Annotated in this window: 47 protein-coding genes, 2 rRNA genes and 1 riboswitch (1 of these 50 only partly in view); of the genes, 5 read left to right on the forward strand and 44 right to left on the reverse strand. The window is 40.3% G+C overall.

What is annotated here, in order from left to right; all coding sequences use genetic code 11:
• The 14 genes from IGK01_RS12965 to pth all read right to left on the reverse strand — a co-directional run.
• Positions 1 to 873, reverse strand: a 23S ribosomal RNA gene (locus IGK01_RS12965); it reaches 2042 nt to the left of the window's first position.
• 230 nt (positions 874 to 1103) lie between these two features.
• Positions 1104 to 2664 (reverse strand): 16S ribosomal RNA (locus tag IGK01_RS12970).
• The 16S and 23S rRNA genes sit together here, the layout of an rRNA operon.
• A 966-nt stretch (positions 2665 to 3630) precedes the next feature.
• On the reverse strand, positions 3631 to 5127 hold the full coding sequence (gene lysS, locus IGK01_RS12975) for a lysine--tRNA ligase (protein ID WP_010734126.1): 1497 nt from the start codon (positions 5125 to 5127) through the stop codon (positions 3631 to 3633).
• Between the two features lie 115 nt (positions 5128 to 5242).
• Positions 5243 to 6241: a tRNA dihydrouridine synthase DusB gene (gene dusB / locus IGK01_RS12980; protein ID WP_010734125.1), complete on the reverse strand. Its 999-nt coding sequence runs from the start codon at positions 6239 to 6241 to the stop codon at positions 5243 to 5245.
• Complete coding sequence (hslO, locus tag IGK01_RS12985; protein WP_438770885.1) at positions 6242 to 7129, reverse strand: Hsp33 family molecular chaperone HslO; 888 nt, start codon at positions 7127 to 7129, stop codon at positions 6242 to 6244. It lies immediately after the preceding gene.
• 153 nt (positions 7130 to 7282) lie between these two features.
• Positions 7283 to 9379, reverse strand: coding sequence for an ATP-dependent zinc metalloprotease FtsH (ftsH, locus tag IGK01_RS12990; protein WP_010734123.1), 2097 nt, complete (start codon positions 9377 to 9379; stop codon positions 7283 to 7285).
• A gap of 90 nt (positions 9380 to 9469) precedes the next feature.
• On the reverse strand, positions 9470 to 10015 hold the full coding sequence (hpt, locus tag IGK01_RS12995) for a hypoxanthine phosphoribosyltransferase (RefSeq protein ID WP_010734122.1): 546 nt from the start codon (positions 10013 to 10015) through the stop codon (positions 9470 to 9472).
• On the reverse strand, positions 10015 to 11445 hold the full coding sequence (gene tilS / locus IGK01_RS13000; RefSeq protein ID WP_010734121.1) for a tRNA lysidine(34) synthetase TilS: 1431 nt from the start codon (positions 11443 to 11445) through the stop codon (positions 10015 to 10017). Before tilS ends, hpt begins: the two co-directional genes overlap by 1 nt.
• 78 nt (positions 11446 to 11523) lie before the next feature.
• Complete coding sequence (locus IGK01_RS13005) at positions 11524 to 11994, reverse strand: S1 domain-containing RNA-binding protein (protein WP_010734120.1); 471 nt, start codon at positions 11992 to 11994, stop codon at positions 11524 to 11526.
• A 46-nt stretch (positions 11995 to 12040) separates the two neighbouring features.
• Complete coding sequence (locus IGK01_RS13010; protein ID WP_010734119.1) at positions 12041 to 12466, reverse strand: FtsB family cell division protein; 426 nt, start codon at positions 12464 to 12466, stop codon at positions 12041 to 12043.
• A 63-nt stretch (positions 12467 to 12529) separates the two neighbouring features.
• A complete protein-coding gene (locus IGK01_RS13015; protein WP_019722335.1) occupies positions 12530 to 12805 on the reverse strand; it encodes an RNA-binding S4 domain-containing protein in 276 nt (91 codons plus the stop codon).
• A 9-nt stretch (positions 12806 to 12814) separates the two neighbouring features.
• Entirely contained in the window at positions 12815 to 14413 is a 1599-nt protein-coding gene (locus tag IGK01_RS13020; RefSeq protein WP_023520496.1) for a putative polysaccharide biosynthesis protein, read from the reverse strand.
• Positions 14414 to 14428: 15 nt separating this feature from the next.
• Positions 14429 to 17950, reverse strand: coding sequence for a transcription-repair coupling factor (gene mfd, locus IGK01_RS13025; RefSeq protein WP_153830578.1), 3522 nt, complete (start codon positions 17948 to 17950; stop codon positions 14429 to 14431).
• Between the two features lie 17 nt (positions 17951 to 17967).
• The gene (gene pth / locus IGK01_RS13030) at positions 17968 to 18528 is read right to left on the reverse strand and encodes an aminoacyl-tRNA hydrolase (protein ID WP_224434298.1); all 561 of its coding nucleotides are present in this window, start codon (positions 18526 to 18528) and stop codon (positions 17968 to 17970) included.
• 346 nt (positions 18529 to 18874) lie between these two features.
• Between pth and IGK01_RS13035 the strand changes: the two genes are divergently transcribed.
• Positions 18875 to 19849, forward strand: coding sequence for an L-lactate dehydrogenase (locus tag IGK01_RS13035; RefSeq protein WP_019722338.1), 975 nt, complete (start codon positions 18875 to 18877; stop codon positions 19847 to 19849).
• Positions 19850 to 20146: 297 nt separating this feature from the next.
• Entirely contained in the window at positions 20147 to 21547 is a 1401-nt protein-coding gene (locus tag IGK01_RS13040; protein ID WP_438840812.1) for a L,D-transpeptidase family protein, read from the forward strand.
• A 48-nt stretch (positions 21548 to 21595) separates the two neighbouring features.
• Here the strand turns inward: IGK01_RS13040 and IGK01_RS13045 are convergent, their stop codons facing one another.
• Entirely contained in the window at positions 21596 to 22102 is a 507-nt protein-coding gene (locus IGK01_RS13045) for a VanZ family protein (RefSeq protein ID WP_010734112.1), read from the reverse strand.
• 122 nt (positions 22103 to 22224) lie between these two features.
• Here IGK01_RS13045 and IGK01_RS13050 point away from each other — a divergent pair, with 122 nt between their 5' ends.
• A complete protein-coding gene (locus IGK01_RS13050; protein WP_010734111.1) occupies positions 22225 to 24024 on the forward strand; it encodes a M3 family oligoendopeptidase in 1800 nt (599 codons plus the stop codon).
• 123 nt (positions 24025 to 24147) lie between these two features.
• Here IGK01_RS13050 and IGK01_RS13055 read toward each other — a convergent pair whose 3' ends face one another.
• From IGK01_RS13055 to IGK01_RS13135, 17 genes are all read right to left on the reverse strand, one after another.
• Positions 24148 to 25635, reverse strand: coding sequence for a C40 family peptidase (locus IGK01_RS13055; RefSeq protein WP_438840813.1), 1488 nt, complete (start codon positions 25633 to 25635; stop codon positions 24148 to 24150).
• Between the two features lie 362 nt (positions 25636 to 25997).
• The gene (mreD, locus tag IGK01_RS13060; protein ID WP_010734108.1) at positions 25998 to 26522 is read right to left on the reverse strand and encodes a rod shape-determining protein MreD; all 525 of its coding nucleotides are present in this window, start codon (positions 26520 to 26522) and stop codon (positions 25998 to 26000) included.
• A 3-nt stretch (positions 26523 to 26525) separates the two neighbouring features.
• Entirely contained in the window at positions 26526 to 27380 is an 855-nt protein-coding gene (mreC, locus tag IGK01_RS13065) for a rod shape-determining protein MreC (protein ID WP_010734107.1), read from the reverse strand.
• Positions 27381 to 27539: 159 nt separating this feature from the next.
• Complete coding sequence (locus IGK01_RS13070) at positions 27540 to 28178, reverse strand: thiamine diphosphokinase (protein ID WP_438840814.1); 639 nt, start codon at positions 28176 to 28178, stop codon at positions 27540 to 27542.
• On the reverse strand, positions 28178 to 28828 hold the full coding sequence (gene rpe, locus IGK01_RS13075; protein WP_010734105.1) for a ribulose-phosphate 3-epimerase: 651 nt from the start codon (positions 28826 to 28828) through the stop codon (positions 28178 to 28180). The genes IGK01_RS13070 and rpe overlap by 1 nt, the downstream gene beginning before the upstream one ends.
• A 12-nt stretch (positions 28829 to 28840) precedes the next feature.
• Entirely contained in the window at positions 28841 to 29740 is a 900-nt protein-coding gene (gene rsgA / locus IGK01_RS13080) for a ribosome small subunit-dependent GTPase A (protein ID WP_029593934.1), read from the reverse strand.
• A gap of 150 nt (positions 29741 to 29890) precedes the next feature.
• A complete protein-coding gene (gene pknB / locus IGK01_RS13085) occupies positions 29891 to 31939 on the reverse strand; it encodes a Stk1 family PASTA domain-containing Ser/Thr kinase (RefSeq protein ID WP_010734103.1) in 2049 nt (682 codons plus the stop codon).
• Positions 31936 to 32676 (reverse strand): Stp1/IreP family PP2C-type Ser/Thr phosphatase, encoded by a 741-nt coding sequence (locus IGK01_RS13090; RefSeq protein WP_010734102.1) that lies wholly within the window; start codon positions 32674 to 32676, stop codon positions 31936 to 31938. The genes pknB and IGK01_RS13090 overlap by 4 nt, the downstream gene beginning before the upstream one ends.
• Before the next feature lie 12 nt (positions 32677 to 32688).
• Complete coding sequence (rsmB, locus tag IGK01_RS13095; protein WP_153830576.1) at positions 32689 to 34047, reverse strand: 16S rRNA (cytosine(967)-C(5))-methyltransferase RsmB; 1359 nt, start codon at positions 34045 to 34047, stop codon at positions 32689 to 32691.
• Positions 34047 to 34991: a methionyl-tRNA formyltransferase gene (gene fmt, locus IGK01_RS13100; RefSeq protein WP_010734100.1), complete on the reverse strand. Its 945-nt coding sequence runs from the start codon at positions 34989 to 34991 to the stop codon at positions 34047 to 34049. The genes rsmB and fmt overlap by 1 nt, the downstream gene beginning before the upstream one ends.
• The gene (def, locus tag IGK01_RS13105; RefSeq protein ID WP_019722350.1) at positions 34984 to 35475 is read right to left on the reverse strand and encodes a peptide deformylase; all 492 of its coding nucleotides are present in this window, start codon (positions 35473 to 35475) and stop codon (positions 34984 to 34986) included. The genes fmt and def overlap by 8 nt, the downstream gene beginning before the upstream one ends.
• A gap of 13 nt (positions 35476 to 35488) precedes the next feature.
• Positions 35489 to 37897: a primosomal protein N' gene (priA, locus tag IGK01_RS13110; protein ID WP_023520505.1), complete on the reverse strand. Its 2409-nt coding sequence runs from the start codon at positions 37895 to 37897 to the stop codon at positions 35489 to 35491.
• Positions 37898 to 38087: 190 nt separating this feature from the next.
• Positions 38088 to 38393, reverse strand: coding sequence for a DNA-directed RNA polymerase subunit omega (gene rpoZ, locus IGK01_RS13115; protein WP_010734097.1), 306 nt, complete (start codon positions 38391 to 38393; stop codon positions 38088 to 38090).
• 4 nt (positions 38394 to 38397) lie between these two features.
• Complete coding sequence (gene gmk, locus IGK01_RS13120) at positions 38398 to 39012, reverse strand: guanylate kinase (protein ID WP_153830575.1); 615 nt, start codon at positions 39010 to 39012, stop codon at positions 38398 to 38400.
• A 257-nt stretch (positions 39013 to 39269) separates the two neighbouring features.
• Entirely contained in the window at positions 39270 to 40160 is an 891-nt protein-coding gene (locus IGK01_RS13125; RefSeq protein ID WP_010734095.1) for a YicC/YloC family endoribonuclease, read from the reverse strand.
• Between the two features lie 18 nt (positions 40161 to 40178).
• On the reverse strand, positions 40179 to 40397 hold the full coding sequence (locus IGK01_RS13130) for a YdbC family protein (protein WP_019722353.1): 219 nt from the start codon (positions 40395 to 40397) through the stop codon (positions 40179 to 40181).
• A 2-nt stretch (positions 40398 to 40399) separates the two neighbouring features.
• Entirely contained in the window at positions 40400 to 42058 is a 1659-nt protein-coding gene (locus IGK01_RS13135) for a patatin-like phospholipase family protein (protein WP_409173942.1), read from the reverse strand.
• 232 nt (positions 42059 to 42290) lie between these two features.
• Here IGK01_RS13135 and IGK01_RS13140 point away from each other — a divergent pair, with 232 nt between their 5' ends.
• Positions 42291 to 43067 carry a hypothetical protein gene (locus tag IGK01_RS13140; RefSeq protein ID WP_010734092.1) on the forward strand — a complete coding sequence of 259 codons (777 nt, stop codon included), beginning with the start codon at positions 42291 to 42293 and terminating at the stop codon, positions 43065 to 43067.
• Positions 43068 to 43121: 54 nt separating this feature from the next.
• Here IGK01_RS13140 and thiT read toward each other — a convergent pair whose 3' ends face one another.
• The 9 genes from thiT to mprF all read right to left on the reverse strand — a co-directional run bounded on the left by thiT (position 43122) and on the right by mprF (position 54006).
• Positions 43122 to 43706 (reverse strand): energy-coupled thiamine transporter ThiT, encoded by a 585-nt coding sequence (thiT, locus tag IGK01_RS13145; protein ID WP_023520509.1) that lies wholly within the window; start codon positions 43704 to 43706, stop codon positions 43122 to 43124.
• Between the two features lie 83 nt (positions 43707 to 43789).
• Positions 43790 to 43892, reverse strand: a riboswitch (TPP riboswitch).
• Between the two features lie 23 nt (positions 43893 to 43915).
• Positions 43916 to 44884: a ribose-phosphate diphosphokinase gene (locus tag IGK01_RS13150; RefSeq protein WP_019722356.1), complete on the reverse strand. Its 969-nt coding sequence runs from the start codon at positions 44882 to 44884 to the stop codon at positions 43916 to 43918.
• Positions 44885 to 44973: 89 nt separating this feature from the next.
• Positions 44974 to 46347: a bifunctional UDP-N-acetylglucosamine diphosphorylase/glucosamine-1-phosphate N-acetyltransferase GlmU gene (glmU, locus tag IGK01_RS13155; RefSeq protein WP_153830574.1), complete on the reverse strand. Its 1374-nt coding sequence runs from the start codon at positions 46345 to 46347 to the stop codon at positions 44974 to 44976.
• A 155-nt stretch (positions 46348 to 46502) separates the two neighbouring features.
• Positions 46503 to 47321 (reverse strand): pur operon repressor, encoded by an 819-nt coding sequence (gene purR, locus IGK01_RS13160; protein ID WP_010734088.1) that lies wholly within the window; start codon positions 47319 to 47321, stop codon positions 46503 to 46505.
• Positions 47322 to 47496: 175 nt separating this feature from the next.
• Entirely contained in the window at positions 47497 to 48318 is an 822-nt protein-coding gene (locus IGK01_RS13165) for a metal ABC transporter permease (protein ID WP_019722358.1), read from the reverse strand.
• On the reverse strand, positions 48291 to 48971 hold the full coding sequence (locus IGK01_RS13170; RefSeq protein WP_010734086.1) for a metal ABC transporter ATP-binding protein: 681 nt from the start codon (positions 48969 to 48971) through the stop codon (positions 48291 to 48293). The genes IGK01_RS13165 and IGK01_RS13170 overlap by 28 nt, the downstream gene beginning before the upstream one ends.
• An 18-nt stretch (positions 48972 to 48989) precedes the next feature.
• A complete protein-coding gene (locus IGK01_RS13175) occupies positions 48990 to 49940 on the reverse strand; it encodes a metal ABC transporter substrate-binding protein (protein WP_226077026.1) in 951 nt (316 codons plus the stop codon).
• Positions 49941 to 50474: 534 nt separating this feature from the next.
• Positions 50475 to 51323 carry a 4-(cytidine 5'-diphospho)-2-C-methyl-D-erythritol kinase gene (gene ispE, locus IGK01_RS13180; protein ID WP_438840815.1) on the reverse strand — a complete coding sequence of 283 codons (849 nt, stop codon included), beginning with the start codon at positions 51321 to 51323 and terminating at the stop codon, positions 50475 to 50477.
• Positions 51324 to 51435: 112 nt separating this feature from the next.
• Entirely contained in the window at positions 51436 to 54006 is a 2571-nt protein-coding gene (gene mprF / locus IGK01_RS13185) for a bifunctional lysylphosphatidylglycerol flippase/synthetase MprF (RefSeq protein WP_010734083.1), read from the reverse strand.
• 349 nt (positions 54007 to 54355) lie between these two features.
• Here mprF and proC point away from each other — a divergent pair, with 349 nt between their 5' ends.
• Positions 54356 to 55150: a pyrroline-5-carboxylate reductase gene (gene proC / locus IGK01_RS13190; RefSeq protein WP_010734082.1), complete on the forward strand. Its 795-nt coding sequence runs from the start codon at positions 54356 to 54358 to the stop codon at positions 55148 to 55150.
• Between the two features lie 132 nt (positions 55151 to 55282).
• On the opposite strand, the gene IGK01_RS13195 is transcribed toward proC, so the two are convergent.
• From IGK01_RS13195 to IGK01_RS13205, 3 genes are all read right to left on the reverse strand, one after another.
• Positions 55283 to 55636 (reverse strand): hypothetical protein, encoded by a 354-nt coding sequence (locus IGK01_RS13195; protein ID WP_034691573.1) that lies wholly within the window; start codon positions 55634 to 55636, stop codon positions 55283 to 55285.
• A gap of 8 nt (positions 55637 to 55644) precedes the next feature.
• The gene (locus IGK01_RS13200) at positions 55645 to 56385 is read right to left on the reverse strand and encodes a hypothetical protein (RefSeq protein WP_010734080.1); all 741 of its coding nucleotides are present in this window, start codon (positions 56383 to 56385) and stop codon (positions 55645 to 55647) included.
• A gap of 527 nt (positions 56386 to 56912) precedes the next feature.
• Positions 56913 to 57569, reverse strand: coding sequence for a hypothetical protein (locus tag IGK01_RS13205; RefSeq protein ID WP_438840816.1), 657 nt, complete (start codon positions 57567 to 57569; stop codon positions 56913 to 56915).
• Between the last annotated feature and the right edge of the window lie 102 nt (positions 57570 to 57671).

Raw genomic sequence — 57671 nt, forward strand, 5'->3', positions numbered from 1 at the left:
AGCCCTAAAGCTATTTCGGAGAGAACCAGCTATCTCCAAGTTCGTTTGGAATTTCTCCGCTACCCACACCTCATCCCCGCACTTTTCAACGTACGTGGGTTCGGTCCTCCAGTGCGTTTTACCGCACCTTCAACCTGGACATGGGTAGATCACATGGTTTCGGGTCTACGACTACATACTCAAACGCCCTATTCAGACTCGCTTTCGCTGCGGCTCCGTCTCTTCAACTTAACCTCGCATGCAATCGTAACTCGCCGGTTCATTCTACAAAAGGCACGCCATCACCCATTAACGGGCTTTGACTTGTTGTAGGCACACGGTTTCAGGTTCTATTTCACTCCCCTTCCGGGGTGCTTTTCACCTTTCCCTCACGGTACTGGTTCACTATCGGTCACTAGGGAGTATTTAGCCTTGGGAGATGGTCCTCCCGGATTCCGACGGAATTCCTCGTGTTCCGCCGTACTCAGGATCCTCCTAGGTGCCTTCCAAATTTCATCTACGGGGCTTTCACCCTCTCTGACTGACTTTTCCAAGTCATTCGACTATCTGAAAGAACTACCATATTGGAGTCCTACAACCCCAATGAGCAAGCTCATTGGTTTGGGCTTTTCCCGTTTCGCTCGCCGCTACTCAGGGAATCGAATTTTCTTTCTCTTCCTGCAGGTACTTAGATGTTTCAGTTCTCTGCGTCTACCTCGTATACGCTATGTATTCACGTATACGTAACATCCTATAAAAGATGCTGGGTTCCCCCATTCGGAAATCTCTGGATCATAGCTTACGTACAGCTCCCCAAAGCATATCGGTGTTAGTCCCGTCCTTCATCGGCTCCTAGTGCCAAGGCATCCACCGTGCGCCCTTATTCACTTAACCTTATCAACCTTGCGGTTGGGTTTTGATCTTTCTTCTAGCGATAGAAGTCCAATCAAGAAAAATAAGCAATTGAACTTATTAAAAAACTCATTCAACGCGGTGTTCTCGGTTTGTATTACTTACATTTTTACTTCAATATCCAGTTTTCAATGAACAAAATTTTGAGAGTAGACCTCTCAAAACTGAACAAAGTATCGACAAACGTGTGTAGTCTCCGTAATATTCCTTAGAAAGGAGGTGATCCAGCCGCACCTTCCGATACGGCTACCTTGTTACGACTTCACCCCAATCATCTATCCCACCTTAGGCGGCTGGCTCCAAAAAGGTTACCTCACCGACTTCGGGTGTTACAAACTCTCGTGGTGTGACGGGCGGTGTGTACAAGGCCCGGGAACGTATTCACCGCGGCGTGCTGATCCGCGATTACTAGCGATTCCGGCTTCATGTAGGCGAGTTGCAGCCTACAATCCGAACTGAGAGAAGCTTTAAGAGATTAGCTTAGCCTCACGACTTCGCGACTCGTTGTACTTCCCATTGTAGCACGTGTGTAGCCCAGGTCATAAGGGGCATGATGATTTGACGTCATCCCCACCTTCCTCCGGTTTGTCACCGGCAGTCTTGCTAGAGTGCCCAACTAAATGATGGCAACTAACAATAAGGGTTGCGCTCGTTGCGGGACTTAACCCAACATCTCACGACACGAGCTGACGACAACCATGCACCACCTGTCACTTTGCCCCCGAAGGGGAAGCTCTATCTCTAGAGTGGTCAAAGGATGTCAAGACCTGGTAAGGTTCTTCGCGTTGCTTCGAATTAAACCACATGCTCCACCGCTTGTGCGGGCCCCCGTCAATTCCTTTGAGTTTCAACCTTGCGGTCGTACTCCCCAGGCGGAGTGCTTAATGCGTTAGCTGCAGCACTGAAGGGCGGAAACCCTCCAACACTTAGCACTCATCGTTTACGGCGTGGACTACCAGGGTATCTAATCCTGTTTGCTCCCCACGCTTTCGAGCCTCAGCGTCAGTTACAGACCAGAGAGCCGCCTTCGCCACTGGTGTTCCTCCATATATCTACGCATTTCACCGCTACACATGGAATTCCACTCTCCTCTTCTGCACTCAAGTCTCCCAGTTTCCAATGACCCTCCCCGGTTGAGCCGGGGGCTTTCACATCAGACTTAAGAAACCGCCTGCGCTCGCTTTACGCCCAATAAATCCGGACAACGCTTGCCACCTACGTATTACCGCGGCTGCTGGCACGTAGTTAGCCGTGGCTTTCTGGTTAGATACCGTCAAGGGGTGAACAGTTACTCTCACCCTTGTTCTTCTCTAACAACAGAGTTTTACGATCCGAAAACCTTCTTCACTCACGCGGCGTTGCTCGGTCAGACTTTCGTCCATTGCCGAAGATTCCCTACTGCTGCCTCCCGTAGGAGTTTGGGCCGTGTCTCAGTCCCAATGTGGCCGATCACCCTCTCAGGTCGGCTATGCATCGTGGCCTTGGTGAGCCGTTACCTCACCAACTAGCTAATGCACCGCGGGTCCATCCATCAGCGGCACCGTAAAGCGCCTTTCAAAACGAAACCATGCGGTTTCGATTGTTATACGGTATTAGCACCTGTTTCCAAGTGTTATCCCCTTCTGATGGGCAGGTTACCCACGTGTTACTCACCCGTTCGCCACTCCTCTCTTCCCGGTGGAGCAAGCTCCGGTGGGAAAAGAAGCGTTCGACTTGCATGTATTAGGCACGCCGCCAGCGTTCGTCCTGAGCCAGGATCAAACTCTCATAATATGCTAGTTCCTCACAGCGAAAGCTGATGTGGAACTGTAGTTCGAAATTTACTTTCGAACATCATATAGTTCATTTGTTAAGCTCAATTGTTTGCTAGCATATTGCTTGCTTGTTAAAAATGTTTGTTGTCTTGAATTGAATCAAGACGCCCTACACATTTGGTTTGTCTTACTTTGTTCAGTTTTCAAAGGTCTACGTGATAATTGAAACACAACTGTCTCAGCTTATCATTTGTGATTGCCGTAGCAACTTTTATATCTTAGCAAACTCTCGGATGATTGTCAACTATTTTTAAAAAGTTTTTTTGAACTCGTTTTTCACGAGGTCGTTTTAGCAACTCACTTATCATAACTCATCGTTTGTTATTTGTCAACAGTTAATTTTGTTTTTTTCTTTGCGAAATCAACGTTTATCTATTGTCGTTCACAAGCGACTTGGTTATCTTATCATGTGTTGCCCCACACGTCAAGAACTTTTTTATGATCATTCAGAAGTTATGAAACTTAACTTTTGAACAAATAATAATATACCAACTAAAATCTTATTGGTCAACGAATTTTTTTGTGTTTTTTCAAGTTTTTTAGTTATACGATTAATATGATAAAAAGCGATATAAACATTCGTTTTTTACATGGTATAAAGAGATTGAAAACCTTTATCTATATAAATCATTCGCCATTGCAACTGTGCTGAAACTTCTATAAAGCAGACCCATTTCTAATGGTTCCGTTTTCTTTTTTTATAGCTATCTTATCCCTTGCCATAACTTTCTCTGAATTGGTTCATTGATACGCATTTACTTAAAAATTAGTTTCAATAAAGTCTTAAATATAGAACCAGATTTCAAGCAAAGTTATCTCATTTTTTTCTCTAAAAAATAAACCGACAGTAGCTAGAAATAAAAATCATTTCTGGCTATTGTCGGTTTGGTTCCCTGAACAGGTTGTTTCTATTTATGTCTCAGATTTAACGCATGGTTGGGAACAGTAATACGTCACGGATCGATTGAGCATCGGTCAATAGCATGACTAGACGGTCGATTCCGATACCTAGTCCGCCAGTTGGTGGCATACCATATTCTAGCGCTTCTAAGAAGTCTTCGTCTAAACCATGTGCTTCATCGTTTCCAAGCTCGCGTTCTTTTTCTTGCGCTTCAAAACGTTCTCTTTGATCGATTGGATCATTCAGCTCAGTAAAGGCATTAGCAAATTCTTTACCTGTGATGAACAATTCGAAACGGTCAGTAAAACGTGGGTCTTCAGGATTTTTCTTCGCCAATGGAGAAACTTCTACTGGATGTCCATAGACAAAAGTAGGTTGCACTAAGGTTTCTTCCACAAACGCTTCAAAGAATTCATTGATGACGTGACCAACACCCATTGCTTCTGTCACTTCAACTTGGTGTTCTTTTGCAATCGCTAGTGCTTCTTCTAAGGTCATTTCTTTCCAGAAATCAACACCTGTATGCTCTTTGATTGCATCGACCATATGCACACGTTTGAAATCACTCTCTAAGTCAACTGCTTGACCTGCATAAGTGATTTTAGCTGTTCCTAATACTTTTTCAGCTGCATTACGGATGATACCTTCTGTCAAGTTCATCACATCTTGAAAATCAGTATATGCAGTGTATGCTTCAAGCATCGTGAACTCTGGGTTATGGGTCGTATCGATTCCTTCATTACGGAATACACGGCCGATCTCATAAACTTTTTCCATACCACCAACGATCAGACGTTTCAAATGAAGTTCTAGCGCAATACGTAGATATAGATCCATATCTAACGCATTGTGATGTGTGATAAACGGACGTGCTGCTGCTCCACCGGCTTCATTATGCAAGACTGGTGTTTCAACTTCGATATAGCCGTTCCCATCTAAATAGCGACGGATCTCACTAATGATTTGACTGCGTTTCATGAAGCGGTCAAAACTATCTCTATTACTTACTAAATCAAGGTAACGCTGTCTGTATCGTTGCTCGATGTTCGTTAATCCATGATATTTATCTGGTAATGGACGAAGTGCTTTTGATAAGATGACGATTTCAGAGGCTTTGATCGATACCTCACCTGTATCAGTTTTCATGATTTCTCCAGTTACGCCAAAGAAATCTCCTAAGTCAGCATGTTTGAATACTTCATAAGCTTCTTCACCTACTCGGTCTTTGCGTACGTAGATTTGGATTTGGCCTTCTCTGTCTTGCAGATGGGCAAATCCAGCTTTACCTTTTCCACGGCGTGTCATCATACGGCCAGCAACACTCGCTGTCAATGCCATCTCCGCCAATTCTTCTTTTGTACGTGGATCAAATAATTCGTGCAATTCTTGGGAATTATGTGTACGCTCAAATCGCTTACCAAATGGATCGATCCCATTTTCTCTCAATTGCTCCATTTTTTCACGACGAACAATCATTTGATCGTTTAAATCTTCTAATTGATTTTGTTGTTCCTCAGTCACAAAAGTTCCTCCATTCTCATCTTATTCTCTTCCTTATAATGCCAATGAAACGCAAAAAAAGCAAGCCGAACTTAGTGTTTCGGCTTGAATTTCGCAAAAAACTTAGAATAACTTCCTAAGATTGAAGTGATAATTTTTCACTTTTTTCAACCAATTGGTCAAGCAGTTCATTGATTTCATGCTGTTTCTCAGTCTTATTGATCGCTAATTTGATCTTGGCTGCACGTGAGATACCTTTTAGATAGTAGGAAGCGTGAGTCCGAAACTCACGACAGGCGATGGTTTCTCCTTTTAAATCAACTAAACGTTCTAGATGTAATTTTGCAGTAGCGATTTTTTCGCGTGCGGTTGGTTCCGGAATCAGCTCTCCAGTTTCTAAATAATGTTGTGTCCGATGGATCATCCAAGGATTCCCTAAAGCAGCGCGGCCGATCATGACGCCATCGGCACCCACGTATTCCAACATGCGTTTTGCATCTTCTGGCGTTTTGACGTCCCCGTTCCCCATAAAAGGGATCGTTAGATGTTTTTTGACTTCCTTTAACACTTCCCAATTGGCTTTTCCTTCATACATTTGCACACGTGTTCGTCCGTGCATGGCTACTGCACCGGCTCCAGCTGCTTGAGCGGCTAATGCGTTTTCGACAGCAAAAACATGTTCTTCGTCCCAACCAATACGCATTTTCACAGTAACTGGCACATCAACTGCCGATGCAACTGCATGAACCATTTCATAGACTTTATCAGGATCTAATAACCATTTTGCACCTGCTTCAGCTTTGATGATTTTATTGACTGGGCATCCCATATTGATATCAATGATATCTGCTGTAGTATGTTTCTCAACAAACTGTGCTGCTTCTACTAGTGTGTCTTTGTTCCCACCAAATATTTGCAAACTTAATGGATGCTCCGTTTCGTCGATATGCAGCATTTCCAATGTTTTTTTGTTGCGGAAATGAATACCTTGGTCACTGATCATCTCGCAAACGACCATTCCTGCACCAAATTCTTTGACGGTTACACGAAATGCGGCGTTCGTGATCCCTGCCATTGGTGCTACAACAACGCGATTCGGTATTTCAACGTTCCCGATTTTCCATGTGTGATCCACTTATAATCCTCCCAAGGCTTCTGTCTTCAATGCTGCTAGGTCATCTTCTGTGTAGGTATACTTACTATTACAAAATGAGCAAACTGCTTCTGCGCCATGGTCTTCATCGATCATTGCTTGGATTTCTGCTGCGCCTAAAGCAATGATTGCTTCGCCAAACTTTTCTTTCGAACAATCACATTTAAACTGCACAGGCATTTTTTCTAGTACTTGCAATTCGTCTGTTCCTAACAATCCATGCAAGATTTCTTCAGGTGTCAACCCTTCATCTAAGAGTGTAGAAATACGTGGTGTTGTTTTCAGTTGCTCTTCGATTTTCACAATCGTTTCTTCGTCTGCTCCTGGCATGATCTGGATCATAAAACCACCCGCTGTTTTGATGGTATCATCCGTATTGACTAAGACGCTTAGCCCTACAGCTGAAGGGATTTGTTCTGAAATCGCTAAATAGTACGTGAAATCTTCAGCTAGTTCACCAGATACAATCGGTGTTTGTCCTGAAAAAGGTTCTTTTAACCCTAGATCTTTTGTCACACTGAACATCCCTTGTGTCCCTACTGCTCCACGTACATCGATTTTTCCTTCTGCGTTCAGCGGTAAACTCAGGTGTGGATTTTTGATGTACCCTTTGACATCACCTTTACCATTCGCATCAACAACGATCCCACCTGCAGGGCCATCGCCTTGGATGCGTACTGTTAATTTGTCTTCTCCTTTAACTGTCGCACCTAGCAGCAGACTGCCAACTAATGCACGGCCTAATGCTGCTGATGATGTATGCCAAGTATCATGGTGTTGCTGCGCTTCTGCGACAGTATTGGTTGCACGAACAGCATATGCTCGAACAAACCCGTCATTGGCTAATGCCTTTACTAAATAATCTTCCATTTGTATGTAACCTCATTTCCCGATTTTAAAACTCATAGTGAATCATACTAGTAACTTCCAAATTTTTCAACTTTTGAATTTGTAAATTCTACGTTTCTATTTTAATTGTCAGACACAAAAAAAGAGCTGCGACTTTCGTCACAGCTGCTTTCTTTATCTATTTTGATCATCTGAATGATTTTGTTCATCCGTTGAAGTCGATTGATTCTCATCATTCAACTCTTTTTTCGCTTCATCAAACTCATGTTTTTCTTCTGCTTGTTTTTCCGCATCTTTTTCTTCTAGTGCACGTTTTGCTTCTTCAAACGTTTGCGCTTCTTTTTCACTAGGGAAGTCTGCCGATTCTGCTCCTTCAGGCATTACACCTTTTTCAAAGAGAGATTTGATTGCTTTGGCATCCAATGTTTCAAATTCAAGCAGTTTTTCTGCGATCAGTTTGTGTTGCGCACGGTGTGCTTCGATGATTTCATGTGCTTTTTGATGTGCTTCCATCAAGATCTTGCGTACTTCTTGGTCGATTTCAAAAGCAACTTGTTCTGAGTATGCTTTCGTTTGACCATAGTCACGGCCTACGAATACTTGGTGGTTTCCTTCATATTGGACAGGACCTAAGCGATCACTCATCCCATACTCTGTAACCATACTTCTTGCTAGTGCTGTTGCTTGTTCAAAGTCATTTGATGCACCAGTAGATTGAACGTTGAAGATGATTTCTTCTGCGGTACGTCCACCTAGTAATCCAACGATTTGTTCAAACATATCTTCTTTTGTCATTAAGAATTGATCTTCTTTTGGTAAAGCGATCATATATCCACCAGCACGTCCACGCGGGATGATTGTTACTTTATGAACGACACGGGCACGACTCAAGACAAGCCCAACGATCGTATGACCTGCTTCATGGTAAGCGACCATTTCGCGTTCGCGTTTGCTGATGACACGGTCTTTCTTGGCTGGTCCAGCAATCACGCGGTCTTCTGCTTCATCGATATCAGAAGCATCGATTTTTTTCTTGTTTCGACGAGCAGCTACTAATGCTGCTTCGTTTAAGACGTTTTCTAAATCCGCACCAGCAAAACCTGGTGTTTGTTGTGCTACGACTTTCAAATCAACATCGTCAGCAATTGGTTTGTTTCTTGCGTGAACTCGTAAAATCGCTTCACGGCCTTTGACATCTGGACGACCAACTAAAATTTGACGGTCAAAACGTCCTGGACGAAGCAAGGCTGGATCTAATACGTCTGAACGGTTTGTCGCTGCAATCACGATCACGCCTTCATTTCCATCGAATCCATCCATTTCAACAAGCAATTGGTTCAGTGTTTGTTCACGTTCATCGTGTCCGCCACCCATACCAGCGCCACGTTGACGACCGACAGCATCGATTTCATCAATAAAGATGATTGCTGGAGCATTCTTTTTCGCAGTTTCAAATAAGTCACGAACTCGGCTTGCACCGACCCCAACAAACATTTCAACAAAGTCTGAACCCGAAATAGAGTAGAATGGTACGCCAGCTTCACCAGCAACTGCTTTGGCAAGCAACGTTTTACCAGTTCCTGGAGGTCCTTCTAAGAGAACTCCGGCTGGAATACGTGCGCCTAATTCAATGAAGCGTCTTGGATCTTTTAGGAACTCAACGACTTCGACAAGTTCTTGTTTTTCTTCTTCCGCACCCGCTACATCAGAGAAACGAACGCGATTTGCTTTTTTGTCGGCTTCTTTTGCTTTGGATTTCCCAAAGTTCATCACACGGCCTCCGCCGCCTCCGCCGCCACCTTGTTGTCCCATCATCATATAGAAGAAGAAGACGATGATCACGATTGGCAAGAAGCTTAATAGGAGTGATACCCATACGCCGCTACTTGATTCTTCTCTGATCGTAGTTGCTACGTTGTTGTCTTTTGCCAACTCTGTGACTTGGCTCAATGTTGTATCGTTTGGCAAAATAATCGTAGTGAAGTGCGTAGTTGATGTCTCAGTAGTACCTAGAATCGATAGACCACCACTATTTGCAACTGTCTGTTGTTCTTTGTATTCACCTGAGATCTTATACACACCATTAGCAGGTTGCACCTCAAAGTTTTTGATTTTGCCTTCTTGTAATTGTTCAGTGAATTTTGAGTACTCGATATCTGACGACCGTTGGCCATTGTTACCAAAAATAAAGTAGACGACCATTACCATCGCTAAGATTACGAGGACATAATACAAGGCATTTTTCATCATGCCATTGTTTTTTTTGTTCATAGTTGTCCTCCCTATGCGTTATTTTTACTTGATAAATCTTTTATCAATCCTGACCATACTATTGTAACATAATTTATGAGAGATAGATGATTAATTTGATTGATAAACGCTCGGTTTTAGTACACCGATGTATGGAAGATTTCGATAGGCTTCTGCATAATCTAATCCATAACCTACCACAAACTCGTTTGGCACATTGAAACCAATGTAATCCGCTTCGATATCTACGACTCTGCCTTCGGGCTTATCAAGGAGTGTCACGATTTTGACTGAGTTTGCTTTACGGTATTTGAATAGATCGACTAAATAAGCAAGTGTTCTTCCGCTATCAATAATGTCTTCGACAATCAATAAATCACGGCCTTCCACATTCGTATCCAAGTCTTTTACGATTTTTACTTCACCTGATGAAACAGTTGCGTTACCGTAACTTGAAACATCCATAAAATCCAATTCTAGGTAAGCATCGATCGAACGGATAATGTCTGCCATGAATGGGACAGCACCTTTCAATACACCAACAACCAACGGATTTTTATCTTGATAATTTTCAGTTAACTCTTTTCCTAGTTCTTTACAACGAACTTGTATCTCTTCTTGCGTGATCAATACTCTCTCGATATCTTTTTCTAACATCAGGTTCTCCTTCCAATTGCTTCTTTTTGATATTTGTAAAGAAGTATGTAGTGTATTTTATCAGTTTCTACACCAATACTCAAATAAGAATGGACAAAAGGGACTAGACTCCATAGATTTCTCCCTTCATCTATAATAACCCATGAATTTTTTCGTTGTGCAACAGATATTTTTTTATCGATAAAATATCTTGACACTCTTTTGTTCAACGTCTCCGTCAATTGGATACGATCTCCCGGTTTTCGCCGATCGACCCAAAGCGATTGTTCGGCGGATAACCATAGATCATGAGTGAAGATTTCACCTGTTTCATCCAATTTCCAATCTGGAAGTTGGTCGGGTGTGTAGATCCCTAACCATTCCGACTCTCCTAACTGAATGGATTGATTCGGTATGATTTTTAACGGAGTATTTTGGTGGTTGGTTGATCGTTCCTTTTTTCTTTCATAAAGATAAAGTACTTCATAGGAACGTTCGATCACCCAGCGTTTGCCCAGATCAATCTGCCATTGTCCTGCGGCTTGTTCACATTGTTGTAACAACGTGTCAATCTGTTTTTCTTTGATCGTCACTTTCGTAATTGGAAAAACGTAATCAAAGAACGTGTAAAAGAAGAAGTAACGTTCAAAAGATTCCAAACTTTCGATCACCTTCCACGGAATAGATAAGCGCTCTTCTCTATACGTAAGATGTTCCGTGATCATCTGATGAGTATTTTTTCGGATAAATTGTTCTGCCCATTGGATTTGTTGCGAGAATTTTTGGAAATGAGCCATCGCTTGGGTATTTTCTTTTTTCAATTGTGGTACGACTAAATGACGCAGTCGATTACGTTGGACAGTTAGTTCCTGATTGGTATGGTCCTCAAAAAAAGGTAAATCTTCTGCTTCCGCATACGCATACAATTGTTCTTTACTAAATGACAACAACGGTCGAATAAGTCGCCCACCAGCAAAAGGTTGCGTTTCCTTGATTCCCGCATACGTACCTAGCTGCCCACCACGAATGATTTTCATCAAAATCGTTTCCATTTGATCATCCCCATGATGCGCTGTCATCAATGTATCATAATGATAATCTCGTACGATCTCATCAAATTTCTCATACCGAAAAGCTCGAGCAGCCGTTTCAATTCCTTGTTCCGCGGGATTCTCCCATACTTTTAAGTGGAAAGTAAGATTGTTTTTATCGCAAAAGTCAGCAAGATAGGCTGCTTCATCCGCAGAAACGCTCCGTAAGCGATGATCGATATGGACAACCCCTAGCCGAAAGCCAATTTGTTTTTGGGCGGTCATTAAGCAATCGAGTAAAACCATCGAGTCTACCCCACCGGAAACAGCAACTAGTATTTTCGCATGTTCAGACAGATAGCCACGGCGTAAGCCTCTTTTTATAAATGCTTGTTTAAACTGACTTGCTCTTCTATCCATTGGTGTCACATCCTTTTACAAAATAAAAAGAGCGGACAAAAGTCTGTGACAATTGCCTGCCCTTCAATTTCGCTTAGCTTAGCTACGGCGACCGCCACGGCCTCCGCGTTTTCCTTCTGTGTTGCGTTTTAAGGAAGTCAATCGATCATCGCTATCTTTTAAAAATGAGCTCATCAATGAATCGAAGTCTTCTTTTGTATTGGAAGGTTGGCTGCGAGAAAAAGATTTTTTCTGCGGTGCGCGTCCTCGATTATCTCGAGTTTCTTTTTGTGGATATCTCTTTTGACGATTTTCATCATTAGTTTCTACTGGTTGCTCTTGTGCTTTGCGGATAGATAAACCGATTTTCCCATCATCATTGACTGTAATGACTTTGACTGTTACCTCATCACCAACGCTCAATACATCATGAATATCCTTGATATAACCGTTTGATACTTCACTGATATGAACTAACCCTGTTTTGCCAGCTCCTAAATCAATAAATGCGCCAAAATTTGTGATTCCTGAAACTTTTCCTTGCAGTTTTGCTCCTACCTCGATTGACATAAAAAAAATGTTCCTCCTAATTATTTCCCTTTTTTTATATTACTGCTTATTGGGCAGTTGTTGAACTCGTTGTTTGTTCATCGGTGTCTGCTGAATTATCTGTCGTAGATTCAAGTATCGGGTAGACTTGCTCCCCTTCTTTTGAATAGAAAAATTTGCTTCTAGCAAGTTTTGCTACGTAATCTTCATCTTTAAGCAATTTCACGTCTTCTGTGAGTTGGTCTACATCTTTATTGATTTGTTGTAACTCTGTATCTGCTTCGACTTTTAATTCATTTAAATGATTCATTCGTTGCATATCATTAAAAATTTGGAAACCTATTACAGCGAAAATGACCAAAGCACCTAAAAAGATGGCTGCTAACCTGCGTCTACGAAAAATCAATTGGCGTTGTTGTTGTTGAAATTCGACATATTTTTTCTTTGCATACTCTGTGTCTAGTGCAGCGATTTTATTGCTTTTGTTTGCCACCTGTATTCGCTCCAATCTTTTTTGATTGTCATTCTTTATTATACCAACATCCTGAATGCTTGTCTAATCTATTTCGCTTGTGTTTTGTACTCGTGTTTCTGACAAGACTTCATACATTTTTTGTGCATCTTCTTTTTTTGTTGACTCATGCAACTCTGCTACCTTGATTTCCATCGTCTTGTTGCCAAATTGGATGTCCAATTGGTCTCCAACCTTGACATCACTGGAAGATTTCGCTAGTTTGCCATTGATTTTGATTCGTCCTTTATCCGCCACTTCCTTAGCGACAGATCGGCGCTTGATGATTCGCGAGATCTTTAAAAATTTATCTAGTCGCATCTCATGTCCTCACTTTTCTTTTTTTATTTTTTTCAAACGTAAGATTTTCTTACCAAATGGCAGTAACAGCCATTCACGGATCGTAAATAATTTTGTCCAGATCACTGCATATACAAATGTGACTACGCCTATAATGACACCGCCTAGGCTGGCAAAAAGAGCAGTCGAGCGATGGCTCACTGGACCAAACAATAAGTTTAAGAAGCCATAATACACAAACAACGCTAAGACCATCCAACCTAAACATTGGATCAATTTCTTACCAAATTTTCGTTCGTGCCAAAAACTATTGATTGCTGGAGTTTCAGTACGGACAAAATACCATAAAGTCACTGATAGTCCAAGTAATGTCGATAAACTAGCACCGACTGTTCCTAAATAACTCGTGAGAAGCGGTGTAGCTAAAGCTTTAGCAAGCAAGCCCCAACCAGCACCCTTTAGTGAGGGGCGGAAAGAGTTTTTACTTTGAGCAATGCTTTGGTACGCTTGAATAATTGCAGTTAGTCCAATGGAAAAAACAAATAGAACTAGTGTCATATTCCCAGCATAATCTTTAAACAATGCGTAATTGATATAAGGCAACAATACAGCTAATCCTACTGAAGCTGCCAATGCTAATGCAGTCGTCAGACGCAAGTAAATTTTTGCTGTGGAATAAAATTGTCCTTTGACTGCACTCGTTAGGTAGCGTGTCAATGCGGGTAAGAACGTAGCACTTAAAGCTGTAGCAATAACTAATCCTAATTGAACTAACGGTTGCCCACGATCATATACTCCTTTAGCTATTTTAGATGCTTGCTCAGATAAACCATAGATTTGTAACGCATTCTTAACAAAAAAAGAATCAATCAATTGGAAGAAGATCAATAGACCACTATAAATGGAGACTAATCCCCCTTCAATCAAGAAACGGCGTACGAGTGATTTCGCTGGCCTTCTTAAAATCGGAAAGTGGCGGAAGCTCAATGCACCACCATGGATTTTTTGTTCATAATAGTACAGTACACCATATGCACATACGCCACCAAATACTGCGCCACTCATTGCCGCTGTGCCTGTTTGATAGACTGTCCAGCCTAATCGCTTAAAGGCAATTGCGCTAAAAACAATGATTGCTACACGAACAATTTGTTCCACGACTTGCGAAACCGCTGTGGGCTCCATTAAAAATCGACCTTGAAAATTCCCACGATAATAAGATAGTCCTGGCATCAACAAAAACGTGAAGGAGACGATCCGAATCAACGGCATCAGTTGTTGATCCCCCATCATAAGAGCGATCCAGTGACTAAATGAAAATACGAAGAGCCAGAGTAAAAAGCCTGACCAAAAAACAAGGGGATAAAGATTTTTCAATGCTTGTCTTTGTTCGAAAGGGTCTTTTTTTTCTGCTACATATTTAGAGATAAACTGGGGTAGCCCCGACAAAGCGAGTGTCATCGCAATACCATAAATAGGATAAACTTGTTGATAAACATAAAAACCTTCATCGCCCACTAAGTTTTGCAATGGAATCCGATAGAGTGCGCTGAGGACTTTTGCTATAAAGGAGGCAAGCGTCAACACAAAGGCACCATGCATCACTTGACGCATTTCTTTATGATCCAAAGGTTCAGCCCCTTCCTATGCAGTCGCATATTTCTGTTCGCGCAATGCTTTGACAAATTGTTGGATTTCTTGCAACCAAACAGCAGTCGTTGTTTGAGGTGGCAAGGTCAAACGAATCATCATTTGTTCTTTTTCCACACCAAGTCCTGCTTTTAATTTTGTGGCAGTCAGCGCTTCAAATAATTGTTCAACCGTGTAGCGTTTTGTTCCCACTTTGCTCAACTTGAACACGATGGTTTGTTGTTGCTTACGAATCATCTCTAGCAATGCACGATCGCCATCCATTTTGATTTGTCCAATCGTCAACAAATGCGCGACTTCTTCAGGATATTCACCAAAACGATCCAGTAGATCTGCTTCTAATTCTTCCAACATCTCTTGTGAATCCAATTCGCGAATCCGTTTATAGATTTCGATTTTTTGGCGTTGATCTGACACATAACTTTCTGGTAGATAGGCATCGACGCCTAGATCGATCTCCACAGAAGTTTTTTCTATTTGCTGATTTTTACCTTGTTTACGAGCGACTGCCTCACTCAACATTTGAGAGTACATATCAAAACCAACAGCATCGATAAATCCATGTTGTTGCGCCCCTAGCAAGTTACCAGCACCACGGATCGATAAATCTCGCATCGCGATTTTAAATCCTGAACCCAATTCCGTAAAGTCTTTGATTGCTTGAAGACGCTTTTCGCTGACTTCATTAAGGATTTTTTGCTGTTCGTACATAAAATAAGCATAAGCGACACGATTGCTTCGTCCGACACGTCCTCGTAATTGGTAAAGCGTAGAGAGTCCCATATAATCGGCATTTTCTACGAAGAGTGTGTTTGCATTTGGAATATCCACACCAGTTTCGATGATCGTCGTCGTCACTAAGACATCATACTGTCCCTCGATAAAGTCGAATAATGTGTTTTCTAGTTGGACTTCCGTCATCTGTCCATGCGCATAGGCGATTCTCGCTTCGGGAACTAATGCTTGGATTTCTTCTACTTTACGTTCAATCGTTTCTACACGATTATATAAGTAGAAAACTTGTCCCCCACGTCCCATCTCTCGCTGAATCGCTTCTCGGATCGCACCTGGATTTTTTTCCATCACATATGTTTGGATCGGATACCGATTCGCCGGTGGTGTTTCAATCACCGATAGATCCCGTACGCCTAGCATCGACATATGCAGCGTTCGCGGAATAGGTGTCGCTGTCAAAGTCAGCACATCCACTTGCGCACGCAATTGTTTCAAACGTTCTTTGTGTTTTACACCGAAACGTTGTTCTTCATCAACGATTAATAGTCCTAAATCACTAAATTCAATATCTTTTGACAATACACGATGAGTACCCACAACAATATCTAGTTGTCCTGTTCGTAATTCTTCGATCGTTTCTTTTTGTTGTTTCTTTGTTCGGAAACGACTCAGCAAACCAACATTCACTGGGAATCCCTCAAATCGTTCCAACATCGTTTCGTAATGTTGTTGCGCCAAGATTGTTGTCGGCACAAGAAATGCCACTTGTTTACTTTCTTTGACTGCTTTAAAAGCGGCACGTAGCGCAACTTCTGTTTTCCCATAGCCGACGTCCCCCACAAGTAAACGATCCATCGGTTTTTCTTTTTCCATATCTCGTTTGATTTCCGCCGCACTTCGGAGTTGGTCATCTGTTTCCGAATATGGAAAAGCATTCTCAAATTCTTTTTGATAAGAGTCATCCGGACCAAATGCGTATCCTTTTTCTGCTTCTCTGACCGCATACAATTGGATCAAGTCATCCGCAATATCTTCGATTTTTGAGGAGATCTTACGTTTCGTTTTCGTCCATTCACTACCACCGAGTTTGTTGATTCGTGGTGTTTTCGATTCCGAAGCTACATATTTTTGGATCAAATTCAACTGCGTGACAGGAATAAATAGCTTATCATCATTTTGATAAATGATCGTCATATAATCTTGGTGGACACCGTCGACCTCTAAGGTTTCCATACCGATATATTTCCCGATCCCATGATTCGCATGGACAACGTAATCTCCAGCTTTTAATTCGTTGTAGCTTTTTAGTCGTTCTGCATTCGTTACCGTTTGACGACGTGTCTGTTTTTTTGTTGTCTTTTGAAAAATCTCTTTTTCCGTGATCGTTACGATTTTTTCTTGCGGCAACTCAAAACCTGTCATCAATGCGCCTTCGACTAATTGGACTTGTCCTTTGATCAGTTGGTCTGCTTCTGTTTCTACCACTAATATGTCTTCGTCACGCAACATTTGTTCCGCCTTACGGATACGTTCTTTCGTTGGAATGAAGATGACGACTGTCTGCTCTTGTTTGCGCCAACGATCCATTTCCGTTTTCAGCAATGGCATTTGTCCAAAGAACTGTTGCATCGTGCGATACTGGAACTGGTAAAGTGCTTGGAACCTGAGATTTCCCATTCCTTTTTGGAATAAAGAGAAAAAAGTGGTCGCAAATTTTTCTTTTTGGATGATCCCATGTACGTCTGCCACAAATTGTTGTTCAGAGAATACGCGTAACTCACTGATTTTTTGTGTATGCCATTCCGCTGCTTCTCTCTCCATTTCGCGATTCGTTTCCATGATTCGTTGGTAATCGTCCACAATCAGCAAGCTATCTTGGGGAAAATAATCCAAAATCGATAAATGTTCAGGATACAAAAGATCCGCATAGAACTTCGCTTGGTCTGTCGGGACATTACGTTGCCACTCCGAGATCAACTGACCGAAATAGTCATGCAAAAATTGTCGTTCAGTAGGTTCTGCGGTCGTTGCTAATTTCTTTTCTAAGAGGTTTTCTATTTTGTTGATACCGTCAAGCAGATTCTCTTGAGAATAAATTTGTTCACTTGTTGGTGGCAACCACACTTCTTCGATCTTTTCAATCGATCGTTGCGTATCAGCTTCGAAGTATCTCATGGAATCAATTTCGACATCAAATAATTCCACACGAACAGGGTATTCAAATGTCAAAGGATAGATATCGACAATACTCCCTCGCATACTAAATTCCCCAGGTTTTGCGACCATCTCTGTCCGCTCATACCCCATCAAGACGAGTTGTTGCGGTAATGAGTCCACGGCGATCTCGTCGCCAATCTGCCAATGTAATTGGGCATTGCTCCATGTTTCTTTATCAGGAAGACGTTTGTGCAGTGCTGCCACTGGAAGAAGATAGATTCCTGGCTCATCTTGTTGCAAACGATTCAACGTCGCTACACGTTCAGCCCGAGCTTCAGGAGAAGAAAAAGCCATTTCTGCGGAAAGCACTTCATCTACTGGAAATAAGTGGATACTTTCAGCTGGCAGAACGTGTTGCAGATCCTCTGCCAATTGGTTGACGTAATATAAATTTGGCATCAGGATAATCAGATTTTTATCCAGTTTTTTAAACGCATGTGCAAACAACAACGTCTTAGCAGATCCAGCTAAACCTGTAATCAACTGTCTAGACATCCGTTGTTCAAGATTCATGGACCATTCAGCCACTTGAGCATCTTTGCCAATCAATTGGATCATATCCATCGTTTCATTCTCCTTTCTTAATTAAATTGATTCATTGTATCTATAAAAGAATGGCCATCCAATAGAAATTCAACAGCAGCGACTGATTGATCGATGCTTTGTTCGATCAAGGGTTGCGTCTCTTTACTAAAGGGACTGAGAACATGTTGGACGACTGTTTTTTTACCTTCTGGTCGACCAATACCAACTTTTATTCGATCAAAGATCGTACTATCCAAATGAGAGATAATACTCTTGATCCCATTATGTCCGCCTGCACTTCCTTTTTGTCGTAAACGGATTTTACCGATTGCTAAATCTAGGTCATCATAAACAACCACCAACTCTTCTGGATAAATCCCAAAGTAAGTCATCAATGGACCAACCGCTCGGCCAGATTCATTCATAAATGTTTGGGGTTTGACTAATAAAATTTTCTCACCTTTGTGGAAAAATTCAGCTACTTCTGCTTCAAATGTGTTTTTCTTAAAGGTCGCTTGGTGTTTTTCAGCCAAACGATCCACCACCATAAATCCAACGTTATGCTTTGTATGTTCATATTTCTTTCCTGGGTTTCCAAGCCCTACGATCATTTTCATTTCTGCGCTCATCCAATCTTATAAACAGCACAAAAGGCTGGACTGCTCATAGGCGGTCCAGTCTTTGACTCGATTTTTTTATTATTTTAGCTCCTATTAGTATAACACACAATCCTTTGTTACAGCTAAAAAGAGAAACTTAATAAATGAAAAAATGATTAAAATTATAATTCAAAACTAATGAAATCATTGGTTTTGCTAAATAGTGAAATAACGCACATGTAAGCTTTTACATATGGTACAACCTTGTTATCTGTTATATTTTGTAACCAAATAGCGTGACAGCAGGCTTTTTCCATGTTAGCATAGGCATGGGAAAAACAAATCAATGGAAGGATTGATATAAATGACTGCAAACGCAGAAAAAAAAGATCATCAAAAAGTAATACTTGTTGGAGACGGTGCTGTAGGTTCTAGCTATGCCTTCGCTTTAGTTACACAAAATATCGCTCAAGAAGTTGGTATCATCGATATCAATACAGCAAAAACTGAAGGAGATGCGATCGACTTATCACACGCTCTAGCATTTACTTCACCTAAAAAAATCTACTCAGCATCTTATGCAGATGCACATGATGCAGACTTAGTCGTTATCACAGCTGGTGCACCACAAAAACCAGGTGAAACACGTTTAGATTTAGTAAATAAAAACTTAAAAATCAACCGCGAAGTTGTTACACAAATCGTTGACTCAGGTTTCAATGGTATTTTCTTAGTTGCTGCTAACCCAGTTGATATTTTAACTTACTCTACTTGGAAATTCTCAGGGTTCCCTAAAGAGCGCGTAATCGGTTCAGGAACTTCACTTGACTCTGCTCGTTTCCGTCAAGCACTTGCTGAATTAGTTGACGTTGATGCACGTAACGTCCATGCGTATATTTTAGGTGAACATGGAGATTCTGAGTTCCCAGTTTGGTCACATGCCAATGTTGCTGGTTTACAAATCTATGAATGGGTGAAAAATAATCCAGACGTGGATGAAGAAGCAATGGTCAACTTATTCTTCGGTGTACGTGACGCTGCTTATACGATCATCGAGAAAAAAGGCGCAACATTCTACGGTATCGCTGTAGCTTTAGCACGTATCACTCGCGCGATCTTAGACGATGAAAATGCAGTTCTTCCATTATCTGTTTATATGAATGGTGAATATGGACTAAACGATATCTATATCGGTGCACCTGCTGTCATCAACCGTCAAGGTATCCAAAAAGTCATTGAAATTCCATTAAGCGACAGCGAACAAGATCGTATGGCCGCTTCAGCAAAACAATTAAAAGATATCTTAGATGAAGCTTTTGCTAAATTGGATGCTGAATAATTAATTACTTGAGACGCTATCGTTCTCACTAAAAAAGAATACACGTTGTTCCAGAAGTAATGTCTTCGAAAACAACCTCATCTTCACAGGGAATCCTGAAAATCGACCTTCCATTTTCTAGGATTTCCTGTTTTTTTATACACTTCCGTATATAAAATCCTTGCCTAACTATCGTTATTTTTCTAAGCAGTATGTTAATTTTTATATAAAGAGGGACATCATTTCGTCTTTTACTGTAAATTATGCTATGATAGAGTCGTTACACCCTATAACTATTATTATTAAGGAGTTGCAGATATGACAAGATCTTCTCATCGAAAAAAATCAATGAATATTGGTTTGCTTTCTGTTCTCGGTGTGATTCTAGTATTAATCGGCTTTTACACCTACCGTAGTACATATTACACGAATCGTTTTCTTCCTAAAACGGAAGTCAATTCGATCAATGTAAGTAACCTGACTATCGACCAAGCAAATGACAAGCTAAAAGAAGCTTATTCCAATAAGACGATTTCAATCAAAGAAAACGGAACGGTTTGGAAAGAGATTGCAAAGTCCGATCTTGGTTATAAAAAGGATTTTTCAACTGATCTAGCTTCCATCTTGAAAAACCAAAATGCTTGGACTTGGGGAATGAACTATGTAGCTGCGGCCGAAAAACAAGAAATCGATCCACTAAGTGCGGAACGGGAACAACTGGATCAAACGATCGAGACATTGTCTACGGAATTGACTGAATTGAATAAAGAACGTACGCCTACTGCCAATGCAACGATTGAAAAGTCTGGTGACTCATTTAAAATCAAGCCTGAAGTGAAAGGGAACACGGTCGATGTCGAAGCCGTTACGAAGGAATTGACAACTGTTGTCAATGATGGAAAAGATACAATTGATCTGACTGAGTTCCAAAAAGAACCAACGGTCACATCTACAGATAAAAAGTTGACTGAGCAGTTAACGACAATGAATAATATCGCTAAAGTAAAAGGAACTTACAGTATCAATGGTGAAACAGTTACGATCCCTTCTTCACTCATCGTTGAATGGCTCACCTATGAAGATGGAAAACCTGCGCTTGATTCAGAAAAAGTTCGTCAATATGTTAGTGAACTTGGCGAAAAATACAATACAAGTACGAATGATACTAAATTCAAAAGTACCAAACGTGGCGAAGTAACTGTTCCTGCTGGCACGTTCAGTTGGACGATCCAAACAGATAGCGAAGTAACAGCATTAACAGAAGCGATTTTAGCAGGACAAGATTTCACACGTTCACCAATTGTTCAAGGTAGTACAACTGCCGACCACCCATTGATTGAGGATACGTATATCGAAGTCGATTTAGAGAATCAACATATGTGGTTCTACAAAGATGGGAAAGTAGCACTTGAAACAGATATCGTTTCAGGAAAACCTTCTACCCCTACTCCTCCTGGTGTCTTTTATGTCTGGAATAAAGAAGAAAATGCAGTATTAAGAGGAACGAACGATGATGGTACACCATATGAAAGTCCAGTGAACTATTGGATGCCAGTCGATTGGACAGGTATCGGTATCCACGATTCGGATTGGCAACCAGAATATGGCGGCGACTTATGGCGAACTCGCGGTTCTCATGGTTGTGTCAATACGCCACCAGGTGTCATGAAAGAATTATTTGGAATGGTTGAAAAAGGTACGCCTGTTTTGATTTTTTAATCGTAACTACTAGAGCACAGTTGCAGACACGCAACTGTGCTCTCTTTTTTACTTTTTCTTCTTTATAAAAGTAAATAAAATACATATAACAACTGCAGTCAATGCCCCCATCGAATCAAGCATGACATCTTGGAACATTGGTGAACGATCGCCTGTCAACATTTGATGGAACTCATCTAGACCGGCGTATCCTGTCGCAGATAACCAAGCAAGAACCCCCGTTAACCACCAGATTTTCATTTTCGGGAATACACCTAGATACAGACTACCTCCTAATAGAAAATAGGTACCAAAATGGGCGCCTTTTCTTAAAAAGAATTCAATGAATTTGCTGTATCCAGAATGGTCGATACTGATAACACTTTCTCCATAAGTAAACTGGATACCTGATAATGCTTCTTTAAAGGGTTGGTTTGGGAACCACGCATCAATTCTTGAAAGTTGCGATTGTTGTCCATAGGTTTGCGAGGAGCTATAAAATAAAATAGCCATGATCATTAATGCAAACACTAAATAAAAATTTCCATTTTTTCTTTGTTTTTTTAAAAACTCCATAAGTCACCTCTTCTTTCTATGATAGCTTTTTTTTCATAAAACAACAATAATTTCTCCAAGACTTATTCCTTCTTTAAATGCTATACTAGAGATAGTACCATAAATATGAAAGGGGTTTTTTGATGACTTATTCGCTTAACTGGGATTTAGATTCTATCTTTCCTGGAGGAAGTGCTTCAACTGAATTAAATGAACGTTTGGCTCAATTAGAACGACAAATAGAAACATATTACGAACAAATCAATCAATGGTCATTTTCATCCGAAGATATCGATTCTCTTGTGACGATTTTGGCACTTCAAGAAAAAGTAACCAATGGCTTCAGCCAATGTAATAGTTATATTACTGCTTTATTATCTGCTAATGTAAAAGATTCCGATGCAAAGATTTTATCTGGTAAACTCTATGCTTCATTACCACGTTGGCAAGCAGCAGATACGATCTTATCGAAAAAATTTGCAGAAATATCTGACAATGAATGGACACACTTGATTGCTCAAGATCAATTAGCTCCGATTGCTTTTCGCATGAACGAAATTCGTCGCGATGGCGCACGCTTGTTATCTGAAAACGAGGAGCACATTATCAATACATTATCTTTGGATGGTTTGAATGCCTGGAGTAGTCATTATGATACGATTGTCGCTAGCGTGACTGTACCATTTGAACAAGAGGGAGAAATCATTGAATTATCTGCTGGTCAAGCATTCAATAAAATGATGGGTGATCCTGATCCAGAAGTCCGCAAACAATTATTTACAGCTTGGGAAACTGCTTGGCAAGAAAAAGCACCTTTATTTACAGACACTTTGAATCATTTAGATGGGTTCCGTCTATCCACCTATAAACTACACGGTACAACAGATTTCTTACAAAAGCCTTTAGAATATAATCGCTTGAAAAAAGAAACATTAGATGTAATGTGGGAGACGATCCAAAAAAATAAACAACCCCTTGTCGATTACTTAACAAGAAAAGCCAATCTTTTCGGTAAAGAAAAAATGGAATGGCAAGACCAAGATGCACCGATCATTCTAGGTGATATGAAAGAAAAAACCTTTACCTTTGATGAAGCGGCAGCATTTATCATTGAGAATTTCAATAAATTCAGTCCTAAAATGGCTGAATTTGCTCAAGACGCTTTTAACAAAAGTTGGATTGAAGCAGAGGATCGTCCTGGCAAACGACCTGGTGGTTACTGCACCGAATTGCCTGAAACACAAGAATCTAGAATCTTCATGACTTATAGTAATTCAGTCAACGAAGTCGCTACTTTAGCCCATGAGTTAGGTCACGCTTTCCATAGTAGTACGATGTGGGATCTTCCAGCGTTGAATCGTGAATACGCGATGAATGTTGCTGAAACAGCAAGTACCTTTGCAGAATTGATCGTAGCTGATGCAACACTTAAAGCGGCATCAACAAAAGAAGAAAAAATCAATTTGTTGGATACGAAACTACAAAATGCTCTGGCTATGTTCATGAATATCCATTCTCGTTTTATCTTTGAAAATCAATTCTATACTGCTCGACAAAAAGGACTAGTCGCAGAACAAGAGATCACTGATATGATGATCGAAGCGCAAAAAGAAGGATATGCAAATGCATTATCTACTTATCATCCTTATTTCTGGGCAGCAAAACTACATTTCTTTATTGATGATGTACCGTTTTATAATTTCCCTTATACCTTTGGTTACCTGTTCAGTTTAGGTATTTACGCCTATGCTAACGAGCAAGGTTCAAGTTTTGAACAAGAGTATATCGACTTACTACGCGATACTGCTTCGATGACAACGGAAGAATTGGCTCAAAAACACTTAGGTGTAGACTTAACGAAACCAGATTTTTGGCAAGCAGGTATCAACATGGTCTTAGAAGATATCCAAAACTTCATGGAATTGACGGAAGAATTTATTTGATCATGCTTTCTAAGCAAGAAAATTTTAAAGGATCGAACAGACAGTTACCAAAAACTGTTTGTTCGATCCTTTTTAGTTTCGTAAAAAAAGAACTAACTCACTTTAGAGTTAGTTCTTCATAAATTACATACTTACAGCAAAGTCAGGTGCATACCATTGAACTGAGCCAATTTTAACACTTTCGCCCGGTTGTGGTGCGTGGATGTATTGTCCGCCACCTAAAGAAATTGCTACGTGGTAAGTGCCACCAGCTGCTCCCCAGAATAATAAGTCTCCAGCTTTTGCTTGAGAAACTGAGATTCTAGCTCCTGCTGATTCTTGAGGTACAGTCCAACCACCGATGTCACGACCAGTTACTTGTAGGTACACATAGCGTGTAAATCCAGAACAATCAAATCCACTTGGATCTTTTCCACCCCATACATAAGGAGTCCCAATGTATTTCATCGCTTCAGCTACAATCGCTGCTCCATTAGTAGATGGAGCCGTTGGCGCTGGAATTGAGGGTGCCGGTGTTGATGGCTCCGGCGTTGATGGAGCTGGCGTTGATGGAGCTGGCGTTGATGGAGCTGGTGTTGATGGCTCCGGCGTTGATGGTGTTGTTGTTTCTGGAACAGATGGTGTAGTAGTAGATTCTTCTGTTGAAGATTCTGGTACACTGCTTTCAGTTGTTGAATCTTCTGTTGATGTAGATGATTCAGGAACTGAAGATTGTTCTGTTGAAGATTCAGCACTTGATGATGATTCTGAAGTAGCTGATTCAGAAACTTCTGTTGATTCTTGTACTGATGAAGAAGAAGCTTGTTCTTGCTCTTGTGCTGCTGCAGCGGCAACTGCTGCTTGTTCACGTGCTTCTCTTTCAGCTTGTTCTTGTGCTGCTTGTTGACGCGCTTGCTCTGCTAAACGAGCTTGTTCACGAATACGTGCTTGCTCTGCTTCAGCTTCTGCTTTTTGGCGGTTCAAGTCTTCTTTTTTATCTTCTGCTGTTGCTTGTTCAGCCGCTAAAGTAGTTTTTAGGACATTTAAATCAGCTTGTTTTGATAGTAAGTCGCCTTTTTGTGATTCTAAAGCCGCTTGGTTTTCTGCTAACTCTTGTAGCTTCGCTTCATTTTCAGCTTTTTTATCTTCAACTGCCTGTTTGTCTTCTTTTTGTTGTTTCACTAAGTCTTGGTTCGCACGTACAATTGATGACATTGCTTGAACGCGTCCGATAGCATCTGAGAATGACTCAGCATTCAATACTGCATCGATGTAGTTAGAGCTTGTACCTTTAACTTGTGTTTCACGTGCTTGCTCTTGGATCGTTGCTTCACGTTTTTCGATACGTTCTTGTAGATCAGCAATTTCTTGTGTCAATTGAGAAGACTCTTGACGTAATGTTGCTTGATTAGCTAATAAAGTTTCAGCTTTTGTATTGATGTCAGCGACTTGACCTTCTAATGCCTCGATTTGAGATTGGGCACTTGCTTGTTGGTTTTGTAATTCCGCAATTTTTTGATCTTGTTGTTGTATTTGAGAATCAAAATCTTCCGCCGCGGCTGCGATCGGTGATGCTACGGCAGTCAAGGCCATTGAACTTACCATTACTGCTGATATTAAACTCTTTTTCACTCTTCATTCCTCCGACTGGCTTAATTTAATAAATATCTAAAAATATTTAAGTCTTTCTTAACGATAACAAAATTGTACCATAGCTGTATGTCAATGAGATAATAGTTATGTTACAAAAACATTTCAAAACAACTGATTATAATGACAGAAATGTAAGATGACATGGTTATTTTCATAATACATTTTTCAATAATTAAATAATGTCCGTTTTAAATTAAATAAAAAAAGGCTGAGACATTGGGCCTCTCGCACCACCTAAAACAGATTAAATGGCGGGCACAGAAGTAACTTCTTCGGCAATAAGGCGCCATCCACAAAAATTTGAAAAACAATTTCCGTGGATGGCGCCTTATTTCTCGAGACTAAACACCTCTGTCCCGACCTTCTTTGAATAGCTTCTTTAATGGGAATACAAGTAGAGCGAACAATACCATATTCAATAATAATGTTGGGCCTAAATATTTAGTGATAAAGTACGTACTATCTACACTCGCAAGTTTGAATACCATTTGTACGATCAATGTAAACAACTCATAGCCTGTGATGAAAATAATGAGGCTAAAAAACTCAGTAAAAATATTTACATGGATGACCGATTTCATCCCATACATGATAAATACTAATAAAGGTAAAGCAACTGCGTAAATACCAATCACACCAATATAGTAAGAATCAAAGATAATACCTAAAACTAATGTCGTGATCAGTAAGTAGCGTTTGGAAAAACTCAAACTGCAAAATAGTAAAACCAATATCAAAAGATGCGCACTTGCCATGTAGTCACCGCTCGACCACCTGATCATCATTCGGGTAAAGTGCCCATCGATCAACATGAGTAGGAACAGGAGGATCGGCAAATAAATGGTCATTTTCTCTTTTTTCAGCATGGACTATTCCTCCACAAGACGTTTGATGATCGTTACTACTGGGAGATCATACATATCCGCATAAGGTTTGACATAGACTTCGCGATCTAGCCCATAACTATCTGGTTTTGTTTTGATGACTGTACCGATTTGTAGATCTGCTGGCGAGTTGCCTCCAAGACCTGATGTTTGTACTACGTCGCCCTCTTTGATTTCACTGTCACCTGTTAGCTGTGTCACAACTAGCGCTTGTAACTTTTCGTCATAATTCTTGAGTAAACCGAAAGATTCTCCGTTTCCAGAAGATACGCGAACAGGAAAATGGTTGGAACTTACATTTGATGAAGTCAGCAATTCTACTTTAGAAGAAGTGGCATTGACTTCAATGACACGTCCGACTAAACCTTTTTGCGCCATGACTGCCATATTGACTTCGATTCCATCATTTGATCCTTTATCGACGACTAATAGATCTTGCCATGAGTCAGGTGAACGAGTGATCACATTTGCTGTGACTCTTTCATAACTCGTCAACGTTTGGCTTAAATCGAGTTCGCTTTTTAGTGCATCGATTTCTTTTTGCATGTTCTTGTTTTTTTGAGCTATCTCATCATAGCTGTCGATTTTTTCTTTTAACCGTTCATTTTCTGAATAGGTGGTGAAAAGATGATGTACTGAATCCACGCCATTTTGGACCCATTTGACCGGAGCAGAAATCGTCCGATCGACAAAAGAGACACTGTCGTTCACAATAGATTGGAAGAAATTGGGCTTTCCTTCATTCGCTCGCTGGGCAGCTGTCACACTTAGGACCGTTACTACAATAATAACGATGACTAAGGTAATAATGATATTTTTATTAGGATTGAACTTCTTCACAAAGACACCTCGAATTAAATTAGACTCTTACCTGTAATTTTATCATTAAATAAGGGGAAACAAAAGGCTCGACCCTTCTTTTAAGCTTTTTTTAGCAAATAATTTAAACTGTCATTTTTCCGCTTCATTTCTTTTGCTACTTTGTCCTGAACCGATCCATCAATCTTTACTTTGGATGACTGAAATGATTCCTTCAGAGAAGCTGAAGGATGCTTTGTCAGTGACAAATTCATTGCTTGCATAAGAAGTTGGACGAGATACTTCCTCGTTTGATAGTTGATATTTGCTGTCAGATAATGTCAATTGACTAACAGGTGTCAAACAACAGTAAGCCAAATACTTCATTTCAGGAATTTTTTTTATCTCGTAAGCTCCTGGTAGATAGTAAGTGATTACGTTTTGTTTGTCTTGTATTTGGATCTGTCGTATAAAGGGTTGAAACCGTGGTTCTAATGCTAACCATAGATTAGCTAATAAATGATCTAATCTTCCACCAGTTGCACCGATCAGTGTCACGCTTGCTTCTGGAAAGTGTTCGAATGTCTTTGCTAAACCTAGCTGAGTGTCCGTATCGTTTTTCTCTGCTGGCGCTTGGTGTACTTCGACAGCTTTATCGGATACTCGTTGATATTCCGAGGAAGACAATGAATCAAAATCACCGATTGCTAGATCTAATGAATAGCCTTTTTCAAGTAAATAGAGTGCCCCACGGTCAATGCCCACGTATTGATCAAATGATTGCTGTGACAAGTCTGGCCAATTTTCTGGTGATCCGCCTGCAACAAGTAATACTTCCATTAGCCTAATGCCTTTTTCAATTGATCGATTTGAGCTGCTGGATCTTCTGCACTATAGACATAGGAGCCTGCAACAAATACGTCTGCACCTGCTTCACGACAAATTTTTGCAGTTTCTGGAACGATTCCACCATCCACTTCGATTTGATAGGTCCAATCGTTCACCTTGCGTAATTCCGCTAACTCTGCGATTTTATCCACTGTTTCTGTAATAAAGCTTTGTCCGCCAAATCCTGGATTGACTGTCATCACTAACACTTGATCAACTAAAGGCAAAACATGCTTGATCATTTCGATCGGTGTACCAGGATTGATAACGACCCCTGCTTTGACATCTAAATCTTTGATCATCTGGATCGCACGATGGATATGTGGTGTCGATTCCACATGGACCGTAATGATATCTGAACCTGCTTTTGCAAAATCAGCAATATAATTTTCAGGATTGATGATCATCAAATGAACGTCTAAAGGTAGTTTTGTGACCGGACGGATTGCTTGCACTACATTCGATCCGAATGTAATGTTAGGAACGAATTGGCCGTCCATTACGTCCACATGGATATAGTCTGCTCCACCTTTTTCTACTCGTTCAATGTCTGCTTGGAGATTGGCGAAATCTGCGCTTAAAATCGATGGTGCTATTTTCATAAAAATACCCTCCTACTTTCTTCTAGTTTCTTTTTTGTTGTACATCGGTTTACGGTTTTCAACTTCTTGCAAAAATTGCAAGTAATTGTCATAGCGAGTCTGTGCAATTTCTTTTGCCGCTACTCTTCGTTTGACTTCACAATCTGGCTCTTTTACGTGCATACACTCTCTAAAGCGACAGTCTACAGAAGCATCGACAAATTCAGGGAATTGTTTGGATAACTCGACAGGTTCGATGACTAAGAAATCAATAGAACTGAAACCTGGTGTATCGGCAACCAATCCATCATAGAGTGGTAATAACTCGACATGTCTTGTCGTGTGACGTCCACGTCCCAAAGAATCAGATATTTCACCTGTTTCTAACTCAAGCTCTGGTGAGATTTGGTTGAGCAACGTCGATTTACCTGCACCTGACTGTCCCATGAAAACAGTCAGTCTTTCTGGAAAATAGCGAACTAATTCATCCGTGTCACCCTGTGTGCGAGGGACGATCACTGGATAGCCGATTTTTTCGTAAGTCTCTTTAATTTCTTTTATTTGTGTAGAATCGACAGCTAAATCCGTTTTCGTCAAATAGATCACTGGCTCGATCGATTCATATTCCAACATGACTAAAAAACGGTCGAGTAGATTATAAGAGAATGTTGGTTCGATCAAACTCGTCACAACAACTCCTAAATCAACATTTGCTACTGGTGGTCGTACTAATTGATTTTTACGTGGTAAAACTTCTAGTAGATAGCCATCGGTCTTGTTTTCACTTTCAAATATGACTTGATCGCCAACAAGGGGCGTGATCTTTCGATTACGAAAATTCCCTCGACCTCGTGTCTGATAGGTCTCTCCATCTTTATATACGTAATAAAATCCACTTATTGCTTTTCTGATTTGCCCTTTAATGAAACCCACCTCCATTTTTAGTATATTTTACCATAGGACAGCAGAAGTTAGGAGAAATCACCAAAAAATAGACCTAAGAATTTCCTCAAATGCCGCCGACATTTTGAATTCTCAGATCTATTTTTTTCATTATCGTTTTAGTTCTTTTAATTCTGTCTACTAGTCACTATCCGTCGAGGACGGTGTGGTGGTACTACTACTAGTTGTTTCGGAACTTGAACTACTGCTTGAACTGCTAGAAGAACTGCTGGAAGAATCTTTTTCAGAACTTGATGATGCTTTCGCTGGGTCTGGTCCTTTTGAGTAAATCACATTGACGATCGTTCCTGATGTGATTGATGCACCTACTCCTGGATCTGTACGGATCACTTTGTCTTTTTCTACTGTATCTGAAAACTCATACGTTTCATGACCAATGTAGTCGGCACCGATACCAGATAAGTAACTTTGCGCATCACTTTTCGTATAACCAGAAATGTCATTCAGTGTCTTCGCATCTGGTCCTTGACTCACCACGAAACTAATAAATGTCGCATCCGTCAATGGTTCCCCAAAACTTGGTGACTGACTGATGATTGCACCGGCTGGGACCGTATCACTATAATCATTCGTTGCACTGATATTCGTATAGCCATTCGTTCTCAAAATACTAAGAACTGTTTCATAGTTTTGTCCGGTGTAATCGCTCATCGTCGGCTGACTTCCTTTACTAACAGTAAAAGTAATCGTATCTGATGTGGGATCGACTTCTGTTCCTTCATCTTCTGATTGCGAGATGATATTTCCACTAGTGACCTCATCACTAAATTCTTCTTCTTTTTTGATTCTACTTGAAGAGAAACCTAAATCCAGTAGCTGCTTGCGCGCTTCATCGTAAGACATACCCGTAAAATCATCGAGTTGGATTTTCTTCTTACCTGTACTGATATAAAGCGTGACTTCACGATTTTGTTTCACTGTTGTTCCTGAGGCTGGATCTGTTTTGACCACATTTCCTTTCTCAATCGTATCGTCAGCAATTTCTTCAGTGTTCGTTGCTACCTTTAATTTTGCTTGTGTCAAAGCTTCTCTTGCTGAAGCTTCGGATTGACCCGAAACATCGGGAACCGTTACTTCTCCTCGTCCACCTGAAGCAAATAAAATCGCTGTCCCAATTCCTAACAAAGCAAGCAAGACCAGCAAAATGATCCACCATTTTTTTCTTTTTTTAGTCTTTACATCTGGCATTGTTTCTTCGGGATCTGGTAATTCTTCCGCTGGTTTCTCTTCGGGAAGAGGCATTGACTTAAAGGAATCTGGCATCGGTGTTTCTGCCGTCAGTGGTGTCAATACTCTTGTTTCGTTGTCCATCGCCTGGGGTTGCCATTTTTCTTCGTTTGCTCGTTCTAACGACAACACCGTTGCTAGGTCATCTGCCATTTCTTCTGCCGTTTTATACCGGTCGACAGGTTCTTTGGCTGTTGCTTTCAAGACAACATTCTCCAATGACTGAGGTGCCCCTGGATCTAACTCTTTGATTGAAGGCAAATCATCCTGAAAATGTTTCAGTGCAATGGTGACAGCTGATTCCCCATCAAAAGGAACGCTTCCTGTCAGCATTTCATATAAAATGATCCCTAACGCATAGATATCTGATTGTTTTGTCGCCATACTACCTCTTGCTTGTTCTGGTGAAAGGTAGTGAACCGAACCAAGCATCGTATTCGTTTGGGTGATCGATGTTTCCGATAAAGCAATCGCAATACCAAAATCGGTGATTTTCACAACACCTTCATTATCGATCAAGACATTTTGTGGTTTTAGATCTCGGTGGATGATTTGATGGCTATGTGCTAAAGAAATCGCAGACAAGATTTGTTGCATGATGTTTACTGCTGTTTCATAAGGAATCGGATAGTGCGTTTGGATATAACGTTTTAAATCCATTCCCTTTACATATTCCATAACTAAGTACTGCATGTTATCTTCTTCACCGACATCATAAACACTGACGATATTTGGATGAACTAATTCGGTTGCCGCTAATGCTTCTCGTTGAAAACGACGGATCGCCGTTTGGTCATTTTGGAAATCAAAGCGTAGGACTTTGATTGCAACATCTCGATCTAAAATCAAGTCATGGGCTAAAAAGACATTTGCCATACCGCCACTACCGATGTTACCGGTAATTTGGTAACGACCATTTAATTTTCTTCCTGGCTCAATCATGCAACATCCTCCTTGTATTCAATAAGAAGAACGCTGATATTATCTGCTCCGCCAGCTTCATTTGCTTGATCCACTAATTGCGTTACTTTTTCTGATAATGATCCTTCTTGATTGATGATCGTACCGATCGTTTCTTCTGACAGCATATTCGTCAAACCATCCGAACATAGAAGCAAACGATCTTGGAGTTGCCAAAGATACGTTGCAACATCGACTTCTAATGATCCTGGCATGCCGACAGATCGAGTCAAGATATTCTTACGTGGATGATTGACGGCCATTTCTTCGCTGATTTCACCAGATTTGACTAATTCATTTACTAAAGAATGGTCTTCCGTCAAGCGAATGATCCGATTATCGCGAAGCAAATACGCACGACTATCGCCAACATTGGCAATCGTGAAACGTTCCTCTGATAGGGCAGCTGCTACGATCGTTGTTCCCATTCCGTTATATTCAAGCTGTTCTTGTCCTAATTGATGAATCGCGCGGTTTTCTTCTTGGATCGCTTGGATAAACCACTGCGCGATTTTTTCGTCATCAAGTAACGCTTGCTCTTCCCAGGCTTTCCCTAAATTTGTGACGGCCATTTGACTAGCAATATCGCCTGCGCGGTGCCCACCCATGCCATCTGCTAAAACCGCCAGCGTGAGACCGACTTGGTTTTCAAATACACTGACATAATCTTGATTCGTATTACGTCTTCTTCCTACATCTGATTGATATTCAATCTGCATACTTTCACCTCATTACTTTTTGCGCAAACAACAAATGAAAAAGCCATCTGTATAAGATTGATGTGGATACAACGTCAACATCTTATCCTTGATTGATGATTGTAGCACAGGATCAACTAAAACATCAATCTTCTCAAAATCAGGATGTCGTTGTAAAAACGCTGAAACAACTTCTTGATTCTCTTCTTTCAAAATCGTACAAGTACTGTAGGTCAATATTCCTGAAGGTTTAAGAGCCGTAGCCACACTTTCCAAAATAGCTAGTTGGATAGCCGGTAAATTGGCTAATTCTTTTTCATTATTTTTATAACGAATATCTGGTTTTCGGCGTAACAAGCCAAAACCGGAACATGGAGCATCTACTAAAATACGGTCAAATTGTTCTGCTTCAAACTGTTCTTTGACTTCACGTGCATCCATTTTTTGTGCGAACACTGCGTTGGCAACTCCTAAACGGCGAGCGTTCTCTTCCACTAGTTTTACTTTGTGGTCATGGACATCTAGAGCCACGACTTCTCCTCCACAAGTTGGATCAAGGAACGTGGCGATATGGGTCGTTTTGCCACCAGGGGCAGCGCAGGCATCTAGTACATGATGTTCTGGCTCAATCTGCATCGCTGGTGCAACAAGCATCGAGCTTTCATCTTGGATCGTCATCAAGCCATCGTGAAAAAGTGTCGTAGAGGCGAGTCTGCCCTTTTCAGCAATCACACCATATGGGCTTATTGGACTTGCTTTTACATCTAGTCCTTCTTCTTTCAATTGATCCAGTGCTTGTTCACGCGAAAGTTTACGGGTATCAATACGGCCACTCACATGACTTGGTTGATACAATGAAAGACCTAACCTTTCTGTTTCCTCGTAGCCGATTTGGTCAATTAAGCGCTGTGTCAGCCAATTCGGCAGACTTAATTTAACGGCTAAACGTTCGACTTCATCTGTGATAGTTTCCAGATCAGGTTTTCCTTGACGTAAATAATTTCTTAATACACCATTCACAAATTTCCCTGTGCCGGGGTTACCTTTGATTTTTGCAATTTCTACTGCTTCATTCAAAATTGCATGATCAGGTACTTTATCTAAAAATTCGAGTTGATAGACAGACAAATACAGCAAAGTTTTGACCCAGTCATCCACTTTTTTTGCATTTGCAATCAATGGCGCAACATAAAATGTAATCAAACGATGGCGACTGATCGTTCCATACACTAGTTCTGTAAACAGACCGATATCTTTTTGGTTAAGGTCGCCTTGGTTGATCATCTCATTCAACAATAGATTGGAGTATGCTCCACCTTTGTTGACACGCTCTAATGTCATCAACGCCATAAAGCGAACCGAACGTTTCATTTTTTTTGGTATTTTCGCCATTATTTCACCTGCTGTCCTACAGCGACTTGTTGTCCACTGCCATTTAGGAATTCTTGTATTAGTTGTTTTGCTTTACCGGCAGGTTGTAGTTCTTTGATCGATAATACCGTCTGTTCCCCACAAGCTACCCATAATTGTTTTTTATCTTTATGGATGATAGTTCCTGGTGTTTCAGATGTCGTTTCATCTGCCAACACATCTACTGCCCAAAGCTTCCAGCGTGTTCCTTCATAGGTTGTAAAAGCAATGGGCCATGGACGCATGCCACGAACTTGGCAGTCGATTTCTTCTGCTGTTTTTTCCCAATTGATTGCTTCTTGTTCACGTGTGATATTCGGTGAAAACGTTGCTTGGTCCTCATTTTGAGGCGTAGGCGTCAATTCGCCAGAAATGATCTTTGGTAGTGTTTCTAGCAATAACTCTTTGCCTAATAGACTAAGTTTTTCAAACATCGTACCGACATCATCTTGTTTAGTGATTGGTAGGCTTGCTTGTGAGAAAATACCGCCCGCATCCATTTTCTTGATCATCTCCATAATCGTTACACCTGTCTCTTTTTCCCCGTTGATAATGGAATAATGGACTGGTGCACCCCCACGATATTTTGGCAACAAAGAGGCATGAACATTGATTGCTCCATGTGTTGGAACTTGCAATAGTTTCTCCGGTAAGAATTGACCAAACGCTGCTGTTACCAGCACATCTGGTTGCAAATCAATGATTGTTTGCATTTCTGGAGAACCCGTGATTTTTTCTGGCTGTAGCACAAGAAGATCGTGCTTCAAAGCCGCCACTTTCACAGGTGTTGGGGTAATGATTTTTTTTCTTCCCACTGGTCGATCAGGTTGTGTCACGACAGCGACGATCTCATACCCTTGGTCGATCAGCCCTTCTAGTACAGGAACTGAAAATGCTGGGGTTCCCATAAATACGATTTTAGTCATCTAAATGTTCCTCCATGTATTCTTCGAGTTTTTCTTCGGGGATTTGTTCGATCATTTTATCGATAAATAAAATCCCATCTAAGTGATCGATCTCATGTTGAAAGGCACGTGCAAGATAGCCAAACGCGGTAACTTCGATTTCCTCTCCGTCACGATCATAATATCGAACTGTTACTTCATCTGCACGTTTGACTGTACCGTAGACATGCGGAATACTTAAGCAACCTTCCACATCGATACTTTCTCCTTTTGCCTCGATGATCTCAGGATTGATGAGTTCAAATTTATCCCCTTCATCGACTTCAACAATAGCGATCCGTTGATTTTTGCCGACTTGCGGCGCGGCGATGCCGACGCCGTCATTTGCCACCATTGTTTCATACAAGTTATCTAACAAGACGATAGTCTCATCAGTGATCATATCGATTGGTTGGGCTTTTCGATTCAATTTTTTATTTGGGTGGATCATTATTGGATAACGCATAGTGTTTCCTTTCTTAAATAAAATGTAGCGGCTCGTTGTCGATCGCAACAAATAGATTTTGTCGCTGTTCTTTTTGACTTTGATCCAAAATTTCTTTCAGGACGTTAGGCAGTTCTGGTTCATGTTTATATTTGATGATCAGCTGATAGTAATAGCGATTTTTCACACGTAAAACGGTGCTAGGTACCGGACCTAACAGAAGGCTGTTCGTTCCTAATACTTGTTTTAATTGACTGGCGATCTGAAAGATTTTTTTGGCTGCGACTTGTTCTTCTGGATGACTCGTCGTGATTTTCACAGTGAAGTAATAAGGCGGATAGCCTCCACGATGGCGTACATTCATTTCTTGTTGATAAAAGCGTTCATAATTTTGTTCCTTTGCTAAAGTTACCGCATAGTGATTCGGATTAAATGTTTGGATCACGACTTCCCCAGCTTTTTCGGCTCTTCCTGCCCTTCCGGAGACTTGTGTCAATAATTGGAAGGTATGTTCACTAGAACGAAAATCTGGCAGGTTCAACGAAGTGTCTGCATTTAGAACGCCGACTAAGGTCACATCAGGAAAATCTAACCCTTTTGCGATCATCTGCGTTCCTAGTAGAATATCCGCTTGTTTGTCCCCAAATTTTTGTAAGATTCGTTCATGCGCGCCTTTTTTTCTGGTGGTATCCACATCCATCCGCAAGATTCTTGCTTGAGGATACAGTGCTTTTAACTCTTCTTCCACTTTTTGTGTTCCCGTTCCATAATACCGGATCTTGTTTTCCCCACAATTTGGACAACGATGCGGGATCGCTTCTTCATGTCCACAATAATGGCAACGCATCGAGCGAGAATCCATATGGAGAGTCAATGAGATATCGCAATTTGGGCAAGGCAAGACAAAGCCACAATCTCGGCACATCACAAAGGAAGAATACCCTCGTCGATTCAATAGAAGAACTGTCTGTTCTTTTTTCTCTAATCGATCTTGGATTTTTTCTTGTAATAATTGAGAGAACGTCGATGTCTGATTCTTTTCGAATTCTTCACGCATATCAACGACTTCGATCTCAGGTAATTGCGCACTCATTTTCGCACGCTGACTCAAATGCAACATGCGATAGACCCCTTTTTGTGCACGGGCTCTTGATTCGAGGGAAGGTGTCGCGCTCCCCAAAACGATCGGGCAATGATGGTAATTCCCACGCCATATAGCTAAATCTCTGGCATGGTAACGCGGGGTTTCATCTTGTTTATAGCTCGATTCATGCTCTTCATCAATGATGATCAACCCAATGTTCTCTAGTGGGGCAAAGATCGCTGAACGTGCACCGACGACGACCTGCGCTTCATTGCGCTCGATTTTACGCCATTCATCATATTTCTCACCTTGAGATAAGCCACTATGTAAAACTGCGACGGATTCTCCAAAGCGCCCTTTAAAACGTTCGACCATCTGAGGGGTCAATGCGATTTCAGGAACCAACATGATTGCTGTCTTCTTCTCTGCCAAGACATCAGCAATGGCTTGAAGGTAGACTTCCGTTTTCCCACTACCAGTAATTCCTTCAAGTAAAAAGGTTTCATTCTTTTCCTGATGACAGGCTTCAATGATCTGCTGAACCGCCGATTGTTGTTCTTCATTCAATTGTAAGGCAGTCGTTCGTTCAAATACCCGATCTTTATAAGGGTCACGATAACTTTCGACTTCTTCGATACGCAACCAACCTTTATCTCTACCTTGATTCAATACGGCAGAACTGACTCCTTTTTCTTTGAAATAAGCAATAGGCATTGGTTTTTCCATTTCTGACAAATAAAGAAGTAATTCTTTTTGTTTTTTCGCATTTTGCCTCAAGGTGCCCCAAGCTTCATCGAGTTGTCCTTTTGACAAAAGAGAGTGAACGACACGGATCGTTTTCACTTTGTTTTTTGTATGGACTTCGTAACGGATATCAACTAGCTTGTTTTTACGCCAACGGATCAATTGCGGTAAGATCCCAGTTTCTTCCGCTTCCTTCCAAGAAATCTCTTGTCTACCTGCGAAAAATGCAACGACTTCTGGTTCATCGGTCACTGGGTAAATGAGCTTATCGTATTCTGCTTTCATGACACTTGGTAGCATCGTTTGTAAACAGGTGATTTTAAAAGCATACGTAATGGTTTTCATATAGTCGGCTAACCTCATCAACTCTTGATTGACAACAGGTGCCAGGTCAAGTAATTGAAGGATTGGCTTTAATTCTTTTTTTATAGGTTGTTCGTTGGCTGTCAACGCCATCACAAAGCCTTGGACTTGGCGATTGCCGTTTCCAAATGGTATCGCTACACGCATACCGACTTGGATAGCCGCTTCCATTTCAGAAGGAACCAAGTAGGTGAATGCTTGGTCGGTTTGCATCGTTGGTACATCGACAATCACATCCGCAATAACAGTCATGGACTCCTTCTCCTTTCTTCATCTTGGTTTTAAACACAAAATGGCTCTTGCCTATTTTACTAGAGATTCCTTGTTTTGTCTTACTTTCTGCCAAATCCTAACAAAAAATTAACGCAGGAAAAAAAAGAGCCTAGGAACATTTCCCAAGCTCAAATCTTTTGCTATCCATAAGCTGAATAGTGAATTGATTTTATAGTTTTTGCTCGTCACGGATACGAGACTCTAATTCTTGTTGTGCACGGTCTTTTTGCGCACGACGTTCTTCGTCTTCCATACGTAGACGTTCACGTTTTAATTCAGGATGTGGATCACTGATCACATTTCCTGCTTCGATTTCTTCTAAAGCTTGTCCAACGCTTTTGACAGAATCAAATGAATCCATTGTTGGTTGTGCTTTTGCGTCTAATTCATGTGCACGTTTACTTGCTAAGATCACTAGAGAATATTTTGAGTTCACGCGATCTAATAATGAGTCGATTGAAGGTTTTAACATCATAAGACTACATCTCCTTTAACATTTTGATATATTTTCCGATGACACGATCGACACGGAAATGTTCACTTGCAATAATATCTTTGATTCGGTTGACCGCTAATGGAACTTCATCATTGACAACAGCATAGTCATACAGTGCCATCATCTCGATTTCTTCCTTAGCGACTTTCATTCGTTCTTCGATTACTTCATCTGCATCTGTCCCACGCCCAACGATTCGTGATTTCAATTCTGCTAAATCTGGGGGCGTCAGGAAAATAAATACGCCGTCAGGTACTTTTTCTTTTACTTGTTGTGCACCTTGGACTTCAATTTCAAGAAAAACGTCTTTTCCTTCGTCTAAGGTTTTGTTGACATACGATAGTGGTGTACCATAATAATTCCCGACATATTCTGCATATTCCAACATTTCGCCTTTAGCGATCATTTGTTCAAATTCTTCGTGGCTTCGGAAATAGTAGTCGACTCCTTCAACTTCTCCTTCACGCATCTTGCGTGTCGTCATCGAAATCGAATATTGGAAATCATTATCCTCACTCTCAAAAATTGCTTTTCGCACTGTGCCTTTTCCCACACCGGATGGACCAGACAACACGATTAATAATCCACGCTCTGACATGACGACGTCCTTTCAACTAGTCTTTTTTATACTATTGCTTATTTTGCACTTTTTTCTTGCAACTTTCAAGGCTATTTTTTTATTATAGCTAGAAAACCTAGAAAAAGCTAGTCTACTTCCCACTAAAGAGTCCGAGACAAAAGTAAAAATTACTTTTGTTGGATACCTAAAAAATGAATAAACGGCGGGAACAGGAGTAACCTCTTCGGAAATAAGCCTGCCTAACGGATAGGTCATCAATTAGACAGGCTGGACACTTATTCAATATTTTGGATTTGCTCACGTATTTTTTCTAAAATCGTTTTAGACTGAACGACATGGTTTTTGATTTCGATCGCGCTTGATTTTGAGCCGATCGTATTGATTTCGCGATTCATCTCTTGTAAAAGGAAATCTAGTTCTCTACCGATGGGGTAATCTGCTTCAAGTAACTCTTCCAATTTCTGCGTATGGATGATTAAACGGTCGATTTCTTCATGGATATCGCCACGCTCTAAAAGAATCGCTATTTCGGTCAATAAACGATCTCGCTCAACTTCTGCACCAAGAAAAGCTTCTAATTTTTCTTGGTATCTCGTCTGAAATTCTTGCTCATAAATCTCGACAAAGTTAGCTAATCCAGCAATATTTTGTTTTAATTCTGCGGTTTGTTGAAGTAACACGTTCGCCATGGCTTGGCCTTCTATACTCCGACTTTCTTCGATTGAACGAAGTGCTGTTTGCATCGTTTCTTTCGCTAATTGTGCAAGTAATTCTTGATCCTCTTCCGTTGCTTCAGCAATTGTCACAAACTCTTCGTTTAGTGCAAAACGTTCGATCAGTTTACCGATCGACAATGCGTTCGCTTCGCCATACCTTTCTTTAATACCGGTAGTCATCTGTGTATAGAGCGTATCGATCAGTTGCCAATTGATCGTCACTTTTTTATCTTGTTCACCTAAGTATGTTAAATTAATAAAGACATCGACACGTCCTCGACTTAACTTCGTTTTGATCAATTGTCTCAATTCATTCTCAACAAAGCCTAATACTTTAGGGCTACGTATCTGGATATCTAAAAACCGTTGATTGACGCTTTTGATCTCGATTTCAAGTTGATAGTTCTTTTTTTCGCGGATGGCATTGCCAAAGCCAGTCATGCTCTTCATGCGACAGAGTCCTTTCTTTTACATATTTTTAATTGCTTTTTGTAACTCTTCAAACTCTTCGTTCGTTAATGTTAGTCCCTTACCCATTTTTTCATGGTCCGGTGCCCAATCCCGCAAGTCAAATTTTGGTGGTCTGCCATTCCAACTCACTAAGTTCAATTCTTTGCGCCATCCCTTATTGTTTTCAGATAAAACTGCAATTTCTTCTACGATCTCATATGAGAATTCTTGTGCCATTTTTATTCCTCCTTTAGATGATAAAGATAGAGATACATCAAAGTTTCTACTGTATCTGCATTGAGTTGTCGTTGTAAGCGATCACTCTTTTTTTCTTTCACGTATTGATAGATCGCGTGTTCCTTCATTACGTGTATTTTAGCATTTCGTTCCAGTTTTCGAAACTTCAACCATTCGCTGGCATTTAATTGTCCAACCTTTTTTAAAAATGCTTCATCAATTTTACTTTCTTGGCAAATGAGCGGTAATATTTCTTCGACGGTATACACTTTATTCGGTAAGATCAATTTTTGTTTCGCTAGTAGCTCAAGCATCGCCAATCCGCATGTTTCACTTGTGACCCTGTCTTTATATACATTACGCAAGTCCCGCCAGAATTTTTCTTTGTAAAAAAAGGATACGTCTAAATCAAGTGTTTCGACTAAGAAACGTAAGAAACGTCGCCAATAACGTTCAGCTGGCTTTGCTGTTTCAAACGTATACCAGTTTCCTTGATAGATCCCTAAACATTTTTTAGCCTCTAAATAACCTAATTGGATATTCAATTGGTTTCTTTGTCGCTCAAAAACTAAGAAACCACCTAAAGACCAGTTTGAACAACATTTCCAGGTCACCAAAGCATCAGGTTCCTTGTATTTTTTTGTCACCCCAGGTCCTTGGACATCGACAATCAAGACTTCGGTTGCACCTTGTTGGATAGCAACATCTACTGGCACGTTATTTCGATAGCCCCCATCAACATATTTTGATCCGTCAATCTGACGATAAGCCATGGCAGGATAAAAAGAAGCAGAGGCGAGGACCCAATCGGCGATTTCTGTTGGTGCTAATGCTTGGATCCTTGTAACTGTTTCTTGAAATTCTGGGATTTTAGTTGCGATTGTATAGAGTTGCGGTTTTTCTGTACATTGGATTTTTTCCGCATCTAGGTACTGCTCTAGTAATGCTTCCAACGGTGCAATCGAGGTTCCTCCTTCGACTACTGCACGACGTGTCATCAAGCTGGCTTCTTGGATATAACGTTGCCTCAAATCTTCTGATAAGGCAACCTCTGGTAAAGCCAATACTTGATTGGTTGACAGTTCCTGCCACAAGTCAATGGCTTGTGGCAGTTGATCCTGAACGACCAAAGCCCCATTTAGCGCACCTACAGAAGTACCAGTAACGAGTGAAATCTCTAGATTTTCTTCTTTCAATGCTTTCCAAACACCTATTTGATAAGCACCATGAGCCCCTCCTCCGCCTAAGACAAGACCGGTATGATAGGATATTTCCTTCTCAAACGATTGCGTTCCCAAATAACCACTTTGGTGGAAAAGGTCGATCATGTTCGGTGAGATTGAATGATCAAAGCGGACGAGTCCGTATTTTTTGAAAAAATAACGAACCGTACTTTCTAGCAATAGGAAAATATCGGACCACTGCCAATATTCTTCTTCAATCAACACGTTGGTATAGATCAATTTTTCATTCGTTATTTCTGCAGTAAAGTAAATGTTCAGCCTTTTCGATACGATCTTCCATGCCTGTTGTTTTTTTGCCTGTTGCCAAAAATGTTGCCGGCTTTCTTGATGTGTAGTAAAAAAACTAAAAAGTTGTTTTGCTTGCTGCACTCGATTCTGCTGATAACGTTCCGACCAATAGACTTTTTGAACTTTCATAGACACCTCGGATTCTCTTTTTCTTTTATTATATCAGTAATCAGAAAAAAAGGGTGGGGGTGAATAGTCATCTGATAACAGTGTTATATATATATAAATTTTTACTCTATGTTCATCGTTTATTCATAAAAAAAAGTTGCTTTGTAATCGAATTTTAAAATAAAAGAAACAAGCTTTTTTTCAGTAAATGTTGTAAAATGAAAGGGATGAGATACAGGGGAGGAGGAGCATGATGAGTGATTCAGTATATGTACATATCGATACAACTAGTAACGCCGTTTTGACCAAAGGGCTGACTATCAATGATTTTTCAAATAGCATCGTGCATTTTCCTCAAAATCTACTTTTGTTGGACCCTTCCGCATCTGCTGGAGAATATGAATCACACACAGGCTTGAAGGTCATTCGTGGAACTGAGAATATCCAAAGATTTTTCCAAACCGTTCGCAGCCGTAACAACAGTACGGATCTTAAATGGATCGATTTTACGGATTTGACGATGTTAAAAGAATTAAGCCCTTTAGAAATCTCAGAGTTGCTTTATTTTGGTCATATGAAAACACATCTCCATTCACCTTTTTTCTATAAATTACAAAATAACTTTGTTTATTTTGATTTGAGCGATCATCTAGGTAGAACCTATTATCGTTATTTAGATGAATTTTATCGGATTTTTGCCAACAAGTTAAGCACGATCTTGGCGGGAAAAATCAACGAAAAAAAATCATTCTTTCGAAAAGAGATCCCTGTTGAAAAAATCAGTGTGGAGATACTGAAAAAGATGCGTAATTTGATGCAAGAAGGAATCATTTTTTCGTTTGATCAAGCAGGTTTGGTCGATGACAAGTATGAGATCCCGATTTATGTCATTGAAGATTACGTTTGGAAATTAAAAGGAACACGTTACTTGGAAGAAAAACCGGTAGCTGTTCTCGTCTATCATGCCACTCAACAACGTTGGCAACTAGACGGCAACGTTTCTGATTTTGTCTATAACACATTTGTATAATGACAGTCAACTCCACTAAAAAAGCGTAAAGGTCAGCTGCCTTTACGCTTTTTTTTAATTTTTACTTTTACGTACCTGCAACCCTTCGGCTACAAATAAAGAAGGAACGGTCTGTTCAATACCTAATAGGACAATAGTTGTTACAATCCCCGTAGCTAACCCACTAGCGCCATTCATGACTAAAGAGAACAACCATGGATTCATTCCCCATAGTGCGAAACTCCCCCAAAAAGCAACCCCAGCGACAAAATGCCAGAAATATCTGGCAGTCACACCAACGAATGTCGCTAAAATAATCGTTGAGGCCATTTTCTTACGATTGCCTTGCAGATAACTCTGTTGCATTCTTTGCGAAAAAATTCCTGCAACGCCAGCAAACGTAAACGCGATCGGATACTCGATCAACACTTGGATGACACTCAAGTAATAGACAGTCCCCATGGGAAAATGAAGGATTCCCCATAGAAAAGCCGATCCCATACCAGCTTTCCAACCCCTTCTCAAGGCAAATAAAGTTAAAGGGATTTGCCCGAGTGAGATTTCAAAACTACTACCTATTTGTAGAGGAATCATCGACAACACTAAAGATAATGCTGCGACGATCGTTCCCTCGATCCAGACACGATGATTCTTATTCATAAAAAAGCTTCCTCCTTTATAATTGGACATCACAAAGGAGGAAGCAAGTTTGTTTTTTTACAAACAGCTTCGTGCTTTCACACTAGCTATTCATTCACAATTCCTACGCTCGCATAACCGAAACAGGTACGAAGGGTTTAGAATATATTCAGTCTCAGCCCAAAATGGACTCCCCTTTGTGATTGTAATTATTTAGTTTTTATTTTCCTTTATCTTTTTGTTTCAAATAAAGGACTAACTGGTTTGTTTTCATGGATACGTTTGATTGCGTCACCCATCAAGCCACCAACGCTTACTTCGTCAATCTTATCAATTTTGCGATCTTCTGGCAAATAGATTGAATCCGTTACAACTAAGCGCTCGATTGCAGAGTCTTCGATTCTTTGTAAAGCAGGTCCTGACAACACAGGATGTGTACATGAAGCATAAACGCTCACTGCTCCAGCTTCTTTCAAGGCATTAGCAGCCAATGTGATCGTTCCAGCTGTATCGATCATGTCATCGATCAAGACACACGTTTTGCCTTCTACTTGACCAATGATATTCATCACTTCTGCCACGTTTGCTTTTGGACGGCGTTTATCGATGATTGCAATTGGTGCTTTTAAAAATTCAGCCAATTTACGTGCACGAGTAACACCACCATGGTCAGGTGAAACAACGACAACATCATCGCCTTGAATCCCTTTTTCTAAGAAGTAATTCGCAATCAGTGGTGCGCCCATCAAATGGTCGACCGGAATATCAAAGAAACCTTGGATTTGGACTGCGTGCAAGTCAAGTGTCAACATTCTTGTTGCTCCAGCTTTTTGGATCATATTTGCCACTAATTTTGCAGTGATTGGTTCACGCGCGCGCGCTTTACGGTCTTGACGTGCGTAGCCGTAATACGGCATTACAACGTTGATCGTTTTGGCACTTGCACGCTTCAATGCATCGATCATGATCAACAGTTCCATCAGGTTATCATTTACCGGACTACTTGTTGATTGAATAACGTATACGTGTGAACCACGGATACTTTCTTCGATATTGACTTGGATCTCACCATCACTAAATTGAGTGACCGATGATTTTCCTAATTCAACCCCAACAGCTGCAGCAATTTTTTCTGCCAATGGACGATTTGAGTTTAATGCAAATATTTTTAATCTTGGATCAAAGTAATGTTTGGACATGAGGACCTCCGCTTTCTTTTTCACAACTCTACTACCTAATAAATACTAGTCATATTTGCCGAATAAATCAAGTGATTTTGCAAAAAGTATCAATTTGAATATGGGAGTTTCTTCGCGTATCCTTCTTTATTGACTTGTCTAGCGCGTGCGATTGCCATCGCATGTTCAGGAACATCGTTAGTGATCGTCGAACCAGCAGCGATACATGTATTCTCTGCCACGTCTACTGGCGCCACAAGATTCGCATTTGACCCAATGAAACTATGGTCACCGACTGTTGTATGATGTTTTGCTTTTCCGTCATAATTGACAAAGACGACACCACACCCCACATTGATTTCTTCACCTAGTGTTGCATCCCCGACATACGTCAAGTGACCAACTTTTGTGTTTTTGCCTATTTTTGCATTTTTCACTTCTACAAAGTTGCCGATATGGACGCCTTCTGCAATTTCTGCTTTTGGACGTAAATGGGCATACGGTCCTACATCTGCTTTACTTTTGACCACACTGTGTTCGATCACTGAGTTTTCGATGACTACTTGGTCACCGATCTTGCTATCAACAATACGTGAATGTGCACCAATAAAACAATCTTCACCAATTTCTGTTTCTCCTTGGATCTGAACGCCCGCTTCGATCACTGTATCTGAACCAATCACAACATCTGCATCAATATACGTAGTTGCAGGATCAACCAAGCTAACGCCATTGACCATATGTTTTTTGTTGATTCTTTGGCGCATCAACTCGTTTGCTTTTGCTAGTGCCATACGATCATTGACACCCATACACTCATCGAAATCTTCCGTCTGATACGCAGCAACTGGATTTCCAGCATCTTTTAGGATCTCAACGATGTCTGTTAAATAATACTCGCCTTGTGCATTGTCTGTTCCTACTTTATTCAACGCTTCAAATAACGCTTTGTTATCGAAACAGTAAGTTCCTGTATTGATTTCTTGAACTAACGCTTCTTCTGGCGAAGCGTCTTTTTGCTCAACGATTTTTTCAACGATTCCTACATGGTCACGAATGATTCTGCCATAACCTGTCGGATCTTCTGCTTGTGCAGTCAAAATCGTAGCACTTGCATTTTTCCCTTGATGGTATTCAAACAAGTTGTTCAACGTCTCAGTTGTCAATAAAGGGGTGTCACCACTGATGACTAACGTCGTGCCTTCCTTACCTGCTAAAAATGAGGCTGCTTGTAGTACCGCATGACCCGTCCCAAGTTGTTCCGCTTGTAACGCATACTCGCTACGTTCGCCTAGCTGAGCTTTGACTTTCTCTGCACCGTGACCAACGATCGTCACGATTTGATCAGGGTTTGTCTCACTTACACGGTTGATGATGTGTTCGACCATCGGTTTCCCAGAAACAGGGTGTAGGACCTTGTATAGTTTTGATTTCATGCGAGTACCTTTACCCGCGGCTAATATGATTGCATAACGTGCATCCAAATGTGTCACTCCTAAATTACGATTTATTATTTTTAGTTTAGCCCAGTCGCTCTTTTTTTTCAACTAAACGTTCATTTTAGCAACCAGGACGCAAAAAAAGAAGAGACATCATCCATCGCCTCTTCTTTTTCCATAGCACCGCTATGTTCGTTGTTTTATTCTTCGAAATAGTTGCCTGGTACTACAGTGATATTTTTCGTTTTTGTATCCACATCTTTGACGTAAAGTAGCGACGTGTAGTCATTGATTGCGCGATGTCCGTTGAATTTTGACTCCGCAAACACAGTGATACCGACAAGCTCAGATTCAAATTCTTCAATCAAGCTCTTCATTCCGTTCACTGTTCCGCCGCCTTTCATAAAGTCATCGACGACAAGCACGCGAGAACCACGTTTCAAACTTCTTTTTGATAGTTCCATTTTTTCGATCCGTTCAGATGAACCTGAAACATAGTTCACACTCACTGTAGAACCTTCTGTAATCTTAGAGTCACGACGAACGATGACAAACGGTGCGTTCAAGTAATAGGAAACGGCTTGAGCGATTGGCACCCCTTTTGTGGCTACAGTCATTACAGCATCGATTTTTTCTCCTAAATATTTTGAGGCAATGATTTTCCCTACTTGACGTAATAGCTCAGGTTCTCCTAATAGATCAGATAAGTAAACATAGCCTCCAGGGAGTAAACGGTCTTGTTCAGACAAGCGCTCAGCTAGCGATTCAACATATTTCTTTGCTTCTTCGTAGGAAATCTCCGGAATGAATAGAACACCTCCGGCTGCACCAGGGATTGTTTCAAGCGTTCCGTAACCTCTTTCTTTAAATGTTTTTTTGATGATTCCCAAATCTTCACTGATCGAAGATTTAGCAGATTCATAACGTTCGGCAAAGCTTGTTAATGAAATCAATTCATGCGGATGATCTAATAAATACTGTGTCATATCGACAAGACGCTCACTGCGACGTACTTTCAAAAATTCCAACTCCTTTTTCCAACAAATTTTATCGTGTTTCATTATATAAGTTTTTTCGGGAAAATTCGAGCATTTTATCCAAAATTAAGAAAATAGTTCGGTATTTATAAAAAAACAGGTAACTATTTAAGACATTTGTTTGTCTAAAATAACTACCTGTTTTAAAAATAGTGGTCTATTTTTTCCTTCTAATTCCTAATAAAATACGTTTACTCAAGTTGACTAATAAGAATAAAAAGATAAATACTAATGTGATAGTTGCCCCTGGCGGTGTATCCAAGTAGAACGAACTAGTTAACCCAGAAAGCATACCAATAAAACCAACGATGATACTGATCAATATAACAATATTGAAGCTTTTCCCTAAACGCATCCCGATTGCTGCTGGTAAAACCATAATAGCAGAAATCAGCAACGCGCCTGCTATCGGGATCATGACAGCGATTGCTACCCCAGTAATGATATTGAACATCATTGACATCCAACGAACTGGCAGCCCATCGACATGAGCGGTGTCTTCATCAAAGGTTAACACGTACATCGGACGTTTGAATAAGAAAAACAAAAGACCGATTACTGCAAACAAAATACCTAGGAATAGAACTTGTGGCCAAGTGATCGTCACAATCGATCCAAATAAATAAGATTGGATGCTCGTGGCAGAATTACCCCCACTCAAATTCATCAAAACTAATGCAAGCGCAAGTCCTCCTGCCATTAAGATCGCAATGGAAATCTCTGAATACGTACGATACATCGAACGTAGGTATTCTAAAATGATTGCAGCGATAACGACTACCACCATTGTGGTCATCGTTGGATTGAGATTGAGGAAAAATCCTAAGGCTACCCCTGCTAAAGAAACATGAGACAGTGTATCTGCCATCAACGATTGCCGACGTATCACTAAGAATACTCCTAACATTGGTGCGATTCCTGCAATAAAGATCGCAGCAAGAAATGCCCGCCTCATGAATTCATATGAAAGCAACGCCATTGAGAATCCTCCTTTCTCACTAAACGGATTTGTCGATCCGCATATTGTTTGATGTCTTCGTGATCATGAGTGATCATCAATACAGCTTTCCCATGGTCGTGTGCGCTATGGCGCAACAAACGATAAAATTCATTTCGTGATTCTTCATCCATTCCAGTAGTTGGTTCATCAAGTACAAATAAATCTGGATCAGTCGCAAAAATACGTGCTAAACTGATTCGTTGCTTTTGACCACCAGACAGCTCACCGATCCGACGATGACGCATATCCCACATACCAACAGATTCTAAGGCACGCTTGACATGCTCATGGTCTTTTTCGCTTAACCGTTTGAACCAACGACCTCTCGGATATCTGCCAGAACGTACTAATTCTAAGACTGTACTAGGAAAACCCGCATTAAAGGAAGAAACTTGTTGGGGAATGTACCCGATACTTAATTTGTCTCCGTCCTGATTTTTTCCTGCAATTTTGATGGTCCCTTTAGAGGGTTTCAATAACCCCAAAGAAGCTTTGATCAATGTAGATTTTGCCGCCCCGTTTTCACCAGTCAAAATCACAAATTCACCGGCATCTACATGATAAGAAACACCTTCTAACACAGGTTCTTCATCATAATAGAAAGTAAGATCAGCTATTTCTATATAACGCACATAGAGGACTCCCTTCCTTTACTTTATGCTTTCTTTTAATGCCTCTAGGTTTTTCTCCATGGTAGAAATGTAGGTTTCACCCGCTTTGATTTGTTCATTCGTCAAACTCTCAAGAGGATTAAGTACTTCAAGTTTTACACCTGTTTCCTTTGATAATGTCTCTGCTACTTTAGATGACGCATTTTCTTCAAAATAGATAACTTCGATTTTATTTTGATCGACAAAATCTTTCAATTCAGCCAATCGACTAGGCGTCGGCTCTTGATCCGGTGAAACTCCTGAGATGGCTACTTGTTTTAGGTCGTAGCGATTTGCTAAATAAGCAAAGGCAGCATGTTGCGTCACAAATGTTCGATTGGTTGCACCTTTTAATGCTTCTGTATAGTTCTGATCCAATGCTTCTAATTTTTTGATATAAGCTGCGGCATTTTGGTCAAATGTATCTTTCTTATCTGGATATTTCTTGCCGAGCTCTGTAGCAATCGTCTGTACTTCTTGGATCGCTAATGTTGGATCTAACCAAACATGAGGGTCATAGGCATGATCATGCTGATGTCCTTCTGATTCTTCGTGCTCTTCTTCATGCTCTTCTTCATGCTCTTCTTGTGACTCTAGACGTTCAATTCCCTTAGCGGCTTCGATCATCAACGTTCGATCGGTATCGACCGTATCTTTCAATGAGTCAACAAAAAATTCCATATCTGAGCTGTTATAAACAAAAACATCTGCATCCGCAATGGTTGCACTTTGTTTGGCACTTGGCTCAAAATCATGGGGTTCCGTTCCTGCGGGGATCAATAATTCGACCTTCCCAGTATCACCAACGACTTCTTTCGTAAATTCATACATCGGGTAAAACGTTGCGACAACGTTCAACTCATCTTGTGCCGATTCTTGGGTTGTCTGTCCACACGCTGTAAATAGGAAAGCTCCTATTGCTAAAGATGCGGCTAATAAATATTTCTTCATATATGCTCCTTTCAAAACAAATCGTAATATTACGATTTATCAACGAGGATTAATGTACCAAATAAAAAAAAAACAGTCAATAGTTTAACCTGATTTTCTGATTTAAATGCAAACTTACCATGTAAATCGGAAAACAAATGAATTGCCCGTCATATCAACAACGAACGTAATTGTTTTCTTTCAACTTTGGTCAAAAAGTGGCTGTTCCACACTATTATTTTATGTCCCGAGAACAATGAACGAATGGTTGAGATTGATAACAAAAAAGAAGGTAACGATCCTTCATCTTCTAAAACGAAATCAGCGGGAAAGATGTCTGGAATATTAGTCCTCTCACATCTCCTAAAACTGAATAAACGGCAGAAACAGAAGTAACCTCTTCGAAAATAAGGCGCCATCCACAAAAATTTAAAAAACAATTTTCGTGGATGGCGCCTTATTTCTCGAGGCTAAACACTTCTATTCCGACCTCTTTTACCGCTTATTTTTCGAATCTGACTGCTTCCGTCATGACATCGTGTCTCTTTCATACGTTTATAGCGTTCTGACAAGATAAACTTCCTCACAAAAACCTTTTAATCCGTTGTAGACGCGTTGTGCTCTGGAATAGTGTTGACAAAGGGCAAAAACAGTTGGTCCACTACCGCTCATCAGGGCCGCGTCTGCACCATATTTGATCATTCGCTCTTTAATTTGATGAATGACCGGATGGCGTTTTCCTGTCACATCTTCAAGACTATTCCCCATTTTCGTCAACATTTTTTGATAATCTTGTTGTCGAAGCGCATCAGCCAACCCAGGAATATCTTGATGTTGGATTTTTTGCGTATCGATTTCTCGAAAAACAGTTCGTGTCGAAACACTCATTTTAGGTTTTACCAAGATAATCCAGCAAGAGGGCATCGCTGGCAACAATTGGACGATTTCTCCCTTTCCGCCTACGTAAGCTGTTTGGCCATAAACACAGTAAGGAACATCTGTCCCCACTTCCAAGCCGATCTCTGCTAGTTCTTCTAAGCTACAGCCTAACTCCCATAACCGATTGATCCCTCGCAACGCGGCAGCACAATCTGTACTTCCACCACCTAGGCCAGCAGCGACAGGAATATTTTTTTTCACAACGATTTTTACGCCTTTTTTGATTTGATATTTCTTTTTCAACAACAAAGCTGCTTGATACACATTGTTACGCTGATCTACCGGTAAAAATGCTTTATTCGTTTCAACAATGATCCGATCTTCCGATAGCTCTTCAAAGAACAAGTGATCAGCTAAATCTACACTTGACATCACCATTTTCAACTCATGATACCCATCTGGTCTTTTATATAACACATCCAACCCTAAGTTTATCTTCGCTGGTGCTTTTTCAATCAATTCCATCCTCTCACCCATTCGAAAAGTCTAAGTCGAAAGTATTCTATCATAGGGGAAAATAAAAGTATAGCTTCCACCAACATGCGTAAACACTTTCCTCACAGCTTTACAATCATTTTTACAATTCTGTCAGAACTTCTTCTGCTAGACTTGTTCCTTTTTCTTTCCCTTTGCCAATCAATAAGAAAAGCTGCCATGTGGCTAAAGTAAAACTACTTCCTTTCATATATGCAAAATAACGGCCTTCCCAATGAGTAACATACCTTTGTTTTTCTTCGTAAGCTAATTGGAATGAGTAAAAGAAATTCCCGTAATTAAAGATGATCCTCATCACTTTTTCTTGTAAGAACGAGAAATCAGTTTCTCCGACATTTGCAAGTGGAGCCAGTCCCAGATTTGCTTCTGCATACCCATTTTTGCGATAGACATCCAATAGATTTGCAAGTAAGTAATCACCTAGACTATTCGGCTGGTTCGGCAGATACCGCAATAAATCATACCCCGCTTGGCGGTCATTGATTGGTTGAGATGTAATAAACCCAACGATTTTCTGCTCTTTCCGAACAATACCAATACCACTCATCAAGAGATAATCTTTCTCAAAATAACCAACAGAGAAATGCTTCTCACGAGAACCATCCAACCATTTTTGAGAAACTTCTTGGATCGGTTCGAGCAACTCTTCAGGTAATTGGTCATACCAAGTAAAATGGTAGCCCTCATTCGTCAAACGTTGTAATTCGATCTGCTTTGTGCGCCAGTGTAGCGCATCTGAAGAAAGATCAGTAATTGCTGCTTCGCCAACTTTTGCAAAGTGAAAACCCGCTTCGTGAAGCATGACGACATAACTTTCGGATACTTTATAAAAAGCTAATTCATAGCCAAAACAATCGGCTTTTTTCAAAAACTCATGCGTAGCTGTACGTATCTTCGTTGGATCACCAATCGGATCACCAAGAACAAAACATTTATTCCCTTTGATTTGGTAACCAAACACTACTTTATCTTGACCATTTTCCTGATAATAAAAATAAGTATATCCAGGTAAGTGCAGATAATGACTAGCTGCCGTTCCACCATAGGCGGTCAAAAGGCGATTTAAACGCATTTGATCCAGAGGTTCACCAAACCCTGTCTCTGAAGCTAAATATTGGTACAATGCAACTAACGCAAGTAATGAGATCCCTAAACCAATCAGTCCTGAAAACCAAACATCCTCAGATGGAAAGAGAATAAAGCGATTCGCAGTTAAATCACCTACCCAAAAACTTCCACGGTGATAGCCTGCGATTGCATAAACAATAAATAAAAAGCCAAACAAACACGCATCAAATATGATTGCTCCCCAAGAATAGACGAACTTTTCACGATAAAACTCTTTTCGGGATAACCACACCGCTAATAAAATCAAAAGGTATACAACAATCAATTCCCATGATAAGGTTCGCATCACAGTGTTGATGATGCCAAAAGCGAGTAAAGCAATCGTAGGAATAAATGCTTTTTTGACTTTCATCGCTAAAGCTCTAGCTAGTCCTAACAATAAGAACCCAACCAGCAGATTCAATGACTGATCTAAAAAATCAAACGAAAAGGGTAAGAGTATTTGAAACAACCGACTGACAGTCGAAAGATTCGTGATCGTTGAAAGTAAGACCATCATGATTCCCGCAAAATAAACGGCACACACTAACACCAAATGAGCAATTTTTTGAAAAAATAGTCGGGGAATATTATCTAAAAACCGATTGATTTTGACACCTGTGTGTGTCAAAAATAAAACGATCCCTGAAAGAAATGGTAGAACATAATAGAACAAACGATAATAAAGTAACCAAACAAGTGCAACATCTTGCCGCACGCCAAGTTGACTCATTCCTAAGATCATCAGCACATCAAATGTTCCTACACCACCTGGCACCATCGTCAACATCCCAATCAATGTGGCAATGATAAACATAGGGTACAAGGACCATACAGAAATATCTACAGCCATCAAGCGCCCAATCAACAAGAAAACCACTAAGGCACCGGTCCATTGTCCAAAGGAAGCCAGCAACAAGCCCAGTAAGCCTTTAGGATAAAATTCTACAAATAGCGTTTTACGTTTCAAATAGGCAAACAAAAAGATAAGCGGTGCCAAAAAGCTACCACCAAATAACCAAATCCAATAACTGCGAAATACACTATCTGTTTGAAGAAAGAAGACATTGATGAATGTCACTAATGACCAAATAGAAAGACCCGTCAATAGAAACAAAGCAACCTTAGAGACTGTTGCCAACACCATTTTCCGATTCGTGTGCTTGCCATAAAAACTGGCGCGCAAGCTTGCTCCGACAATCCCTCCGAATCCTGCCAAGTTATTGATCGTATTCGTGATCCATGCAGATAACAAAAAGTCTTTACGACTCATTTTGGGCTTGCCTTGTTTTTCCAATACTCGAATCGTTACCCAATCATAAAGTAACATCGGCATCACACCAATCAAACCTGCTAATATCATCCATGCTAACGTGACATGACTTTGTTGTTCCATCGTGTGCCAGACATCTTGCCAACTCATCCCATGGGCAATGTTTGCGACTTGATTCGCCACAAAAACAAGGATCGATCCAAAGAAAATCAGCTTCAAAATCAACTGATGTGCTTTCACCCACTGGATCATTATCTGTAATTTATTTTTCACCGGCACCCTTCCTCACCTGTAGACTTTCTAAACATATACACTCATGTTATCTTATTTACATTGATTTTTCCACTTTGGGCATTAGGTTGTGAAAAAGCCGTGAAGCTCCAAGTAGTAAGACAGAACGTGGGAAAATAGCTCCTCATATTTTTTCACGTTTTGACTTACTATTGAAGGAGCTGGCTTTTTAATCGCTTTTATTCCCCCAGAAAAATCCGCCATTCACTAGCTTCACACTCACTGTCCTCCCCTTATGTATACTCTCCTTGACTTCTTCAAAATCAGTTCGTCTCTCGACTTGCAGGTTATGAGAAAAAAAGCTATGCTAAAAACCAAAGGAGAGGATTACATGAAAATCGGATTTATCGGTACAGGAAATATGGCACAAGCAATTATTCATGGTATCTTAGCAAATAATCTAGTGGCTAAAGAAGATATTTTTGTTTCAAGCGGTCATTATGAAAATGCCCAACGCTTTGCTGGTAAAGTTGGGGTCAATGCTTGTCAAACCAATCAAGAGATTGCTGAAAAAGCAGAAATCGTTGTTTTGGCAGTGAAACCAAAAATCATCGAACAGGTGTTAAATGAATTACGCGACCATCGTAAACAACAGTTGTTTATCTCAATTGCTTCAGGAAAATCGCTTGCAACACTAGAACAAGCACTGGATCCAGAAGCTGCTATCATTCGTGTGATGCCCAATGTCAACGTGAGTGTTGGCGCGGGTGTTTCTGCAATCTGCAAAAACCAAGCAGCAACAAATGAACAGTTGACACAAGCGACACAAATCTTTGAAGCGATTGGTAGTGTCTACCCTTTAGCAGAAGATGATTTCAGTACATTTATCGGATTGGCTGGAAGCTCCCCTGCTTTTATTTATATGTTGATCGATGCAATGGGACGTGCAGGTGTTTTACATGGACTACCTAAAAAAACAGCAACAGAAATTGCCGCTAAAGCGATTTTAGGTTCCTGCCAAAAGTTCCTAGCAAGCGATGAAAATCCTTGGGAATTAGTTGATCAAGTATCTTCTCCAGGCGGAACGACAGTTGCCGGTGTCGTCGCATTAGAAGAAGCTGGGTTTATCCCTGCAATCATCACAGGGATCACGAAAACAATCGAAAAAGATAAAGAAATGTTGTAAACGAAGAAGCGATGCAAGGATAGACTGAAAAAAATAAAATTTAATATTGTTAAAACAAAACAAGCCGAAGAATCCTAAAACGCCTGTGCCTACTTCTGGATTCTTCGGCTTGTTTATATTGAACAATTGCTATTATTTCTTGTTTCGCTGTGTAAACAAAATTACCCCATATAAAATTAGTATTCCTACAAGTATTAATATAGCGTACAAAAAACGTGTAATCTCAAATTTTTCAACCCCAAATGAGCTTACTATTTTAGGTGGTAAGTAAAAACACAAGAAGAGAAGAACCACATATTGGATTTTTCTTATCCTAGTTTCATTCTTAAACGGTTTAACGGATAAAAATGGAACGCCAAAAACATAGCCTAAACCACTGGTTGATATTAGTATGGATTTATTTCCTTTCAATAAAAACTCAACCAAGCCGATAAAGACTAATACAAGTAAAAATATAACTAGTAATTTAACGATGTATTTCTTCATAAGGTTAGTCACATCGTTCGATGCTGCGTTCCATGATATACCGTCCATGAGTCATTCCATACTTCTCGAACATATAATCCAATCCAACCATTACCACTAGTGTCTAAAGCCGATGCAATGGCTGCTCCACTAGATAGACCATATGCCCCCATATACTCAAGTAAAAATTCTGCTGCAATTGTTGCAATACCAAATACACCAGCTGTAAAAGTAATTAAAGACGCAATCCCTATATTTACTAGCGACCCAAATATATTTTTCCCTACAGCTAAATTCGTATAATTCCATGAGGTATATTTCAGCCTTAGTAGATTATTTGAGAGATCATCTAACCCATTTTTTTCACTATTTTCGACTATCAATGGGTATTTTTCAGTTATTTGTCTATATTCACCATCATTATTTTTTTCTTTTTTCTCGACAATCACTTCACTACCTGTTCTTGTTACAGCCATTGTTTCTAATGTTTGTAAATTAGTAACCTCTGCGGCCAATACATTATTGTTTCTATCTAGCAACTGAATAATATGCTCATTGTTTTCATCGAATTGATTAATCTTAGCAGTATTCTTATAAGTGATAACCGCATCATTAAATAAATCCGTTTGATAAGATTTAGCCTCTGTCGTTGTTTTTTCTTGATACTCCGAGGCAAATACTGACTCATTAACTCCTAAAACCGAAAATACTATAACACTAGCTAACGTACTGATTGTGACAGATAAGGTAATGATTTTAGATTTAATCATTTATACTCCTCCAACAATATTTTGTGAGAAATCTCTCTAAATATTAAACCACATATTTAAAGCCCTACATTAAATAATTTATGTTTTTTTATTATTGACACAACAAACGCAATAAAATACTGATAAAAAAACACTAAATCACTTGCTTACACCAGAAAAATAACTATAAAATAGTTATTTTAAAATTAAATAATAACAATAATATATAAAAATCCTTATAAATTCACTTTTTTCTGTTACCTTAGAACTGAATAAACGCCGAGAACATCCGTAACCTCTTCGAGAATAAGACCGCACATTTTTATGCTTACTGTCTTAGTAATCGAAGAGGTTGTTCTTCATATTTTAGCTGATACTTACAGTAGTAAAATTATACTTTATCTCTATGCTATTTTTTTTGGCTAGTGTCCTTTACTGTTCGTTTTACAGACTAACCTGTTTTCCCTTCACGATAGACTGCTGGTAAGTGATTGTCGCGTTGGTCTCTTTACTAACCTTTTTGCCATGACTTATGATCTTTGCAGAATCTACCGCTCCATCTCTTGTTTGAGCAGGTACTTCTGTCGACATTTTGGTACTGCTTGTTTCTTTTCTAAACGTTTAGCTTGTTCAATCACTAAAAAAACACCTGTTTGCATCGTCGTTGCACCACTAAACAGCTTACTATCTCCTAATCCTTCTTCTTTTATCTCTCTTTTGACGCGGGGGTTATCGTGGAACTCATTTTTATCCTCACCCCCTCTCATGATCCTTGCAAAATTCGCTACTTCATCTCTTATTTGAGTAGATCTTGTCGGCGTCATTTCAGACAATTCTTGCTTTTTTTCTAAATCTTTGGTTTGTTCTAAAACAAAGAAATTAACTGTTTGCATCATTGCTAACACAGTGAATAGCTTGCCATCTCCCATTTCCTCTGCCTTTGTTTTTCTTTTGACACACGGTTGGTTATAGAACCTATTTTGATTGGCAAAATCTCTTATAATCGTTGCAAGCAATTGAGCATCCGTCAATTTGAACTTAGTAAATAATAAAGGGTCTGTTTGAAATGCTTTGATGACAGTTTTTTTAGATGACTGAGGGGCATTTTGCTTTTTTGCTACCGCTGTAACAAATTGATCAAAATTAAGAGGTTCAAAATACTCTGCGTAGCGTGCAAGAAAATCATCTTTCACATGTTTGACCACTAGGCAAAAATCCAATAGACGTTAGCCCATATTTAACAACATCATATGTTCCTAAAACAATGTGTGTAGTTTCATGCGTAATCGTAATCTCTGGGGGTGCTG

Origin of the sequence: Enterococcus sp. AZ080 (assembly GCF_051714945.1) — a bacterium.
In the GTDB taxonomy this organism is placed as follows: Bacteria; Bacillota; Bacilli; order Lactobacillales; family Enterococcaceae; genus Enterococcus_B; species Enterococcus_B pernyi.

Excerpts from the sequence above, each read along its gene's own strand:
- hslO (WP_438770885.1), bottom strand. The coding sequence starts at position 7,129 with ATGGAAGATTATTTAGTAAAGGCATTAGCCAATGACGGGTTTGTTCGA.
- ftsH (WP_010734123.1), bottom strand. The coding sequence starts at position 9,379 with ATGAACAAAAAAAACAATGGCATGATGAAAAATGCCTTGTATTATGTC.
- hpt (WP_010734122.1), bottom strand. The coding sequence starts at position 10,015 with ATGTTAGAAAAAGATATCGAGAGAGTATTGATCACGCAAGAAGAGATA.
- tilS (WP_010734121.1), bottom strand. The coding sequence starts at position 11,445 with ATGGATAGAAGAGCAAGTCAGTTTAAACAAGCATTTATAAAAAGAGGC.
- IGK01_RS13005 (WP_010734120.1), bottom strand. The coding sequence starts at position 11,994 with ATGTCAATCGAGGTAGGAGCAAAACTGCAAGGAAAAGTTTCAGGAATC.
- IGK01_RS13015 (WP_019722335.1), bottom strand. The coding sequence starts at position 12,805 with ATGCGACTAGATAAATTTTTAAAGATCTCGCGAATCATCAAGCGCCGA.
- mfd (WP_153830578.1), bottom strand. The coding sequence starts at position 17,950 with ATGGATATGATCCAATTGATTGGCAAAGATGCTCAAGTGGCTGAATGG.
- pth (WP_224434298.1), bottom strand. The coding sequence starts at position 18,528 with ATGAAAATGATCGTAGGGCTTGGAAACCCAGGAAAGAAATATGAACAT.
- IGK01_RS13035 (WP_019722338.1), top strand. The coding sequence starts at position 18,875 with ATGACTGCAAACGCAGAAAAAAAAGATCATCAAAAAGTAATACTTGTT.
- IGK01_RS13040 (WP_438840812.1), top strand. The coding sequence starts at position 20,147 with ATGACAAGATCTTCTCATCGAAAAAAATCAATGAATATTGGTTTGCTT.
- IGK01_RS13045 (WP_010734112.1), bottom strand. The coding sequence starts at position 22,102 with ATGGAGTTTTTAAAAAAACAAAGAAAAAATGGAAATTTTTATTTAGTG.
- IGK01_RS13050 (WP_010734111.1), top strand. The coding sequence starts at position 22,225 with ATGACTTATTCGCTTAACTGGGATTTAGATTCTATCTTTCCTGGAGGA.
- mreD (WP_010734108.1), bottom strand. The coding sequence starts at position 26,522 with ATGCTGAAAAAAGAGAAAATGACCATTTATTTGCCGATCCTCCTGTTC.
- IGK01_RS13070 (WP_438840814.1), bottom strand. The coding sequence starts at position 28,178 with ATGGAAGTATTACTTGTTGCAGGCGGATCACCAGAAAATTGGCCAGAC.
- rpe (WP_010734105.1), bottom strand. The coding sequence starts at position 28,828 with ATGAAAATAGCACCATCGATTTTAAGCGCAGATTTCGCCAATCTCCAA.
- pknB (WP_010734103.1), bottom strand. The coding sequence starts at position 31,939 with ATGATTGAGCCAGGAAGAAAATTAAATGGTCGTTACCAAATTACCGGT.
- IGK01_RS13090 (WP_010734102.1), bottom strand. The coding sequence starts at position 32,676 with ATGCAGATTGAATATCAATCAGATGTAGGAAGAAGACGTAATACGAAT.
- rsmB (WP_153830576.1), bottom strand. The coding sequence starts at position 34,047 with ATGGCGAAAATACCAAAAAAAATGAAACGTTCGGTTCGCTTTATGGCG.
- fmt (WP_010734100.1), bottom strand. The coding sequence starts at position 34,991 with ATGACTAAAATCGTATTTATGGGAACCCCAGCATTTTCAGTTCCTGTA.
- def (WP_019722350.1), bottom strand. The coding sequence starts at position 35,475 with ATGCGTTATCCAATAATGATCCACCCAAATAAAAAATTGAATCGAAAA.
- priA (WP_023520505.1), bottom strand. The coding sequence starts at position 37,897 with ATGACTGTTATTGCGGATGTGATTGTCGATGTACCAACGATGCAAACC.
- rpoZ (WP_010734097.1), bottom strand. The coding sequence starts at position 38,393 with ATGATGTTAAAACCTTCAATCGACTCATTATTAGATCGCGTGAACTCA.
- gmk (WP_153830575.1), bottom strand. The coding sequence starts at position 39,012 with ATGTCAGAGCGTGGATTATTAATCGTGTTGTCTGGTCCATCCGGTGTG.
- IGK01_RS13125 (WP_010734095.1), bottom strand. The coding sequence starts at position 40,160 with ATGAAGAGCATGACTGGCTTTGGCAATGCCATCCGCGAAAAAAAGAAC.
- IGK01_RS13130 (WP_019722353.1), bottom strand. The coding sequence starts at position 40,397 with ATGGCACAAGAATTCTCATATGAGATCGTAGAAGAAATTGCAGTTTTA.
- IGK01_RS13135 (WP_409173942.1), bottom strand. The coding sequence starts at position 42,058 with ATGAAAGTTCAAAAAGTCTATTGGTCGGAACGTTATCAGCAGAATCGA.
- IGK01_RS13140 (WP_010734092.1), top strand. The coding sequence starts at position 42,291 with ATGAGTGATTCAGTATATGTACATATCGATACAACTAGTAACGCCGTT.
- thiT (WP_023520509.1), bottom strand. The coding sequence starts at position 43,706 with ATGAATAAGAATCATCGTGTCTGGATCGAGGGAACGATCGTCGCAGCA.
- IGK01_RS13150 (WP_019722356.1), bottom strand. The coding sequence starts at position 44,884 with ATGTCCAAACATTACTTTGATCCAAGATTAAAAATATTTGCATTAAAC.
- IGK01_RS13165 (WP_019722358.1), bottom strand. The coding sequence starts at position 48,318 with ATGGCGTTGCTTTCATATGAATTCATGAGGCGGGCATTTCTTGCTGCG.
- IGK01_RS13175 (WP_226077026.1), bottom strand. The coding sequence starts at position 49,940 with ATGAAGAAATATTTATTAGCCGCATCTTTAGCAATAGGAGCTTTCCTA.
- ispE (WP_438840815.1), bottom strand. The coding sequence starts at position 51,323 with ATGGAATTGATTGAAAAAGCACCAGCGAAGATAAACTTAGGGTTGGAT.
- proC (WP_010734082.1), top strand. The coding sequence starts at position 54,356 with ATGAAAATCGGATTTATCGGTACAGGAAATATGGCACAAGCAATTATT.
- IGK01_RS13195 (WP_034691573.1), bottom strand. The coding sequence starts at position 55,636 with ATGAAGAAATACATCGTTAAATTACTAGTTATATTTTTACTTGTATTA.
- IGK01_RS13200 (WP_010734080.1), bottom strand. The coding sequence starts at position 56,385 with ATGATTAAATCTAAAATCATTACCTTATCTGTCACAATCAGTACGTTA.